General features: G+C 72.5%; 52 protein-coding genes (2 of these 52 cut by a window edge). 25 read left to right on the forward strand and 27 right to left on the reverse strand.

Features of this window, described 5'->3' with window-relative positions:
* Nucleotides 1–380, forward strand: partial view of a tryptophan-rich sensory protein gene (locus AC1DIW_RS05735; protein WP_478106802.1) — the end only. It extends 1018 nt beyond the left edge of the window; 380 of the gene's 1398 nt are visible here — the last part of the coding sequence; its start codon lies beyond the left edge, outside the window; the stop codon is at nucleotides 378–380.
* A 140-nt stretch (nucleotides 381–520) separates the two neighbouring features.
* On the opposite strand, the gene AC1DIW_RS05740 is transcribed toward AC1DIW_RS05735, so the two are convergent.
* Nucleotides 521–1483 carry a GlxA family transcriptional regulator gene (locus AC1DIW_RS05740; protein ID WP_442278673.1) on the reverse strand — a complete coding sequence of 321 codons (963 nt, stop codon included), beginning with the start codon at nucleotides 1481–1483 and terminating at the stop codon, nucleotides 521–523.
* 91 nt (nucleotides 1484–1574) lie between these two features.
* Here AC1DIW_RS05740 and AC1DIW_RS05745 point away from each other — a divergent pair, with 91 nt between their 5' ends.
* A complete protein-coding gene (locus tag AC1DIW_RS05745; protein ID WP_442278672.1) occupies nucleotides 1575–1754 on the forward strand; it encodes a hypothetical protein in 180 nt (59 codons plus the stop codon).
* A gap of 94 nt (nucleotides 1755–1848) precedes the next feature.
* Here the strand turns inward: AC1DIW_RS05745 and AC1DIW_RS05750 are convergent, their stop codons facing one another.
* Both AC1DIW_RS05750 and AC1DIW_RS05755 read right to left on the reverse strand, forming a co-directional pair.
* Nucleotides 1849–3492, reverse strand: coding sequence for an HNH endonuclease signature motif containing protein (locus AC1DIW_RS05750; RefSeq protein ID WP_478106803.1), 1644 nt, complete (start codon nucleotides 3490–3492; stop codon nucleotides 1849–1851).
* A 125-nt stretch (nucleotides 3493–3617) separates the two neighbouring features.
* Nucleotides 3618–4550 carry a DMT family transporter gene (locus AC1DIW_RS05755; RefSeq protein WP_478106804.1) on the reverse strand — a complete coding sequence of 311 codons (933 nt, stop codon included), beginning with the start codon at nucleotides 4548–4550 and terminating at the stop codon, nucleotides 3618–3620.
* Between the two features lie 268 nt (nucleotides 4551–4818).
* Here AC1DIW_RS05755 and AC1DIW_RS05760 point away from each other — a divergent pair, with 268 nt between their 5' ends.
* Both AC1DIW_RS05760 and AC1DIW_RS05765 read left to right on the forward strand, forming a co-directional pair.
* Nucleotides 4819–5316 (forward strand): cysteine dioxygenase, encoded by a 498-nt coding sequence (locus AC1DIW_RS05760; RefSeq protein WP_442278669.1) that lies wholly within the window; start codon nucleotides 4819–4821, stop codon nucleotides 5314–5316.
* Nucleotides 5313–5738, forward strand: coding sequence for a rhodanese-like domain-containing protein (locus tag AC1DIW_RS05765; protein ID WP_478106805.1), 426 nt, complete (start codon nucleotides 5313–5315; stop codon nucleotides 5736–5738). Before AC1DIW_RS05760 ends, AC1DIW_RS05765 begins: the two co-directional genes overlap by 4 nt.
* 20 nt (nucleotides 5739–5758) lie before the next feature.
* On the opposite strand, the gene gad is transcribed toward AC1DIW_RS05765, so the two are convergent.
* The 4 genes from gad to AC1DIW_RS05785 all read right to left on the reverse strand — a co-directional run bounded on the left by gad (nucleotide 5759) and on the right by AC1DIW_RS05785 (nucleotide 10282).
* Complete coding sequence (gene gad / locus AC1DIW_RS05770; RefSeq protein WP_442278667.1) at nucleotides 5759–7135, reverse strand: glutamate decarboxylase; 1377 nt, start codon at nucleotides 7133–7135, stop codon at nucleotides 5759–5761.
* 54 nt (nucleotides 7136–7189) lie between these two features.
* The gene (locus AC1DIW_RS05775; RefSeq protein WP_478106806.1) at nucleotides 7190–7891 is read right to left on the reverse strand and encodes a hypothetical protein; all 702 of its coding nucleotides are present in this window, start codon (nucleotides 7889–7891) and stop codon (nucleotides 7190–7192) included.
* A complete protein-coding gene (locus AC1DIW_RS05780; protein WP_442278665.1) occupies nucleotides 7888–9222 on the reverse strand; it encodes a chloride channel protein in 1335 nt (444 codons plus the stop codon). Before AC1DIW_RS05780 ends, AC1DIW_RS05775 begins: the two co-directional genes overlap by 4 nt.
* A 178-nt stretch (nucleotides 9223–9400) precedes the next feature.
* Nucleotides 9401–10282, reverse strand: a complete 882-nt coding sequence (locus AC1DIW_RS05785) for a LysR family transcriptional regulator ArgP (protein ID WP_478106807.1) — start codon at nucleotides 10280–10282, stop codon at nucleotides 9401–9403.
* 70 nt (nucleotides 10283–10352) lie between these two features.
* On the opposite strand from AC1DIW_RS05785, the gene AC1DIW_RS05790 reads away from it, so the two are divergent.
* The 5 genes from AC1DIW_RS05790 to mgtA all read left to right on the forward strand — a co-directional run bounded on the left by AC1DIW_RS05790 (nucleotide 10353) and on the right by mgtA (nucleotide 17862).
* Nucleotides 10353–10949 carry a LysE/ArgO family amino acid transporter gene (locus tag AC1DIW_RS05790; protein ID WP_478106808.1) on the forward strand — a complete coding sequence of 199 codons (597 nt, stop codon included), beginning with the start codon at nucleotides 10353–10355 and terminating at the stop codon, nucleotides 10947–10949.
* 73 nt (nucleotides 10950–11022) lie between these two features.
* Nucleotides 11023–11727 carry a nuclease-related domain-containing protein gene (locus AC1DIW_RS05795; RefSeq protein ID WP_478106809.1) on the forward strand — a complete coding sequence of 235 codons (705 nt, stop codon included), beginning with the start codon at nucleotides 11023–11025 and terminating at the stop codon, nucleotides 11725–11727.
* A 156-nt stretch (nucleotides 11728–11883) separates the two neighbouring features.
* Nucleotides 11884–12042: a hypothetical protein gene (locus tag AC1DIW_RS05800; RefSeq protein WP_442278661.1), complete on the forward strand. Its 159-nt coding sequence runs from the start codon at nucleotides 11884–11886 to the stop codon at nucleotides 12040–12042.
* A gap of 68 nt (nucleotides 12043–12110) precedes the next feature.
* Nucleotides 12111–15089 carry a helix-turn-helix transcriptional regulator gene (locus AC1DIW_RS05805; RefSeq protein ID WP_478106810.1) on the forward strand — a complete coding sequence of 993 codons (2979 nt, stop codon included), beginning with the start codon at nucleotides 12111–12113 and terminating at the stop codon, nucleotides 15087–15089.
* Nucleotides 15090–15162: 73 nt separating this feature from the next.
* A complete protein-coding gene (mgtA, locus tag AC1DIW_RS05810; RefSeq protein ID WP_478106811.1) occupies nucleotides 15163–17862 on the forward strand; it encodes a magnesium-translocating P-type ATPase in 2700 nt (899 codons plus the stop codon).
* Here mgtA and AC1DIW_RS05815 read toward each other — a convergent pair.
* Nucleotides 17801–19009 carry an MFS transporter gene (locus AC1DIW_RS05815; RefSeq protein WP_478106812.1) on the reverse strand — a complete coding sequence of 403 codons (1209 nt, stop codon included), beginning with the start codon at nucleotides 19007–19009 and terminating at the stop codon, nucleotides 17801–17803. The two genes, mgtA and AC1DIW_RS05815, sit on opposite strands and share 62 nt — an antisense overlap.
* 57 nt (nucleotides 19010–19066) lie before the next feature.
* Between AC1DIW_RS05815 and AC1DIW_RS05820 the strand changes: the two genes are divergently transcribed.
* The 3 genes from AC1DIW_RS05820 to AC1DIW_RS05830 all read left to right on the forward strand — a co-directional run bounded on the left by AC1DIW_RS05820 (nucleotide 19067) and on the right by AC1DIW_RS05830 (nucleotide 21557).
* On the forward strand, nucleotides 19067–20062 hold the full coding sequence (locus tag AC1DIW_RS05820) for an ArsR/SmtB family transcription factor (RefSeq protein ID WP_478106813.1): 996 nt from the start codon (nucleotides 19067–19069) through the stop codon (nucleotides 20060–20062).
* Nucleotides 20063–20120: 58 nt separating this feature from the next.
* Nucleotides 20121–21122, forward strand: a complete 1002-nt coding sequence (locus AC1DIW_RS05825) for a peptidoglycan-binding protein (protein ID WP_478106814.1) — start codon at nucleotides 20121–20123, stop codon at nucleotides 21120–21122.
* A gap of 114 nt (nucleotides 21123–21236) precedes the next feature.
* Entirely contained in the window at nucleotides 21237–21557 is a 321-nt protein-coding gene (locus AC1DIW_RS05830; protein WP_478106815.1) for a DUF2853 family protein, read from the forward strand.
* An 809-nt stretch (nucleotides 21558–22366) separates the two neighbouring features.
* On the opposite strand, the gene AC1DIW_RS05835 is transcribed toward AC1DIW_RS05830, so the two are convergent.
* A complete protein-coding gene (locus AC1DIW_RS05835) occupies nucleotides 22367–23386 on the reverse strand; it encodes a hypothetical protein (RefSeq protein ID WP_478106816.1) in 1020 nt (339 codons plus the stop codon).
* Nucleotides 23387–23541: 155 nt separating this feature from the next.
* Here AC1DIW_RS05835 and AC1DIW_RS05840 point away from each other — a divergent pair, with 155 nt between their 5' ends.
* The 4 genes from AC1DIW_RS05840 to AC1DIW_RS05855 all read left to right on the forward strand — a co-directional run bounded on the left by AC1DIW_RS05840 (nucleotide 23542) and on the right by AC1DIW_RS05855 (nucleotide 26286).
* Entirely contained in the window at nucleotides 23542–24210 is a 669-nt protein-coding gene (locus AC1DIW_RS05840; protein WP_442278653.1) for a cobalamin B12-binding domain-containing protein, read from the forward strand.
* Between the two features lie 110 nt (nucleotides 24211–24320).
* Complete coding sequence (locus tag AC1DIW_RS05845) at nucleotides 24321–24515, forward strand: hypothetical protein (RefSeq protein ID WP_478106817.1); 195 nt, start codon at nucleotides 24321–24323, stop codon at nucleotides 24513–24515.
* A gap of 23 nt (nucleotides 24516–24538) precedes the next feature.
* A complete protein-coding gene (locus AC1DIW_RS05850; protein ID WP_478106818.1) occupies nucleotides 24539–25852 on the forward strand; it encodes an MFS transporter in 1314 nt (437 codons plus the stop codon).
* Nucleotides 25853–25920: 68 nt separating this feature from the next.
* Nucleotides 25921–26286, forward strand: coding sequence for a hypothetical protein (locus tag AC1DIW_RS05855; RefSeq protein WP_478106819.1), 366 nt, complete (start codon nucleotides 25921–25923; stop codon nucleotides 26284–26286).
* 99 nt (nucleotides 26287–26385) lie between these two features.
* Here AC1DIW_RS05855 and AC1DIW_RS05860 read toward each other — a convergent pair whose 3' ends face one another.
* Nucleotides 26386–27003 carry a thymidine kinase gene (locus AC1DIW_RS05860; RefSeq protein ID WP_442278649.1) on the reverse strand — a complete coding sequence of 206 codons (618 nt, stop codon included), beginning with the start codon at nucleotides 27001–27003 and terminating at the stop codon, nucleotides 26386–26388.
* Nucleotides 27004–27083: 80 nt separating this feature from the next.
* Here AC1DIW_RS05860 and AC1DIW_RS05865 point away from each other — a divergent pair, with 80 nt between their 5' ends.
* Nucleotides 27084–27986 (forward strand): aminoglycoside phosphotransferase family protein, encoded by a 903-nt coding sequence (locus AC1DIW_RS05865; RefSeq protein WP_442278648.1) that lies wholly within the window; start codon nucleotides 27084–27086, stop codon nucleotides 27984–27986.
* Between the two features lie 110 nt (nucleotides 27987–28096).
* Nucleotides 28097–33634 carry an ATP-binding protein gene (locus AC1DIW_RS05870; RefSeq protein ID WP_478106820.1) on the forward strand — a complete coding sequence of 1846 codons (5538 nt, stop codon included), beginning with the start codon at nucleotides 28097–28099 and terminating at the stop codon, nucleotides 33632–33634.
* 61 nt (nucleotides 33635–33695) lie between these two features.
* Here AC1DIW_RS05870 and AC1DIW_RS05875 read toward each other — a convergent pair whose 3' ends face one another.
* From AC1DIW_RS05875 to AC1DIW_RS05900, 6 genes are all read right to left on the reverse strand, one after another.
* Entirely contained in the window at nucleotides 33696–34031 is a 336-nt protein-coding gene (locus AC1DIW_RS05875) for a DUF6510 family protein (RefSeq protein WP_442278646.1), read from the reverse strand.
* Between the two features lie 13 nt (nucleotides 34032–34044).
* Nucleotides 34045–34812 (reverse strand): ferredoxin reductase, encoded by a 768-nt coding sequence (locus AC1DIW_RS05880; RefSeq protein WP_478106821.1) that lies wholly within the window; start codon nucleotides 34810–34812, stop codon nucleotides 34045–34047.
* A complete protein-coding gene (locus AC1DIW_RS05885) occupies nucleotides 34782–35381 on the reverse strand; it encodes a sulfite oxidase-like oxidoreductase (protein WP_478106822.1) in 600 nt (199 codons plus the stop codon). Before AC1DIW_RS05885 ends, AC1DIW_RS05880 begins: the two co-directional genes overlap by 31 nt.
* Before the next feature lie 53 nt (nucleotides 35382–35434).
* Nucleotides 35435–38023 (reverse strand): ATP-binding protein, encoded by a 2589-nt coding sequence (locus AC1DIW_RS05890; protein WP_478106823.1) that lies wholly within the window; start codon nucleotides 38021–38023, stop codon nucleotides 35435–35437.
* Between the two features lie 171 nt (nucleotides 38024–38194).
* Complete coding sequence (locus tag AC1DIW_RS05895; protein WP_442278642.1) at nucleotides 38195–38356, reverse strand: hypothetical protein; 162 nt, start codon at nucleotides 38354–38356, stop codon at nucleotides 38195–38197.
* Nucleotides 38357–38377: 21 nt separating this feature from the next.
* Nucleotides 38378–38662: a DUF4242 domain-containing protein gene (locus AC1DIW_RS05900; protein WP_478106824.1), complete on the reverse strand. Its 285-nt coding sequence runs from the start codon at nucleotides 38660–38662 to the stop codon at nucleotides 38378–38380.
* A gap of 181 nt (nucleotides 38663–38843) precedes the next feature.
* Here AC1DIW_RS05900 and AC1DIW_RS05905 point away from each other — a divergent pair, with 181 nt between their 5' ends.
* Together AC1DIW_RS05905 and AC1DIW_RS05910 are read left to right on the forward strand one after the other, a co-directional pair.
* Nucleotides 38844–39638, forward strand: a complete 795-nt coding sequence (locus AC1DIW_RS05905) for an enoyl-CoA hydratase/isomerase family protein (protein ID WP_478106825.1) — start codon at nucleotides 38844–38846, stop codon at nucleotides 39636–39638.
* Complete coding sequence (locus AC1DIW_RS05910) at nucleotides 39635–41173, forward strand: acyl-CoA synthetase (protein ID WP_478106826.1); 1539 nt, start codon at nucleotides 39635–39637, stop codon at nucleotides 41171–41173. The genes AC1DIW_RS05905 and AC1DIW_RS05910 overlap by 4 nt, the downstream gene beginning before the upstream one ends.
* 14 nt (nucleotides 41174–41187) lie before the next feature.
* Here the strand turns inward: AC1DIW_RS05910 and AC1DIW_RS05915 are convergent, their stop codons facing one another.
* Entirely contained in the window at nucleotides 41188–42168 is a 981-nt protein-coding gene (locus AC1DIW_RS05915; protein ID WP_478106827.1) for a YdcF family protein, read from the reverse strand.
* Between the two features lie 78 nt (nucleotides 42169–42246).
* Between AC1DIW_RS05915 and AC1DIW_RS05920 the strand changes: the two genes are divergently transcribed.
* Nucleotides 42247–43647 carry an alanine--tRNA ligase-related protein gene (locus AC1DIW_RS05920; RefSeq protein WP_478106828.1) on the forward strand — a complete coding sequence of 467 codons (1401 nt, stop codon included), beginning with the start codon at nucleotides 42247–42249 and terminating at the stop codon, nucleotides 43645–43647.
* Here the strand turns inward: AC1DIW_RS05920 and AC1DIW_RS05925 are convergent.
* The 7 genes from AC1DIW_RS05925 to pdxY all read right to left on the reverse strand — a co-directional run bounded on the left by AC1DIW_RS05925 (nucleotide 43625) and on the right by pdxY (nucleotide 50601).
* Nucleotides 43625–44416 (reverse strand): HNH endonuclease family protein, encoded by a 792-nt coding sequence (locus AC1DIW_RS05925; protein WP_478106829.1) that lies wholly within the window; start codon nucleotides 44414–44416, stop codon nucleotides 43625–43627. The genes AC1DIW_RS05920 and AC1DIW_RS05925 overlap by 23 nt on opposite strands.
* Nucleotides 44417–44516: 100 nt before the next feature.
* Nucleotides 44517–45113 (reverse strand): P-loop nucleotide/nucleoside kinase family protein, encoded by a 597-nt coding sequence (locus AC1DIW_RS05930; RefSeq protein ID WP_442278635.1) that lies wholly within the window; start codon nucleotides 45111–45113, stop codon nucleotides 44517–44519.
* Nucleotides 45114–45137: 24 nt separating this feature from the next.
* On the reverse strand, nucleotides 45138–46334 hold the full coding sequence (locus tag AC1DIW_RS05935) for a hypothetical protein (RefSeq protein WP_478106830.1): 1197 nt from the start codon (nucleotides 46332–46334) through the stop codon (nucleotides 45138–45140).
* A gap of 79 nt (nucleotides 46335–46413) precedes the next feature.
* On the reverse strand, nucleotides 46414–47079 hold the full coding sequence (locus AC1DIW_RS05940) for a response regulator (protein ID WP_478106831.1): 666 nt from the start codon (nucleotides 47077–47079) through the stop codon (nucleotides 46414–46416).
* Nucleotides 47076–48167 carry a sensor histidine kinase gene (locus AC1DIW_RS05945; RefSeq protein WP_478106832.1) on the reverse strand — a complete coding sequence of 364 codons (1092 nt, stop codon included), beginning with the start codon at nucleotides 48165–48167 and terminating at the stop codon, nucleotides 47076–47078. The genes AC1DIW_RS05940 and AC1DIW_RS05945 overlap by 4 nt, the downstream gene beginning before the upstream one ends.
* Before the next feature lie 77 nt (nucleotides 48168–48244).
* Complete coding sequence (locus AC1DIW_RS05950; RefSeq protein WP_478106833.1) at nucleotides 48245–49510, reverse strand: ATP-binding protein; 1266 nt, start codon at nucleotides 49508–49510, stop codon at nucleotides 48245–48247.
* Nucleotides 49511–49752: 242 nt separating this feature from the next.
* The gene (gene pdxY, locus AC1DIW_RS05955) at nucleotides 49753–50601 is read right to left on the reverse strand and encodes a pyridoxal kinase PdxY (RefSeq protein ID WP_478106834.1); all 849 of its coding nucleotides are present in this window, start codon (nucleotides 50599–50601) and stop codon (nucleotides 49753–49755) included.
* Between the two features lie 82 nt (nucleotides 50602–50683).
* Between pdxY and AC1DIW_RS05960 the strand changes: the two genes are divergently transcribed.
* Nucleotides 50684–51007 carry a rhodanese-like domain-containing protein gene (locus AC1DIW_RS05960; protein ID WP_442278629.1) on the forward strand — a complete coding sequence of 108 codons (324 nt, stop codon included), beginning with the start codon at nucleotides 50684–50686 and terminating at the stop codon, nucleotides 51005–51007.
* A gap of 31 nt (nucleotides 51008–51038) precedes the next feature.
* Nucleotides 51039–51512, forward strand: a complete 474-nt coding sequence (locus AC1DIW_RS05965; RefSeq protein ID WP_442278628.1) for a CD225/dispanin family protein — start codon at nucleotides 51039–51041, stop codon at nucleotides 51510–51512.
* Between the two features lie 16 nt (nucleotides 51513–51528).
* Here AC1DIW_RS05965 and AC1DIW_RS05970 read toward each other — a convergent pair whose 3' ends face one another.
* Complete coding sequence (locus tag AC1DIW_RS05970) at nucleotides 51529–52230, reverse strand: hypothetical protein (protein ID WP_478106835.1); 702 nt, start codon at nucleotides 52228–52230, stop codon at nucleotides 51529–51531.
* 232 nt (nucleotides 52231–52462) lie between these two features.
* On the opposite strand from AC1DIW_RS05970, the gene AC1DIW_RS05975 reads away from it, so the two are divergent.
* The gene (locus AC1DIW_RS05975) at nucleotides 52463–54145 is read left to right on the forward strand and encodes a phospholipase C (protein ID WP_478106836.1); all 1683 of its coding nucleotides are present in this window, start codon (nucleotides 52463–52465) and stop codon (nucleotides 54143–54145) included.
* A gap of 69 nt (nucleotides 54146–54214) precedes the next feature.
* On the opposite strand, the gene AC1DIW_RS05980 is transcribed toward AC1DIW_RS05975, so the two are convergent.
* Both AC1DIW_RS05980 and AC1DIW_RS05985 read right to left on the reverse strand, forming a co-directional pair.
* On the reverse strand, nucleotides 54215–55075 hold the full coding sequence (locus AC1DIW_RS05980; protein ID WP_478106837.1) for an Fpg/Nei family DNA glycosylase: 861 nt from the start codon (nucleotides 55073–55075) through the stop codon (nucleotides 54215–54217).
* Nucleotides 55076–55087: 12 nt separating this feature from the next.
* Nucleotides 55088–56200, reverse strand: coding sequence for an App1 family protein (locus tag AC1DIW_RS05985; protein ID WP_478106838.1), 1113 nt, complete (start codon nucleotides 56198–56200; stop codon nucleotides 55088–55090).
* A gap of 90 nt (nucleotides 56201–56290) precedes the next feature.
* Here AC1DIW_RS05985 and AC1DIW_RS05990 point away from each other — a divergent pair, with 90 nt between their 5' ends.
* Nucleotides 56291–56574: the beginning of an N-acetyltransferase gene (locus AC1DIW_RS05990; protein WP_442278623.1), read on the forward strand. The gene runs 349 nt beyond the window's last position; the window shows 284 of its 633 coding nt (coding positions 1–284); it begins with the start codon at nucleotides 56291–56293; its stop codon lies beyond the right edge, outside the window.

Raw genomic sequence — 56574 nt, forward strand, 5'->3', positions numbered from 1 at the left:
CGCTCGACCTGCCGGAGTGGCAGCCCCCGACCCTCGCCTTCCCGATCGTGTGGACCGCGCTCTACGCCGACATCGCGGCGAGCTCGGCGACCGCGCTCAACGCGTACGACAAGGCCGGCGACAGCGAGGGGCGCAACGCCTACCTCAAGGCGTTCGGCACCAACCTGGCCCTCAACGCAGCGTGGAGCGTGCTCTTCTGGCGCTCCCGCAGGCCGTGGGTGGCTGCGGCCGAGGCCGCCCTGCTCACCGCGAGCTCAGCCGACCTGGCCCGCCGTGCGGGGACGGTCAGCAAGGGCGCCGGAATCGCCCTGTCGCCGTATGCCGCGTGGTGCGGTTTCGCGACCGCCCTCTCGACCGCGATCGCCCGTCGCAACGGCTGACGGCGGGTCGATCCAGATGTATCTGCCTCTCTAGCGTTCTGCTGATACATCGGCAGACAGCCCTCGAGACGGAACAGTCGGCCGAGCGCTCGACCGGCGAATGCGATGTCCGCGCGGCGCGACGACGGGTGGCGGATGCGTCAGGCGCTGACCGGCTGCTTCGTGAAGGCACGGCGGTAGGCGACCGGCGGGATGCCGATCTGGCGCTGGAAGTGGTGGCGCAGGACGGCGGCCGTCGCGAAGCCGCTCTCGCGGGCGATGCGCTCGACGTCGAGGTCGGTGGACTCGAGCAGGTGGCGCGCACGGAGCACGCGCTGACTCGTCAGCCACTTGTGCGGAGTCGTGCCGACCTCGGCTGTGAACCGCCGGGCGAAGGTGCGTTCGGACATGGCGGCCCGCTTGGCGAGCGAGGGGATCGAGTGCTCCTCGTCGAGTCGCTCCGAGACCCACTCCATGACGTCCTGGAGCCCTTCGCACGGTTCGGACGGGACGGGCGTCTCGACGAACTGGCGCTGGCCCCCGGAGCGGTGCGGGGGGACGACCATCCGGCGCGCGATGCGGGTCGCGACCTCTGAGCCGAGCTCGGTGCGCACGAGGTGCAGACACGCGTCGATGCCGGCGGCGGTGCCAGCGCTCGTCAGGACCGGGCCGTCCTCCACATAGAGGACGTCGAGGTCCACGCGGGCTCCCGGGTTCTCCTCGGCCAGCCGAGCGGCATACCTCCAGTGGGTGGCGCACTCGCGGCCGTCGAGCAGGCCCGCGGCCGCGAGCTGGAAGGCGCCGGAGCAGACCGAGAGCACGCGGCCACCGCGTGCCGCGTTGTCCCGGAGGATGTCGAGGACCTGAGGGTCGTAGGGGCCGTCGACGGGGCCCCCGGGGATGGCGACGAGGTCGGCGCCGCGGGCGGCCTCGAGCGGGAACGGCGCGACGACGCCCATGCCGCTCGTGGTGCGCAGCACCTCGCCGGGACGGGGCGAGCAGACCCGGAAGTCGAAGGCCGGGACGCCGTCGTCGGTGCGGTCGATGCCGAAGACCTCACACAGGACGCCGACCTCGAACGTCGCGACGGGCTCCTGGACGATGACGGCGATGGTGCGCAACATCTGCCCAGCATGGCACCGGTGGCAGGATCTTGTCGAACACCGACTGTTCTGCCACTCGTGGCGGGATCATGGTGAGCGCAGACTTTTTGCCATGGACACCATCTTCTTCTTCATCATGATCGTCGCCATCATCGCCGCCCTCGAGCCGCACCACCGTCGGACGTTCTCCCTCCCACGGGCCCCGTTCGGCGCGGACGCCGCGCTCGACCGGGACATCGAGCGCGTGCGCCACGACGTGCCCGTCGCATACGACACGCCGGTCGCCCACTGAGCCTCGGACCGACCCGTGCGACGAGCGTCCGAATCCCTCGACTGCCCGGACCCGTCCGCGCTCGCCGACGTCTACGGCGACTGACCGACCTCGCTCAGAACGGCGGCGGGTCGTCCGGTGGTGTCGAGTCCGGTGGTGTCGAGTCCGGCACCTCGTCGGGCCGATCTTCTGGTGAGGGGCCCGGTGAGGCGCCCCGGATCGGCGACCCCGAGCCCCGGTCGCGCAGCGGCTCACTCAGCGGCTCACGCCAGTCCTTCGGATAGGTGATGTACTCCCGGCCGGCGAGCGAGGTCCATGAGATCCCATCATCGGCCGCGCGGCGGACGCGCCAGACTCGAGCGGTCTTGCCGTTGTGGCAGCCGCGACTCAGGGAGTCGAGGTTGGAGACGTGGGTGCGGCCGGCCGGCCACGGTAGGAGGTGGTCGACGTCGCACCGGTCGGCCGGCACCTGGCACCCGGGGCCGCGACACACACCGTCGACCGCCTTGACGTGCTCGACCATCTCGGGAGTCGGGGTGTAGCAGTCGGTCGAGAGCTCGAGGGCGCGGCCGGTGTCGACGTCGGCCGCGAGACGCTGCCAGACCGAGCCGGGGGCGGTGATGATCCGGCGGGCGTGCGCTGCCGTGACCCAGCCGTGGCCGGTCAGCTCGCACGGGGCGTCGGACAGACCGGCAGCCACCTCGAACGGAACGACGATGCGCACCGCCGCAGGCGGGGCGTCCGACAGGCCGGACCAGCTCGGGCCGCCAGCGCTGAACCCCTCCCCCGGGCCGGCGTCCGCTTCGGTACAGTCCGCACCGCCGTCCGAGCAAGACGCACCTGCGGGCCGAGCCCCACCGGTGCGCGGGCCGCCTCCAGGGCCGCCTCCAGGGCCGCCTCCGCGACACGACCCGCACCGGTCGCCCTCGGGGCCCGGAACGAGCCCGAAGAGGACGAGGTCGCAGAGCAGGTCGCTGCGCAGCTGGTCGAGCGTGCGGGGGTCGCCGGCCGCACGCGCGGCCCGTGCCATCGCGTCCACGCGGTCCAGCACCCCGACGACGCGCTCGGCGGGCGCCACGACGGTGAACGTGCCCATGCCGTCATCGACCAGTCGACCGAAGACCGTGCGCCTGGCCGTGGCAGCCTGTCGGCGCTCCTCGTGCCCACGCGGGTCGGCGGCTCGCACGCACCGCCGCAACCGGTCGCCGAAGAGGCGGTGCGAGGGGATCGAGCCGTCGCGAGCGGGCGCGAGGACGGTCGCCTCGAGTTCGGGGACGGCGTCATCGGCGAGCGTCCTCGTCTCCGCGACGATGCGCAGTGCCCGCTGGAGGCTGACCGAGCCGGCGCGCAACCGCTCGCGCAGCACCCGGTGCCGTCGGGGCGCCGTCGCCAGCTCCAACCTGCGCGCGACCTCTGACGCGCCAACACCGGTCGCGCACGCGATCTCCTGCGTCACGACCTGGTCGGCCGTGATGGGCACCGGCGAGGTCGAAACCAGCTGGGAGAGGTGCTGCTCCTCGACGGAGTGCAGCGCCGCATAGGCATCGACGATCCGGCCCTCGAGGCGGGCCTTGTGCACCTCGAGGCGCTCGATCTGCGACAGCACCGCCTCAGCCTCGTCGAGGAGCGAGAGTGCCGGACATGGCTTGGGACCCGGCCCCGACGCCGACTTCGCCTGTCTCAGCAGCCAGACGACACGCGGGTTGAGGCCGTCGCCGGCCGCACTGGAAGCCGAGCGCCCGGAGTCGAGGAATGGCACGAACTCACTCCTCCCACCCGGGTCGCCGACTCCTCAAGTAGAACACATGTTCGACTGGCTCACAAGAGTTGTCCACACCCGTCTCTCACCTCGACACCCTTGCCGCAGAACGGGATTCGGGGTGGTCAGCTCTTCGGGACGGGCTTCGCTCGCGACTTGCGACGCGTCAGGAGCACGCCCGCGATGCACAGCGCGCCGCCGACGAAGGTCAGGGGCGGCGGCACCTCGGAGAGCAGCGCCCAGGCGATGAGCGTGGCGATGAAGGGCACGAGGAAGGTCGTCAGGGTCAGCTTGCCCGCATCGTTCCGCGCCAGCACATAGGCCCACGTCGAGAAGGCGATGGCCGTCGGGAAGACGCCGAGATAGGCGATCCACCACAAGGTGCTCGCGTCGCTGTCGCGCACGACGGTCACGAGCTCGCCGCTCCACGGCAGGCACACGACCGCACCGATGATGCAGGCGATCCAGGTGACCTCGGGGCCGGGCAACCGCCCGAGGAGCGGCTTCTGCGCGAGCACGCCCACGGCATACGTGATCGCGGCGAGCACGGCCAGCCACACGCCCACCATGTCGCCGGAGTCACCGGAGGAGAACCCTCGCGCGATGACGACGACGCCCGCGAAGCCCACGGCCATGCCAATGAGGAGCCAGCGGCTCATCTTCTCGCCGAGGAAGACGGTGGCGAGCAGCGCCACGATGATCGGACCGATCTGCACGATGAGTGCCGAGGTGCCTGCGTCGATGCGGCGCTCGGCCTCGTTGAGGGCGAGGTTGTAGACGCCGAACCAGCCCACGCCGCAGAGCAGGAACAGTGGCCAGTCACGGCGGGCCGGCCAGGTGCGCGGCCGACGGAAGACGAGGACACCGAGCGCGACGGATGCGACGAGGAGCCGACCCAGCGACAACGCGCCGGGCGGCACGTCGCGGCCGAGGTGCCGGATCGCGACGAAGGCCGACGCCCAGAGCAGCAGCGTCACGGCCACGGCGCCGAGCACCAGCACGCTCGAGCGCCGATTGCTGGGCGGGGCCATTGATGCGGTGCGAGAGTCCACGGTCACCCCGTGACCATAGGCGTCGGCACTGACAGCCCGCCGCTCGGTTTCCGGTCAGATGTCCCCGACATCCCGCCACCTCGGGCGCGCTTGCTCTACGTCTCATGCATAAGTTAGCGTTTGCTTTATGGCAATGACTGGTTATGTCTGGATGAAGGGTGCCTGTCCCCTGCTCGGGAGCATGCCCGTGCGCTGAGCCGCAGGCCACGCCGCCTCAGCCGCTCCCGAGCGCCCCCGCCCCCGTCAGCACCCACCCACCCCGAAAGGCACGACCATGTCCCGCGGCGCCCAGCGCATCTCCGTCGACCTCGCCGAAACCGCCCGCCGACTCGCCCGCCAGCGCGCCCTCTGGCAGCGCCTCGTCGACTTCGACCCCATCACCCGCTACTACGCGCGCCTCCTCGCCGACCACGACCACGAGGCCTGGCTGCTCACCTGGCTGCCCGGTCAGGGCACACCGTGGCACGACCACGGCGGCAGCGCCGGCTCGTTCGTCGTGCTCCAAGGCGTCCTCACCGAGGAGGTCGCCGGCTACCGCACGGCCGTCGACCTCGACAACGTCCGGCGCGCGACCGGCCCGGGAGTGCTCCTCAGCCCGGGTGACCAGCGGACGTTCGGCTCCCGCCACCTGCACCGGGTCACGAACGCCGGCTCCGATCCGGCTGTCAGTCTGCACGTCTATGGCCCCAGACTGACTTCCATGACGAACTACCGCGCCGTCGACGGTGTGCTGGAGGTCGAGGAGCAGGCCGAGGTCGGGGTCGACTGGTGACGCCCGCGCCCGACCGACCCGCCCGGCCCCGCACCATCGACGAGGTGCTCGCCGACGCGCGCAGCCGACTCCATCGCCTGACGCCCGCGGAGGCCGACGCGGCGAGGGCCAAGGGCGCCTTCCTCGTCGACATCCGTCCCGCCGCTCAGCGCGCCGCCGAGGGCGAGCTGCCCTCCGCGACGCCGATCGAGCGCAACGTCCTCGAGTGGCGCCTCGATCCCGCGAGCGACGCGTCACTGCCGATCGCGAGCCACGACCTCGAGGTCGTCGTGCTCTGTCAGGAGGGCTACACCTCGAGCCTCGCTGCCGCCGCCCTCCAGGAGCTCGGCATCCACCGCGCCACCGACGTCATCGGGGGGTATGCCGCGTGGCGCGCCTGGCAGGCGTCCGCGGAGCAGGCCTCCACGGACGAAGGTCCGTAGCGGCCCACTACCGCGTCGAATCAGTGGCCCGGGCCGGTCACCATCTTGGCTCGCTCCGACTCGTGCGCGCCTCCCTTGACCGCGAGCGTCTGGCAGGCGTCCTCGATGTCCCGGGCCAGGGTGTCGACGTGCTCGCGGCTCATCGTCTCCTTGACCAGGGCGCGCATGATCGTGATGTCCTGGGCGTTGGGGGGCATCGTGTAGGCGGGGACCATCCAGCCGCGCTCGGCCGACAGCTGCCAGGCGATGTCGAACTCGTTGTACGGCTGGTCGCCGGCGAGCCGGAAGGCCACGAGTGGCAGCTGCTCCGCGTCCCGGCCGATCAGCTCGAACCGTCCCTGCTCCTCCAGCTTGTCGCCGAGCGTTCGGGCGTTCTCCTCCATGTTGCGCATGATGTACGTGTAGCCCTCACGACCGAACCGCACGAAGTTGTAGTACTGCGCCAGGACCATCGACGACCCTGTCGAGAAGTTCAAGGTGAAGGTCGAGTCGGTCTTGCCGAGGTAGTTCTCCTTGAAGACGAGATCGGGTGCCAGGTCGGCGACCTCCCGGAAGATCAGCCAGCCGATGCCCGGGTAGACCAGGCCGAACTTGTGTCCCGAGACGTTGATCGAGCGCACCTGCTCGAGCCGGAAGTCCCACGGCGAGTCGGGGTAGAGGAACGGCCACACGAAACCGCCGCTCGCCCCGTCGACGTGCAGCGGCACGTCGAGACCACGCTCCTGCTTGATCTGCACGAGCAGGTCGTTGATGCCGACGATGTCGTCCATGTGGCCCGTGAACGTGGTGCCGAGCACGGCCGCCACTCCGATCGTGTTCTCGTCCACGTGCGGCGCCACGTCCTCCGGGCCGATGGTGTACTTCCCCGGCTGTAGGGGGACGATGCGCGGTTCGACGTCGAAGTAGCGGCAGAACTTCTCCCAGACGACGTGCACGTCGCCGCCGAAGACCAGGTTCGGGCGCTCCGTGGACCCTCCTTCGGCCTGTCGACGGGTGCGCCAGTTCCACTTCAGCGACAGGCCGCCGAGCATGATCGCCTCGGACGAGCCTTGAGTGCGTGCGCCGGTGGTCGGGCCGGGCGCGTGGAAGAGGTCGGCGAGCATCCGGATGCAGCGCTGCTCGATCTCGGCGGTGCGCGGGTACTCGGCGTGGTCGATGAAGTTGCGGTGCAGGTTCTCGGCGATGATCAGCTGCGCCTCCGGCTCCATCCACGTGGTCACGAAGGTGGCGAGGTTGCGGCCCGGGTCGCCCTCCAGGGCGAGGTCCTCGGCCACGAGCCGCATCGCGTCGACGGCGGACATTCCCGCTCGTGGGAACTCCCGGCTGGGCACCTCCTGGGTGAGGAACCGGTTGCCATAGAGGGCTGAGACGGCGTCGATCTCGGACGGAATTGACATGCGCTTCTCCTTCGAGGGGTGGCTCCGGGCAGGGGTATCGGTCAGGGGGATCGGTTAGGGGGATGTCGCGGCGACGGCGGACGTGACGGCACGTCGCCAGGCGGGCAGCATCAGGGCCGCGCCCACGAGGAAGCACACGGCGCCGCCGAAGGTGCCGGCAACGGCGAGACGCGCACTCAGCATGGCGTCGGCGCTCGGGACGACGTAGCCGGCGATCGCCGAGGCCATGAAGAGCACCGAGCCGACCATGTTGAACCAGGCGATCCGCCACGGGAGGGACCGCGGCTGGACGGCGAAGAACCGGTGCGAGACCGCGAGCACGGCGAACGCGCTCGACACGAGGAAGAGCACGGACCCGTAGAGGTCCGGGCGCCAGACGTACCGGTCCGACTCGGCGGCCGTCGCGTTGTGCGTCAGGGCGGCGATGGTGCTGATGTTGAAGAACACCGTGCCCGGGAACTGGACGGCTGCAGCCAGCCAGTTGCGGTCGTGAGGGATCCACTCCCACAGACGCACGGGAGCGGGTCGGTGCTGGGTCACCGCGTCGACGGCGGTCATCGCCGGGGTCTGCGCCTGGACGAGCTGGCCGTAGGAGGCGCTCGTGAAGAAGAGGGACCCGACGGCATACGTGATGCCGTCGACCCACCCACCGATGGCATTGAGGTAGGCGGGCACCGAACCCACCGCGAAGCACGCCGACCCGACCACGAAGAGCCAGGCGACGGTCGCGTTGAGGCGGTGGGGTCGCACGGTCATCCGGGCGGCTTCCTCTGCGCGTCGGGCACCGGAAGCACCGCAGTGACGACAAAGGAAACGACCACGGCGACGACCACCTGGGGGATGACCGTGAGCCCGTCGGTGCCCATCAGCAGGGTCGCCAGGAGCACGGACGTCAGTGGCAGCCGGAGCATGGCGCAGCACATCGCACCGATGCCGGTCCCGATGGCGGCGGCGAGCTCCATGCCAGGCAGGCCGCTGACGGCGATGCCGAGCACCGCACCGGTGAACATCGCGGGGAAGACCGGGCCCCCACGGAAGGCCGAGAGCGAGACGCCGTAGGCGACCGCCTTCAACAGACCGAGCAGCACGAGCACCCAGACGGAGTAGCCGGCCGCGCCGGCCACGAGCCCGGGCAGTGCGCTCTGTCCGGAGAACAGCACCTCGTCGAAGGGCCGACCTGTGGCCAGCTGGTACCCGGTGGCGCAGAGGCCCACGACCAGGCCCAGTCCCACGGTGACCGCCACGCGCTTGCGGTGCACGTAGGGCCGCAGGCTGAGCCCGAGCCGGCGGACGCCCCAGCCGAGCAGGGCGCCCGCGACGCCGACCGGGATGGACCACAGCAGGGACGCGAGCGTCGGCTGCACGCCGGGCGGCACCGTGGTCAGCGCGAGCGAGAAGGTGCCGAGACCGGTCCAGGCGTCGAGGCCCACGAAGACGAGGGCGCCGATGCCCGACGCGAGCAGCCCCGGCAGCGCCACGAGGCTGAGGGTCGCCCCGGCAATGCCGGCCGCCTCCATGATGAGGAAGGCGCCGAGCAGCGGCGAGCCGAGGAGCGTGCTCACCGCCGCGAAGCTGCCGGCGGACGCCATCATCGTCGCGGCCATCGGCGGGGCGTCGCGCTTCGCGAGGTGCACCGTCAGGGCCCCGAGCCCGCCACCGATCGCGATGAGTGGCGCCTCGGGCCCCAGGACCGCCCCGAGCCCGAGGGTGAGCAGGGCCGCGATCACGATGCCGGGCAGGTCGCGCCCGGTGGCGGGTCCGCCCCCGGTGCTGAAGCCCAGGGCCGGCGAGTGCCCGGCGGTCCCGGGCAGGTGACGGATCGTGAGGGCGACGAGCAGTCCGCACAGCATCAGCCAGGGAAGGGGCCACCAGGCCGGGCGCGACCCGTCGAAGAGGTTCGAGGGCAGGTCGGTGAAGAGATACTTCTGCACCACCGACACGAGCGCGAGGAAGCCGTAGGCGATCGCCGAGACAGGGATGCCGAGCAGTGCGGCCAGCACGAGGGCCGAGAGGTAGGACCGGGAGCGCACGGTGCGCGCGACGTCGATCGGGGCCGTGGCCCCGATCGGAGCGGCTGCGTCGGTCACCTCGGTCTGCCTCCTCGGGAGAGCGAGGGCATACGCGCTCCGAGCGGGAGATGCTTGCCAGCCCAACGTAGCCGGGCGGCCCGGCGTCCCGCGCACGTTTGGCGAGTCCGGCCGTCTTGTCCGGTATGCCGTCCGGTATGCCGTCCCGTATTCCGCCTGGTATGCCGTGCGCGGCGTCTCAGGAGCGGCGTCCCGCGCGCCCGCCTGCCTTCCGGACGAGCTCGCTGAGGCGGTCGAGGTGCACCGATGGCAGTCGCCAGCGCTGCCAGTAGAGGGGCACGTCGACGCGGTCGCGCGACCCGAGACGCACCAGCTCGCCTGCCTCGAGGAGCGGCGCGAGCTGCCCCGTCAACAGCGCACCCCACCCGAGGCCGGAGCGGACCGCGGTGACGAATCCCCCGCCGTCCGGCACCTCGTGGGTCGGTGGCGCACTCGTCACGCCATGGTGGTCGAGGATGCGCTGCTGGATGTCGTCCTTGTCGTTGAAACGCACGAGAGGCGCTGCAGCCCAGTCGAAACCGCGGCCCGCTCGGTGTTGGTCGAGCAGCTGCGGCGTCGCCGCCGGCAGGTAACGCATCGTCACGAGCGGCTCCGTGGAGCAGCCCTGGACCGGTGTCGGGTCCGACGTCACGGCACCCAGCACCTCGCCCGAACGGAGCAGCCGGGCCGAGTGGTCCTGGTCCTCGACGCGGATGCGCAGCACGACGTCGTCCCACTGGGCCGCCTCGGCCAGCACCGCGCCGAACCAGGTCGACATCGAGTCGGCGTTGACGACGATCGGCAGGTCGGTGCGAGACCGCGTGTCGACGGCGAGACCCGCGAGCGCCTCCGACTCGAGCAGGCTCTGCTGACGGGCCAGTCGAACGAGGGCCTCTCCCGCGGCCGTCGCCCGGCAGGGCGACGTGCGCACGACGACGACCCGCCCCACCTCGGCCTCGAGCGCCTTGACTCGCTGACTGACGGCCGACGGCGTCACGTGCAACTGCCTCGCCGCCGCGTCGAAGGTGCCGGTGTCGACGATGGCGAGCAGGGTGGCCAGGTGCTCAGGCTGGAGCCGCATGAAGCCATGCTAATGATGCTGAAGAAAGCTTCGCTTCACTGAAGCCACTCCCCCGTCTACCGTCGAGGGCGTGACCTCCCTCCTGCCCGGCTTCCTCACCATGGCCTCTCTCATCGTGGCCATCGGGGCGCAGAACGCCTACGTGCTCCGCACCGGACTCGCGCGCCGGCACGTCGCACTCGTCGTCGCCGTCTGCGCCCTCAGCGACGCGGTCCTCGTCGTCGCCGGCGTGCTCGGCGTCGGTGGTCTCGTCACGGCCCACCCGGGACTACTCACGGTCGTGCGATGGGTCGGGGCGGCATACCTCGTCGGCTACGGCCTGCTCTGCCTGCGCAACGCGCGCCACCCCCAGGGTCTCGAGGCGGACGGGACCCAGAGGTCACGCAGCGGCGTGCTCGCCACCGTCGTCGCACTGACGTGGCTCAACCCGCACGTCTACCTCGACACGGTCCTGCTCGTCGGCTCGCTCGCCAACCAGCACGGCGCCGAGGGGCGCTGGTGGTTCGCCGCCGGAGCCGCCGCCGCGAGCCTCGCCTGGTTCACGGCGCTCGGCTACGGCGCGCGGCTGCTCGCGCCGCTCTTCGCGCGACCCTCCACGTGGCGTGTCCTCGACCTCGCCATCGCGCTGGTCATGTTCACCATCGCCGCCACCCTCGTCCTCGGCTGAGGTCCACGCCCGCAGCGCGCGAGTTCCCGCGTTGCCCTGCGGGGCCGGCGAGGATCGACCTAGCCTCTGCCGAGTGAGCACAGGGGAGGTCGCGGCGATCGGCGACGACAAGTCGAGTGGCCCGGCGGGCGGGTCGGCGCGTCGCGAGTTCGAGCGACGACGCGATGCCCGGGAGCAACGGGTGCGCGAGCGCTTCCCCCGCATCGGCGGCTTCCTCCTTGCCGTCACGGACGAGCCTCAGAGCACCAAGGCGTGGGACACCGGCGCCGCCGGCGAGCAGGTGGTCGGAGCCCGGCTCGACGGCCTCACGGGTGACGGGCTCACAGTCCTGCACGACCGACGCATCCCGGGAACCAGGGCCAACATCGACCACATCGTCGTCTCGCGTGCCGGCGTCTTCGTCGTCGACGCGAAGAAGTACAAGGGCCAACCGGGCCTGCGCGTCGAGGGCGGCCTGTTCCGTCCCCGGACCGAGACCCTCGTCGTCGGTGGACGCAACTGCTCGAAGCTCGTCGACGGCGTGCTCAAGCAGGTCGAGCTCGTCCGCGCCGCTCTCGACGACCCCGCTCTCCCCGTCACCGCGGTGCTCTGCTTCGTCGCGGCCGAGTGGCCGCTCTTCGGAGGCTCCTTCACGACCCGCGGCGTGCACGTCCTCTGGCCGAGACGCCTCGCCCAGGTCGTGGCGGCCGAGCCGAAGACGCGTGGGCCGGAGACACCCGCGCCCATCGACGTCGCATCGGTCCACGCCCGCATCGCGCGGGCCTTTCCTCCTGCCTGAAGCGGCCCCGCGCGCTACCTCAGACCACGCGGGACGGCATACGCCATCTGATCTGAGGTAGCGCAGGCCCCGGGATAGGGAGGTCGTCCGATGTGGGGGTCTACCTCAGCGGCCGAATCTGGAGAAGTCCAGAACGGCACCAGCAGAGGAAAGACCATGACCACCCAGTACCTCGACTTCCGCGCCATCCAGTACGAGATCGAGTCCCGCTACCCGCAGCGTCGCCGCGTCCGCCGCGACTCGTCGCTCGAGATCATTCGCCGCACCATGGCGCGGATCTCCCGGCAGGAGACACAGCCGGGCCGCACCCGGTGACGACGGCGCCCCGAGCGGTGTCGCCAACCGACGCACCGCTGTCGGCGGAGTACGCGATGATGCCGCGTATGCCGCTGCGCACGGGCCCTCTCATCGGCAGGGACACCGACCTGTCCCGTCTCGCCGACGCCATCGGGTTGCCCCCCGTCGCGGGGGCCCAGCGCGGTGGCGTCGTCGTGCTGTCGGGCGACGCCGGCATCGGCAAGTCGCGGATCGTCGCGCAGCTCGTCGCCGACGCCACCGGCGCCGGCTGGTTCACCGCGGTCGGCCACTGCGTCGGTCAGGCCGGCAGCAGTCTCGCGTACCTCCCCTTCGTCGAGCTCGTGGGCGCGATCGACGCCGGTCGCCCGGACGTCGTCGAACGCGTGCTCGTGACGCACCCGATCCTCGGGCACCTGCTGCCCGGCCGTGTCGACGTGCCCGACGGCGAGCTTGCCCAGCACGCGGGACGGGCCACCGACCCGGGCCAGGTCGCCGAGGCCGTCCACGCCCTGCTCACGGCCCTCGGCGACGCGCAGCCCTCCCTCGTCGTCGTCGAGGACGTCCACTGGGCCGACCACTCCTCGCGCGACCTCATCACCCTCCTGCTGACCCGCGGCTTCGCCACGGCCGTCGGTCTCGTGGTGACCTACCGCTCCGACGACCTCCACCGCCGCCACCCCCTCCACGAGACGCTCGCCGTGTGGGCGCGCATCGCGGGGCTCGAGCACGTCGAGCTCGCCCCGCTCCCCGACGACGCCGTCCGAGAGCTCGTCTCCGGCATCGAAGGTGCCCCCCTCGATCCCGACACGGCCACCGAGATCGCCCGGCGAGCGGAGGGCAACCCGTTCTTCGCGGAGGAGCTCGTCGCGAGCGCCGCCGCCGGCCAGGCCCTGACCGGCGGTCTGGGCCGCGTGCTCCGCGCGCGGGTCGAGCAGCTCGACGACACCACGCAGCGCGTGCTGCGCGCCATCGCCCTCAAGGGCGGTCAGTTCATCGGCCACGACCTCCTCTCCCGGGTCGTCGACCTCCCCGACGAGAGCCTCGAGGCGGCGCTGGCCGCTGCCGTCGAGCACCACGTCCTCGAGGCGCGCTGGCCCCCGGCCTACACCTTCCGCCACGCCCTGCTCGGTGAGGCGGTCGCCGACAGCCTGCTCCCGGGTGAGCGCCTGCGCCTCCATCGGGCGTATGCCGCCACGCTGGCCGAGCATCCCGAGCTCGCCCCCGCCTCCGAGCTGGCCCGCCATGCCGCGGCGGTGGGCGACCTGCCGACGGCGGTCCGGGCGAGCAGAGCGGCGGCCGAGTCGGCGATGGCCGTCGGTGGCCCGCAGGAGGCGCTGCTCCACTTCGAGCGGGCCCTGTCGTGGCTCGACGAGAACGACCCCGAGCGCGACGAGGTGACCCTGGGCGCCTCTCGCGCGGCGACCGTCGCCGGTGAGCCGATCCGCGCGATCGACCTGCTGCGCGACCGGCTCGACCACCCGGGCACCGCCCAGCAGCCGGGCGCGCGCGCCGTCCTGCTCGCGACCCTGGTCATCCGCTCGCGCATGCTCGACCTGCCCATCGACTCCGTCGCCCTGACCGACGAGGCCCTGTCACTTCTCGGCGAGGAGACCGACGAGCGCCGGGTCCGGGTCCTCGTCGCCCGCGTGCAGGCCCTCGTCGACAACGGCTCGTTCGTCGAGGCTGCCGTCGTCGGCGACGAGGTGTCGCTGCTCGCCGAGCGGCTCGGCCTGGGCGGGGCGCTCACCGAGGTCCGCACGATCATGGCGCGGGTCGTGGAGGCGCAGGAGGACCTCGACTCGGTCGAGGCCCACCTGCGGTCGGTCGTCGCCGACATCCCGCCCGACGACCCGCTGCTGCTGCGCGCCCTGCACCAGCTCGCCTCACTCGCGCACCGCCGCGGCGACCTGCCCGGATCGCTCGCCCTCTACGACCGCGGCGCCGAGGTGGCGCGACGCATGCACCGTGAGTGGGCGCCGTGGGGTCAGGAGTGCCGCCTGCTCGGGGGCCTCACGGCCTACGAGCTCGGCGACTGGGACGGCGTGGTCCGCCGGCTCGACCTCGCCGGCCGGCCGGCCCCTCAGCCGGGGCGCGCCATCTTCACGGCGGCCGCCCTCAGCGTCCAGGCCGGTCGGGGCGAGCCGGTCGACCCCGCCCTCCTCGATGCCCTCCGGCAGTGGTGGCACGTCGACGCGATCTGCGTCGTGCTGACGACCATGCCCGCGGTGGATGTGCTCGGCCAGTCCGGCGACCTGCGCGCGCTGCTCGACCTGACGGAGGCCGCGGTGCGCGTCCTCGACTCGACGTGGGGCGAGTACCACGCCATCGTCCGGCTCGCCGCGCTCGTCGCCGGCCAGGCGGCCGCGCTCGTGCCGCACGCCGACCCTGCGCTCCGGGCTCGTGCCCTGGCCGTGGTCGACGAGCTCGCCGACCGCGGCCGCCTCATCAGCGAGCTGCGGCCGGCGGTCGAAAGAGCGAGCCGACCCATGTTCGAGCGCTCTGCTGTCGGGTCGCTCGAGGACACGAGCCGCGAGACCTGGGCATGGACGGTGCGTCTCGAGGCCGAGCTCCTGCGTCTCCAGCGCGTCGCCGGCGTCGGAGACCCACCGCCCGTGGCCGCGCTCGTCGACGCGTGGCGTGAGAGCGTCGCGGCGTTCGAGCGCTACGGGCACGTCTTCGAGGCCGCCCGGTCGCGGGCCCGACTCGCCGCCGCCCTGCGGGCCGCCGGCGACCACGCCGCCTCACGCGACGTCGCCGAGCAGGCCCGCGAGGTGGCCATCCGCCTCGAGGCGAAGCCGCTGCTCGCAGAGCTCGACGACGTGCGCCCCGGCGCGGCAACCAGCCATGCCGCCGTGGAGGGTGCCGGGCCACCCGAGCTCACACCGCGCGAGCTCGAGGTGCTGGCCCTGCTCGCACAGGGCTTGACCAACGGCCAGATCGGCAAGCAGCTCTACATCAGCACGAAGACCGTGAGCGTGCACGTGTCCAACCTGCTCGCCAAGCTCGGCGCCTCCGGACGCACCGAGGCCGCCGCCGTCGCCCGACGACGGGGACTCGTCTCCTGACCCCCTTCGAGGTGACCTCGGCTGTCTGCCGCGAAGGGCCGCCTGGTTCCGTCCCGAGGAGCACGATGAAGGCGTGACCTCCGGGGTGCTGGCACCCAGCGGCGGAGCGGCGTCGATCCGCGCCGCTGCCGCGCGAGCTGCGCCCGAGGTGCTCGAGTCCCTCGGCGTGGACCCCTCCCGCGGACTCGGCCCCGGCGAGGTCGAGCAGCGACGGGTCACCTACGGCCCGAACGCGATCGCGACCCACCACGCGCGTGTCCTCACCGTCCTGTGGCACCAGCTGGACTCCCCCCTGCTCGGCCTGCTGCTGGTCGCCGCGACGGCGTCGTACTTCGTCGGCGAGCAGGGCGACGCCGTCATCATCGGCTTCATCGTCGTCGTCTCCGTGGGACTGGGCTTCGTCAACGAGTACCGCGCAGAGAAGGCTGCGGCCTCCCTCCACTCGCAGGTCACCCACGAGGCCGTCGTCCTGCGGGGTGGAGCGTTCAGCCGCGTCGACGTGACCTCGATCGTGCCGGGGGACGTGGTCGAGCTCAGCCTCGGGGAGGTGGTGCCCGCCGACATCCGCCTCGTGTCCGTCGCCCGGCTCGAGTGCGACGAGTCGGTGCTCACGGGCGAGTCCCAGCCGGTGGCGAAGACGACCGACGCAGTGGACGAGGCGGCCTCCCTCGACGATCTCTGCGGATGTGCGCTCATGGGGACCGTCGTGCACGCCGGCAGCGGGCGCGGCGTCGTCGTCGCCACGGGCTCCCGGACCGAGTTCGGGGCCATCGCCACCGGTCTCAGCACCCACCAGCTCGACACGGAGTTCCAGGTCGGCCTGCGGCGCTTCTCGATGCTGCTCGTCAAGGTCGCCGGCGCCCTGACGACCGCGATCTTCGTCATCAACGTGCTGCTTCACAAGCCGTTCCTCGACGCCCTGCTCTTCTCGCTCGCCATCGCCGTCGGCATCACGCCACAGCTGCTGCCCGCCGTCGTCTCGACGAGCCTGGCCGCGGGGTCGCGCCAGATGAGCCGGCGCAAGGTCCTCGTCAAGCGGCTCGTCTGCATCGAGGACCTCGGTGACATCGACCTGCTCTTCACCGACAAGACGGGCACCCTGACCGCCGGTCGAATCGACTACGCGCGGGCCGTGCCGGTGGACGGACAGCGCTCGGAGGACGTTGTGCGGTGGGGGCTGCTCTGCACCGAGAACGTCCCGGGAGGAGCGGCGGCGGTCGGGACGAACCCGCTCGACACTGCCCTGTGGGAGTCGCCCGCCACGGCTCTGGTCCGCGAGTCGCCGACCGCGCTCGAGGTGCTCGGAGTGCTGCCTTTCGATCACGAGCGCCGGATGCTGTCCGTCGTGGTCCGCGACCAGGCCGGGGCCCTGCAGCTCGTCACCAAGGGGGCCCCCGAGACCGTGCTCGAACGGTGTGTCGACGTGCGACCGGGGACCCGCGCCGCCCTCGATGCCGAGTTCGCGGCCGGCAACCGCGTGGTCGCCGTCGCCAGCCGACCCGTCGCCACCGCCCGGGCACCCGAGGCCGCGGACGAGCACGGCCTCCAGCTGCGCGGCCTCCTCGTCTTCCTCGACCCACCGAAGCCCGACGCCGCCGCGGCCCTGGGCCGGCTGGCCACCCTCGGCGTCCGCGTCAAGGTCGTGACCGGCGACAACGCCGTCGTGGCGGCCAAGGTGTGCAGCGACCTGGGCCTGCCGGGCGACGAGGTGCTCACCGGCGCGGACCTCGACGCCCTCGACGACGAGCACCTCATCGACGCCGTGACGGCCACGACGGTCTTCGCGCGGGTCAGCCCCGAGCACAAGGCACGCATCGTCCGCGCGCACCGTCACGGCGGGGGCGGGGTGGCCTTCCTCGGCGACGGCGTCAATGACGCGCTCGCGCTCCACGCCGCCGACGTCGGGATCTCCGTCGACTCGGGCACGGACGTGGCCAAGGACGCCGCCGACGTCATCCTGCTCGAGAAGAGCCTCGACGTGCTCGCCGACGGCGTCGTCGAGGGGCGGCGCATCTTCGCCAACACGTTGAAGTACGTCCTCATGGGGACGTCGAGCAACTTCGGCAACATGGCCTCGGCGGCCGGCGCGTCGCTCTTCCTGCCGTTCCTGCCGATGCTGCCGTCACAGATCCTACTCAACAACCTGCTCTACGACACCGGGCAGCTGGCCATCCCGACCGACAACGTGGACCCGGAGCAGCTGCTGAGGCCGTCGCACTGGGACATCGGCTTCATCCGCCGCTTCATGCTCCTCTTCGGACCGCTCAGCTCGATCTTCGACTTCCTCACGTTCGGGATCATGCTCTGGGTCTTCCACGCCGGGCCCGACCTCTTCCGGTCAGGATGGTTCGTCGAGTCGCTGGCCACCCAGACGCTCGTCATCTTCGCCATCCGGACGCGAGCGATCCCCTTCTTCCGGAGCCACCCCAGCCTGCCGCTGACGCTCGCGGCCCTCGGCGTCGTCCTCGTCGGCGCGGTGCTCCCGTCGTCGCCACTGGCCGCGCCACTCGGCTTCGCGCCGCTGCCCGGCGGCTTCTTCGCCGCCCTCGTCGTCATGGTCGTCGGCTACCTGGTGCTCGTCGAGATCGGCAAGAGATGGTTCTACCGCGCTGCCGGGGCGCAGCCCACCGGCGGGCCCACCGACCTCGGCACCCGGTTCGTGCGGCGGCGGGCAGCACGCTTCAGCGTGGCGGCCCCGCCCGCGAACCGCCTCAGGCCGGGGCGGTCTCGAGCACCGGGGAACCTGGCCGCGAGCGGCGCAGGCCGGGCGTGAGGGCGATCGAGACGAGCACGGACGCCGCGGCCATGACCCCCATCGCGTGCGAGGCCGCGACCGGTCCCACCCCCAGGGCGCTTGCGACCGCGCCGCCGAGCAGGGCACCGAAGGCCTGGCCCACCATGAGCCCGGTGCCCTGCAGGCCGAACACCTGACCACGCGCCTGGCCGTCGGTGTGCGACACCAGGCGCTCCTGCAGGGGCAGGCTCGCGGAGTAGCCGACGGACGCCACGAAGGCCAGCGCGGCGGCATACTGCAGCGACGGGACGAGGAAGAACGCGAGGTAGGGCACGGCGAGCAGCAGGCGCAGCGGACCGATGAGACGGTCGCGCAGCGCGACCGCCAGGAAGCGGCCGACGACGATGTCGCCGAGGAGCATCCCGGCGGCCGTGACGGCGAAGAGGTAGCCGGCGCGGTCCCCCGCGAAGGGGACGAAGAGCGCCTCGCAGCCGACGATGAGGCCGTTCGGGACCCACATCGTCAGGTAGAGCGGACGGATGACGCGCGAGCCGAGCAAGGCCCGGTTCACCTCGCGCGTGCGGCGCACGACGGACGCGCCGGCATGGCGCGGCGGGTGGTCCGAGAGGCCGAGGCGCAGCAGGACCACCGCGACGAAGAGCGCTGCCCCCGCGCCGAGGAAGAGCTGCGTCGTCGAGAAGGTGATGAGCAGCAGGCCACCGATGCCGTAGCCGACGATCTGCATGCCGCCGACCGCGATGTTCATCGTGGCCCGGCCGAGGATGAAGCCGTCGGGCGGGAGGATGTCGGAGACGAGCGCCATCATGCTGCCGCCGAGGGCCGAGGTGATGAGGGGCCCGACCGCGAGCAGCGCGAAGCGCCAACCCCACTCGAGTCCGGGCAGCGCCTGCAGCAGGTCCGTCACCATGGTCGTGCCGGCGACCACCACGAGCGCGGTGCGCGGCCGCACGAGGTCGGAGCCGGAGCCGAAGAGCGTCTGGCCGACGAGCCGCATGAGCGGGGCGCCGAACATCGCGAGCGCCGTCAGGATCGGGGACCCGGTGGCGGCGAAGGTGATGGTGCCGAGCGCGAGGGACGCGACGGCATACGACCCGACGTTGAGGCACTGGACGAGGAAGAGGACCCGGAACTCACGGATGGCGAACAGCTGGCGGTAGGTCTTCACCCGGTCACCCTGACGGCCCGACGTCGCCCACGCTAATGTTTCGGTCGGAGGCGAAACATGGGGACGTGGCAGATCTCGGCCGACCTGCTGGCGCGGAGCCGCTTCGTCGTGTCTCCGCGCATCGAGACGGTCGCCGCCCTCAACGACCTCGTGCGGCCGAGCGATGCCGCCGGTCGCGCCTTCGCCGCAGCGCACCGCGAGTCCTTCGAGGAGATGCTGGCCGAGCACCCGGTGCGGCGTGCCGTCCTCGAGCACAGCTGGCGGCCCGGCTGGATCTCCGACTGGCTCGCACTGCCGCCCGACGGCCCCGGACGCACCTTCATCGAGGAGATCGACGACGTGCGGACGTTGGGAGACAAGCAGGTTCGCGCGTGCCTGCGTGAGAGCAGTCCCGAGACGACGCTCCCTCGCATCCTGACCCGGCCCGGCACCGCAGAGCACGCGGCGCAGCTGCTCGAGTGGGTCTGGACGCATGCCCTCGCCACCGACTGGGCCCGTCGCGAGCGCATCCTGCGCGCCGACATCGTCTCGCGCACGGCCCGGCTCGCGACCCATGGCTGGGCGGCCGTGCTGCGCGACCTCGGTCGGGACCGGGAGTGGCTCGGCGACGGCCAGCTGCGGATCAACCGCTTCGACCTGCCGTCGCGCGTGCTCGACGACGACGCCGACCTCTACTTCGTGCCCGCCCACGGCACCGCCACCTGGGTCGGGTGGCACCTGCCGCGGCGCTATGCGATCTACTACCCCGTCACCGGAGCGCTCGCGGAGGTCGACGGCCAGGCCGACGACGGGCTCGAGCGCCTCGTGGGGAGCGCCCGAGCCCGCCTGCTGCGCGGACTCGACGGACCATCGAGCACGAGCGCCCTGGTCGCCCGCACGGGTATGCCGCTCGGCTCGGTGGGCGACCACCTCAAGGTCCTGCTCGCGGCCGGGGCGGTGCTGCGCCGGCGCTCGGGTCGCGAGGTGCTCTATTGGCGCACCGCCCTCGGCGACGCCCTCGTCGCGTCCGGGCGGGGAGTTCTCCCCATGTACCGCAAGGGCGCCCGGCCCTAGCGTCGGCCCTGCGGACGCGCCCGCGTCCACGCCGTCGACACACGCTCAGGGGTCCGTCATGTGTGAGCTCCACGAAACCGCCAGTCCTTCCGTCGGCCGTCGCACGCTGCTCCGTGGCGCCGGCGGCCTGCTCATCGGCGGCGGTCTCGTCGCCGCCACGGCCACCGCCGCGCAGGCCGCGACCTCGCAGAACGGCTGGTCGGCCGGCTCGTCGGCCGTCGTCCCGCTGGACACCCTGTCCGTCGGGGCCGCCACCTTCCCGGCCGGGGTGCGCCGCGGCGACGTCCACGTCGTCCTCGGCTACGTCGCGCGCCGCTTCGACCGCGAGGTCGAGGCGCTCGTCAAGGGCTGGTGCTGGGGGCACAGCTACCGCGTCATCTCCGGCAGCACGTCGCTGTCGAACCACTCGAGCGGCACCGCCATCGACCTCAACGCGCCCCGCCACCCGCTCGGGAGGTCGGGCACCTTCAGCGCCACACAGCGCTCGCACATCCGCTCGATCCTGAACTCCTGCAACGGAGTCGTGCGGTGGGGCGGCGACTACTCCGGCCGCAAGGACGAGATGCACTTCGAGATCAACGTGCGTCCGGGTGATGCCCGGCCCGCGGCCCTCGCCAAGCGCATCGGCGGCGGAGGTGGCGGCGCGCCGGCGCCCGCTCCGATCGCGTGGACGACCGTCAAGCGCGGCGCGAGCGGCTTCCGCGTCACGGCGATCCAGCACCTGCTGCGCCACCACGGCTACAGCCTCACGGTCGACGGCGCGTTCGGCCCGACGACCCAGAGCCGTGTCATCTCCTTCCAGCACGCCCGGAGCCTGGCGGCCGACGGCGTGGTCGGCCCGAAGACGTGGTCGGCACTCGTCGTGACCGTCAAGCGCGGTTCGAGCGGCCAGGCCGTCGTCGCGGCCCAGAAGCTGCTGACCCACCGCGGCCACGCGCTGACGGCCGACGGCGTCTTCGGCGCGATGACGGCGACGAAGACCCAGGCCTTCCAGCAGTCGCGCCATCTCACGGCCGACGGGGTGGTCGGCGCCCGCACCTGGGCGGCCCTCACCGCCTGACGGCAGGCGCCCGGAGCCTCGAGGTGAAGACTCGTCGCGAAACCCCTCTCAGGCGACGTGGGCGGGTCTAGCGTCACTCGTGTTCCAGCCATTCAACGAAGAGGGGCACGGCACATGGCAGAAGACTGGGCAGCAGACGTCAAGAAGTACTCCCCCGACGCCGACGACGCCGCGATCAAGGGCATCGTCCGGCACTGCGGTATCGCGCTGCAGAAGCGCGACTCGGCACTCGTGTCGTTCAGTGACAAGACCGAGACCGACCGCGTGCGTGACGGATTCATGAAGAAGAAGCCTGGGCTCACCGACTCGGACGCCGAGCTCGACGCCTCACTGGCGGAGGTCGGCCAGACGCTCAAGGGCGACCGCACGAAGAACCGCGTCACCGTCTACTACCTGCTGGCCGAGAAGCACGGGAAGCTCGACCTCTTCCGCTGAGGCGACCCGAGGGCTGCTGACGCGGGTGTGCCGTTGCCACGTGCAACGGCACACCCGCGCCACGATCCTGGGTCCAGGCCTCGATTTCTGACCGTGCATCGGCGCAGCATGGAACACGGACAACCACAACGCCGTGCACCATGGCACTCCCTTGCGTCGCCTCCGCCGAGCAGGGCCGCCCCGGCGGTCGCCTCCCGGCGAGGATCCCCCTCCCCAACGGACTCCAACCGGAGGGCATCACCTCGGGGCCGGGCGCTACGTTCTACGTCGGTTCGTTCGGCGACGGACGCATCGCCAAGGGCAACCTGCGCACCGGGACCGTCCGCACCCTCCTCTCTCCCGCCACCGGCCGCTCACTGCGTGGCCTCTTCTTCGACCGCCGCACCGGACTGGTCTGGGCCGTGGGCAGCCTCGGCACCGAGGGCCACGTCTGGGCGGTGGACGCGGTCTCCGGAGCCGTGGCCGGCGACACCGTCGTCCCCGGGGCCGGCTTCCTCAACGACCTCGTCGTCACCCCTCGCGCGGTGGGGGTCACCGACTCGAGCGTCGACCGGCTCACCGTCGTGCGCCTCACCCGCAGCGGCCACCCCACCGGGTCCCCTGCCCGCTTCGTGGGCCTGACCGGCGCGTGGCCGGCCAGTCCCCCGAACACATTCAACGCCAACGGCATTCGCGCACTCACCGATGACGTGTTCGTGCTCAACAACACGCGTGTAGGCGGCCTGTGGCAGGTCGACGGCGAGTCCGGAGCCACGCGACGCATCGCCGTCACCGGCGGCCCACCGATCACGAGCGGTGACGGCCTCGAGCTACTGGATCACGCGGCTCGGCACCGCCTGACACGAGCGGGTGCCCTCCGGCACCAGAGGCTGGGGCGCACCGGACCCCGGCCACGCGTCGAGCCAGGTCGAGCGCGGGCTCACATAGGGAGAGATGAGGTCGACGAGTCCCGGATCGGCCTGTCCCGCAAGCACCTGCGAGGCGATCCGTCGTGAGGCGCCGGCGAGGAAGTCGGCCAGCTGTACGCGCGGGTCGTCCTGCGAGTCGACGAAGCTGATGCCCTCGAGCGCCTCCGACGACCCGTCGGCCCTCGAGCCGACGGCCGTGCGGATCGCCGCATCGGTGAGGGTCGCCTGCACGTCGTGGACCACCCAGAGAGGACGACCGACCGCTCCCCAGTGACGCAGGACCTCCGCGAACGCCGGCACGATCGGGTCGAGCACGCCCCGTCCGCGCGCCACGAGGGCGAGCAGCGGCTCCGAGCCCGCGGGCACCCCTGCCACCAGGTCCGGAGCGAGGTCGGCCACGTCGGCCAGCCCGCGGCGCAAGGCCTCAGCGCTCTCGGCCGCCTCGTCGAGCGAGCGGGCGCGCACGATGTCGTTGAAGTCGGCGAGCACCGTCTCCCAGCCCTGCCGACCCAGGCGTCGCACGGCCGTTCGGTGCAGCTGCTCCGATCGACACGCGCTGTCCGGGAGCGGCGCCGGCCCGCCATCGAGCAGCGCCACCATGCGGCCCGTCAGGTGCAGGGCCTTGTCGGTGAGGTGCACGTGGGCTCGGCCGAGGAGCGGCCCGTCGGCGCCGAGGAGCCACTCGAGCAGCCGCCGGTTCTGGGGCCGCAGCACGACGCTCGCCTTGACCTCCGTCGCCGGCGACCGCGCCTCGACGCGCACGCGCTCGATCGTCGCCGTCGCGGTCGCCGTCGTGACGTCGACGCTCGCATGGGCGAAGGTGTCGGTGCTGCCTCGGACGAGCTTCTCCCCCTCCGAACCGGACTCGTCGCACGCCACCTCGAGGAGGACGGTGGCGCGCGGGAGTGCGGAGGACGGCATACCCCATCCTGTGCGCAGGACGCGGCCGCGCCAACCGACTTTGCGCCCGGAGGGCACGATTCGGTCACGACGGTGAGCAGGCTGAGCGGAACGGGTACGACGCCGCAGTTCTCACCGGGCGCTCACGGTCCCGGCCCGACCAGAGGGAGCCCTCCATGACCACGCCGCACCGCACGACACCCGGCGAGTGGCGGGACGGCCTCGAGGAGACGCTCGAGAGCTTCGACGAGACCGGTGGGCACCGCGTCCTCAGCCGGGTCTTCGACGAGCTCGGCGTGGAGGACGCGCTCTCGCTGGTCGTGCTGCCCTACCTCCACGACGTCGGCGAGCGCTGGTCGGCCGGCTCGATCGGCGTGGCCCAGGAGCACTTCGCGAGCCACGTGCTGCGCTCGCGGCTCTCCGTCCTGATGGAGGCCCCCGAGCGCGCCGACGGCCCGCTCGCCGTGCTCGCGTGCATGCCCGGAGAGCACCACGAGTTCGGGCTCATGGCCACCGCGATCGTCCTGTCGCGGCTCGGGTGGCGCTCGAGCTACCTCGGCGCCAACACGCCGACGGCCGAGCTCGCCCACACCTGTCGCATGCTCCGGCCCGCGGCCGTCGTCGTCGCCGCCCACCGGTCCACCGCCTTCGCAGCCCACGCGCCGGCGCTCCGGCGGCTGGCCGGGTCGACGACGGTGCACCTCGCGGCCCATGGCGCCACGGACGAGGTCGCCGAGCTCTGCGGCGCCTCGAGCCTGCACGGTGACCCGGTGTGGGCAGCCCGCGCGCTGCACGAGGCGCACGGACGGTCCACCCCGGACGTCGCCGAGCCCACCGCCGTCTGACCGACACGGCCGACGGCGCCGGGCGAACCGGGCCCAGGACCTCCGCGACGATAGGCTCGTCTGTCATGCCCAGCCACCGTGATCCGCAGGACCCGACCGATGGAGCTCCCATGAACGAAGGACCGAGCGGGGACCAGGAGCCCGCGGAGGTCCCCGAGCCCGTCGAGCCTGTCGAGTCGGTGCTCGTGGAGGGATCCGGACGGAGGGTGCGCGACCAGCGCATCGGCCTCGTCTTCGCCGGCCTCGCGGTCGCCGCCCTGCTCGTCGGCGGTCTCATCGCCCTGGTGCTCGCGATGGCCGGCTGAGCACGGCCGCCGCGGACGAGCGCATGACCTGGGCCGGACACCTTCCCGCGAGCCGCGAGTACCGTCGCATCCTCGTCGGGCTCGGCGCCGCAGGAGTCGCGACATTCGCGCAGCTCTACTCACCGCAAGGGCTGCTCCCGACCCTGGCCCGCGGGCTCCGGGTGAGTCCGGCCGACGCCGCGCTGTCCGTCTCGCTCGCCACCCTCGGCGTCGCGATCGCGGTCCTGCCGTGGTCGTGGGTCGCCGACCGCGTCGGCCGGCTGCGTGCGATGCAGGTGGCCATCGTCGCCTCGACCGTGCTCGGTGTCCTCGTCGCGCTCGCCCCCACCATCGAGGTCCTGCTCGGGCTCCGCCTCGTCGAGGGCATGGCCCTCGGCGGCCTCCCGGCACTGGCGGTCACCTACCTGCACGACGAGGTGCATGCGCGCCACACGGCGGCCGCCGCCGCGGCCTACATCTCGGGCACCACCGTCGGCGGCGCGGCCGGACGCCTCATCGCCGGACCCCTCGCCGGCCTGGTGGGCTGGCGGCCGGCGCTGCTCACCGTGGCCGCCGTGTGCGCGGTCGCCTCCGTCGTGTTCCTGCGCCTCATGCCCCGTCCGCGCGGTTACCGACCGTCGACCGCCACGACCGCCCGGACCGTCGCCGACGGCATCCGCACGAGCCTGCGCGACCCTGCGCTGCTCGCGCTCTACGCCCAGGGCGCCCTGCTCATGGGCGGCTTCGTCGCGGTCTACAACTACCTCGCCTTCCGTCTCGAGGGACCCGAGTTCGGGCTGCCCGCGACGGTCGGGTCGCTGATCTTCGCTGCGTATGCCGCCGGCACCGTCAGCTCGCGCCTGACCGGCCGATGGGTGCCGCGCCTCGGGCGGCGCCGCGTGCTCCTCGGCGGCACCTTGACCATGGTCATGGGCGCCCTGCTCACCCTGTCGAGCGCGCTGGTGGTGGTCGTCGTCGGGCTCCTCGTGCTCACCGCAGGCTTCTTCGCGGCTCACGCGACGGCATCCGCCTGGGTGGGCGCCCGAGCCGCGACCGGACGGGCCCAGGCGACGGCGCTCTACAACGTCTTCTACTACAGCGGGTCCGCGCTCGTCGGCTGGGTGCTGGGCTACGCGTGGTCGGGTCCGGGTTGGTCTGCCGTCGTCGGGGCGGTGGTGGCGCTCGCCGTCGTCGCGATGGGGCTCGCTCTCACCGTCCTGCCGGGCCACTCGACGACGCCCATCACGTCTCCTCGGGCCCCAGCGCGCGAATCACGGCCTGCGGTCCGTCCCACCGTCGCCAGGCCGGACGAAACGGACCGAGCAGACGGATCACGAGGTGCTCGACGGCCGCGCTGACACGTCGGACCGTTGCCGACCACGGGCTGACGGCGCTGCTCGCGCCCCTGCTTCCAGACGGTCGCGGCGTGCTGCTCGTCGACGGACGCTCCGGCAGCGGCAAGACGACCTTCGCCGAACGCGTGGCCGCCCTGCTCCACGGCGCCGTCGTCCACACCGACGACCTCGCGTGGCACGGAGCTGTGACGTTGGCCGAGGGCGTTCTCGTCCTCGAGGGCGTCGGCGCGGGACGCGCGTCGCTGGCTGCCCGTGCCAAGGCGGTCGTCTGGGTGCAGTCCGACCGGCTGGAGGCGCGGCAGCGCGGCATCCGACGGGAGGTCGAGCTGGGCCGGACACCCGGGGAGGCGGAGCAGTTCTGGGACGCGTGGATGGGCGCAGAGGAGCCGCTCCTCGCGTCCGACCGCCCGTGGGAGCGGGCCGCCGCGTCGCTGTGACCCGACGCGGCCCCTGTGCGTTGGGTCGCCAGGTGACTCAGGCCGTGGCGAGGAGTGTCTGGGTCACGTGACAACCCAGTGCACAGCAGCCGGGCAGCATCACCGGACGCCCACCCGTGCGGGGCGCACGAAGCAGGAGCGGCAGCGCGCCTCGTAGGTGAAGGTGCCGTCGTCGGGCAGCGCCTCGGAACCGCCGAGGTGGTCGAGGAAGGGCTCACCCGAGCGGAGCACCTGCGTGTGGGTGGCGCTGAAATCACGGCACTGGTCGCACACCGCGCGCCGGTAGGCGACGGTGTCGGGCCCGAGCTCGAGCAGGGCCCGGACCGGGGCGAAGAGCTCGCCGCGGTGGTCGAGGTCGATCCCGGCGACGACGACGCGGGTGCCGCGACGCAGCAGCTCGCCGATGACGGCCATGTCGTCGAGGTCGAACATGTGCACCTCGTCGACGCCCACGACGTCGAGCTGCTCGTCGAGGGCGGCGTGCAGGGACGAGACCTTCGTCGTCGCGAGCTCGCCGCCGCTGCGCGAGGTCACGCCGGTGTCGCGGACGTGCCGCTCCGACTGGTAGACGCGGTGCCTCACGCGGGTGAACTGCAGCGGCGACAGCGTCGAGATCAGGGCCAGGCTCTTTCCCGACTTCATCGGACCGAGCACGACGTCGAGGGACACCCCGGATGCGGTGCGAACGGCCTGCCTGACGTCGTCGATCGTGGTCACGGGCGAGAACGCTATCGCTCGCCGGTGTCAGTCCGGAAAACCCGTCGCCCCCGAGCTCCCACCCGCCTAGCGTGACCGGGATGCCGATGCACGAGGACGAGGTCCGCGCCACACCCGAGCTGGTCGAGCGGCTCGTCGCCGAGCAGTGCCCACAGTGGGGGGACCTGCCCGTCACCACGCTGCCCGACGACGTCGAGGGCACCGACAACGTGCTCTTCCGGCTCGGCAGCGAGCTCGTCGTGCGCATGCCGAAGATCGACTGGGCCCAGGACCAGGCCGAGTCCGACGCGCGCTGGCTGCCCCTGCTCGCCCCGCACCTGCCCGCGGCCGTGCCGGTGCCGGTCCACGTCGGCCGGCCCTCGAACGGCTACCCGTGGGTGTGGTCCGTGGTGCCCTGGGTCGTCGGGTCCACGCCGCCACGCCTCGGCGTCGACGACGTGCGGCTGGCCCAGGACCTCGCAGCGTTCGCCCTGACCCTGCGTGCGGTCGACGCCACGGGCGGCCCCACCAAGCCGCCGGGATCGCGCGGCACCCCGCTCGTGCACGCCGACGCCGGCGCCCGGGCAGGCCTCGAGCGCCTGCGGGCCCACGACGACGGCATCGACCTCGCGGCCGCCGAGCGCGCCTGGGAGCTGTGCGTGTCCGCGCCCGGCTGGGGCGCCGACCCGGTGTGGATCCACGGGGACCTCCAGCCCGGCAACCTCGTCGTCGACGACGACCGGCTCGTCGCCGTCATCGACTGGGGCGCTCTCGGCGTCGGCGACCCGGCACCTGACGTCGCCGCTGCACTCTGGACCTTCACGGGCGAGGCCCGGGACGCCTACCGCACGGCGGTCTGCCCCGACGACGCCACGTGGCTGCGCGCCTGCGGCTGGGCGCTGGCGCCGTCGCTCACGGGCATCGACTACTACCGGCACACCTTCCCCCGGATGGCAGAGCACGGACGACGCATGGTGCGGGCCGTCGTGGCCGAGCTGACCTGACCCGAGCTGACCGGACCAACCGACGAATCGGCGCCTGTCTACTCGCCGGTCACCGCGCCGGCGTGGAAGGCTGCGGGGAGCGACACCACCCCTCGGCAGAAGGAGCCCCGATGATCTCTCGCATCGCCATCGTGAACCGCGGCGAAGCCGCCATGCGGCTCATCCACGCGGTGCGGGACCTCAACGCCGCAGCAGGCGCGCACGGCCACCGCATCGAGACGATCGCCCTGCACACCGAGGGTGAGCGCCGGGCGATGTTCGTCCGCGAGAGCGACCACGCCTACGACCTCGGCCCCGCGTCGGCGCGCCCCTACCTCGACCACGCCGTCCTCGAACGCGCCCTGCGCGAGACGAACGCCGACGCCGCCTGGGTCGGCTGGGGCTTCGTCGCCGAGGACCCGGCGTTCGCGGAGCTGTGCGAGCGCGTCGGCGTCACCTTCATCGGCCCGAACCCCGAGGCGATGCGCAAGCTCGGCGACAAGATCGGCAGCAAGCTCATCGCCGAGGAGGTCGGCGTGCCCGTCGCGCCGTGGAGCCGCGGCGGCGTCGACACCCTCGAGGACGCCAAGGCCGCGGCCGCGCGGATCGGCTACCCGCTCATGCTCAAGGCGACCGCCGGCGGCGGTGGTCGCGGCATCCGCCGCGTCGACTCCGACGCCGACCTCACCGACGCCTACGAGCGCACCCGGGACGAGGCGCAGCGCGCGTTCGGCTCGGGCGTCGTCTTCCTCGAGAAGCTCGTCACCGGCGCCCGCCACATCGAGGTCCAGGTCATCGCCGACGGGCAGGGCGCCGCGTGGGCGGTCGGGGTGCGCGACTGCTCGGTGCAGCGTCGCAACCAGAAGGTCATCGAGGAGTCCGCCTCGCCCGTGCTCAGCCCCGAGCAGGAGGACGAGGTCCGCACGAGCGCCGAGCGGCTCGCGATCGCGGTCGGCTATGCCGGCGCCGGCACGGTCGAGTTCCTCTACCACCCGGGCGAGCGGTTCTTCGCCTTCCTCGAGGTCAACACCCGCCTGCAGGTCGAGCACCCCATCACCGAGGTCGTCACCGACACCGACCTCGTCAAGCTCCAGATCTTCGTCGCGAACGGCGGTCGCCTCGACGACCTGCCGGGCGGCCGGCCCACCCAGCGCGGCCACGCCGTCGAGGCCCGCCTCAACGCCGAGGATCCCGACCGCGACTTCGCGCCGAGCCCCGGCCGCATCAGCCTGCTCCAGTTCCCTGCCGGTCCCGGCATCCGCGTGGACACCGGTGTGGGAGAGGGCGACTCGATCCCCGCCGACTTCGACTCGATGATCGCCAAGATCATCGCGCACGGCCGCGACCGCGACGAGGCGCTCGCCCGCCTGCGCCGCGCCATGGCCGAGACGACCGTCGTCATCGACGGCGGCTCGACGAACAAGAGCTTCATCCTCGACCTGCTCGACCAGCCCGAGATCATCGACGGCTCGGCCGACACCGGCTGGATCGACCGCGTCCGCGCCGAGGGTCGCCTCGTCTCGCACCGCCACTCCGGCGTCGCGCTCGTCGCCGCCGGCATCGAGGCCTACGAGGACGCCGAGGCCATCGAGCGCGCCCGCCTGCTCGAGTCGGCCCGGGGCGGTCGCCCGCAGGTCCAGCACACGGTCGGCCGCGCCATCGACCTCAAGCTGCGCGGCACGGCATACAAGGTCATGGTGCTGCGCACGGCGTCGCACCGCTACCGCGTCTCCATCACGAACGGCGGCGACGAGCACGTCGTCGACGCGGCGCTCGACCGCATCGACGAGTATGCCGGCCGCATCGTCGTCGAGGGACGCCCGCACCGCCTGATCACGGCCACCCACGGGCCGGTCCACCTCGTCGAGGTCGACGGCATCACCCACCGCGTCACCCGCGACGAGGGCGGCGTCGTGCGCTCGCCCGCGCCCGCGCTCGTCGTCGCGACCCCCGCCCAGGTGGGTGACGAGGTCGCCGCGGGCGCCCCGGTGCTCGTCCTCGAGTCGATGAAGATGGAGACGGTGCTGCCGGCCCCCTTCGCGGCGCGCGTGCGTGAGCTGCTCGTCTCCGTCGGCAGCCAGGTCGAGACCGGCGCACCGCTCGTGCGCCTCGAGCCGACCGGCGACGAGGACGAGGTGGTCGAGGCGGCCGCCACCGACGGGGTCGACCTCGACCTGCCCGACTCGAGCGCCGGCCGGGCGACGGTGCGCGAGCGCGTCGACCGCGGCATCGAGGACCTCTCCGCGAGCGTCCTCGGCTTCGACGGCGACCCGAGCGGCGACCGGCAGGTGCTCACCCGCTACCTGTCGGCGCGCGACGAGATCGCCGCCGGAGGCACGATCCCGCTCGGCGAGGAGATCGCGGTCCTCGAGCTGCTCACCGACTTCGCCGAGCTGAGCCGCAACCGCCCGGCCGCCGAGGAGCGCCACACCGAGCTGCTCGTGCACAGCCCGCGCGAGCACTTCCACTCCTACCTCCAGAGCCTCGACGTCGACCGCGCCGGCCTCTCGGCGGAGTTCCGCGACAAGCTCGCCCGCGTCCTGCGCCACTACGGCGTCACCGACTTCGAGCGCACGCCCGACCTCGAGGAGGCGGTCTTCCGCATCTTCCTCGCGCAGCAGCGCTCGGCCCCCGAGGTGCAGCTGGCGACCTCGATCCTCCAGCGCTGGCTCGCCGAGCCGATCCCTGAGCCGCCGCACGACGCGGCCGCCCGCGACGTGCTCGAGCGCCTCGTCGTCGCCACGCAGCTGCGCTTCCCCGTCATCGGCGACCTCGCTCGCAGCGTCCGCTTCCGCTGGTTCGACCAGCCCCTCGTCGACGAGGACCGCCAGAGCGTCCTGGCCGGCGTGCGGGACAAGCTCGCGGCCCTGGCCGCCGAGCCCGAGGCGCCCGACCACGCTGCGCGCATCGACGAGCTGGCGGCCATCCCCGAGCAGATCGTCCGCTTCCTCGCCGAGAGGCTGCACGAGGAGGCACCCGAGCGGCTGCCCGAGCACGAGCCGATGCTGGAGGTGCTCATCAAGCGCCACTACCGCGAGCACGAGCTGCACGGCCTCCGCACCTTCTCCGAGGGCGGCCGCCCCTTCGCCGTCGCCGACTACACGCTCGACGACCGTCCGACGCACCTGACGTCGACGATCGGCGGTGTCGACGAGCTCGTGCCCGGCGGCCCCCTCGACGCGGCCGTGTCCAACGACGTGTGGTCGCGCCCGACCGGGATGCACTCCGTCGTCGATCTCTACCTGCGCTGGCCCGAAGAGCCCGCGTCGCCCGACGCCGCGAGCGAGCAGCTGGCCTCGCTCCTCCAGCAGCTTCCCTTCGCGCAGGACGTGCGCCGGGTGGCCGTCGCCGTGAGCGCCGGCCGCGGGCGTCCCGTCAGCTACTTCACCTTCCGCCCGGTCGACGGCGCGCTCGTCGAGGACCGGCTCGTCCGTGGCGTGCACCCCATGGTGGGGCGCCGCCTCAACCTGTGGCGCCTCACGTCCTTCGACGTGACGCGCCTCGAGTCGCCCGAGGACGTCCTGCTCTACGAGTGCGTCGCCAAGGACAACCCCGAGGACCACCGACTCGTCGCCCTCGCTCAGGTGCGCCAGATCGTCGTCGTGCGCGACGAGTCCGGCCAGGTCTCGGGGCTGCCGCACGTCGAGCGCGCCATCGCCAACTGTCTCGAGGCGATCCGCCGGGTCCGGGCGAGCCGCGGCGCCAAGGGCTCCAAGCTCGACATGAACCACGTGTGGGTGCAGATCTGGCCGACCATCGAGGCCGACCTCAGCCAGCTGACGGCCCTGCAGGACAAGATCGCCCCGGTCACGGCCGGCGCCGGCATCGAGGAGGTCCTCGTCCAGGCCCACATCGCGGGGGCGCCCGGCGAGGCGCCGCTGCCGATCGCCGGCCGGTTCTTCTACCAGCCCGGCTCGGGGGTCACCGCCGCAGTGGGGGCACCCCCGACCGAGCCGCTCAAGCCCTTGGACGACTACGCCTCCAAGGTGGTCCGGGCCCGACGGCGCGGCCTCGTCTACCCCTACGAGCTCCAGTCGATGATCGCGGGCGACGGCGGCACCGTCGTCGAGCACGACCTCGACGACACCGGCGCACTCGTCCCGGCCGATCGCCCGCAGGGCCTCAACAAGGCCGGCATCATCGTGGCCGTCGTCAGCTCGCCGACCGCGCGCCACCCGGAGGGCGTCACCCGGGTCGTGCTGTCGGGCGACCCGCTCCGTTCGCTCGGCTCGGTCGCCGAGGCCGAGTGTGCCCGCGTCATCGCGGCGATCGACCTCGCCGAGCAGATGCAGGTCCCCCTCGAGTGGTACTCCCTCTCGGCCGGCGCGCGCATCTCCATGGACTCGGGCACCGAGAACATGGACTGGGTGGCCCGGGCCCTCAAGCGGATCATCGAGTTCACCCAGGCGGGCGGCGAGATCAACATCGTCGTCGCCGGCATCAACGTCGGCGCCCAGCCGTACTGGAACGCCGAGGCGACGATGCTCATGCACACCAAGGGCATCCTCGTCATGACGCCCGACAGTGCGATGGTGCTCACCGGCAAGCAGTCGCTCGACTTCTCCGGGGGCGTCTCGGCCGAGGACAACTTCGGCATCGGCGGCTACGACCGGGTCATGGGCCCGAACGGCCAGGCGCAGTACTGGGCCAAGGACCTCGCCGGCGCCCGCGCCATCCTCATGGCGCACTACGACCACGCCTACGTCAGCCCCGGCGAGTCCGGTCCGCGCCGCGTCCCCACGAGCGACCCGTCGCACCGTGACGTGACGCTCTTTCCGCACGACGCACCCGGTTCGGACTTCACGACGGTCGGCGAGATCTTCAGCTCACTCACCAACCCGGACCGCAAGAAGCCGTTCGACATCCGCACCGTCATGCGGGCCGTCTCCGACCAGGACCACGAGCCGCTCGAGCGCTGGGCCGGCATGGCCGACGCCGAGACGGCCGTGGTCCAGGACGCCCACCTCGGCGGCATTCCGGTGTGCCTCATCGGCATCGAGTCCAAGTCGGTGCCGCGTCGCGGCTTCCCGCCCACCGACGGCCCCGACACCTACACGGCCGGCACGCTCTTCCCCCGGTCGAGCAAGAAGGTCGCGCGGGCCATCAACGCCGCGAGCGGCAACCGTCCGGTCGTCGTCCTCGCGAACCTGTCGGGCTTCGACGGCTCGCCGGAGTCGATGCGCAGCCTCCAGCTCGAGTACGGCGCCGAGATCGGCCGGGCCATCGTCAACTTCGACGGCCCGATCATCTTCACCGTCGTCTCCCGCTACCACGGTGGCGCGTTCGTCGTCTTCTCCAAGACGCTCAACCCGCGCATGACGGTGCTCGCCGTGGAGGGGTCGTTCGCCTCGGTGCTCGGTGGCGCCCCGGCGGCGGCCGTCGTCTTCTCACGCGACGTCGACGCCCGCACGGCGTCCGACCCGCGCGTGGCCGAGCTCGAGCGCCGGCTGGCCGCCGCGTCCGGAGTGGAGCGGGCGCGCCTCGCCACCGAGCTCGCCGAGCTGCGCACGTCGGTGCGGGCCGAGAAGCTCGGTCAGGTTGCGTCCGAGTTCGACACGGTGCACAGCATCCACCGGGCCGTCTCGGTCGGATCGGTCGACGCCGTCATCGACGCCCACGACATGCGGCCGCGCATCATCGCCGCCATCGAGGCCGGCCTGCAGGACTGACGCACCGACGACGATGAGGGCGTGTGCCGGGAGCGGGGCTCCCGGTACCCGCCCTCTCTCATCAGGATGGGGCTGCGTGGTTGCGTGGGGTGGGGACGCGCAGCGAGGTGACGCCGCCGAGGTCGAGCCACACGGCATCGGGCGTGCGGACGACCCGGAGCAGCACGTCGTCGCAGCCCGGGCAGCGGCCGACGAGCCCGGGCTCGGGACCGTAGACGCGCAGCGTGGCGACCTCCGCGGCCCTCCCGCAGCCGCGGCAGCGGACCACCGCCGCCGTGACGTCGAGGGCGAACAGCTCGGACAGCGGTCCGGCCATGACGTTGCCGTCCCAGGCGGCCCCAGCGCCATGCGTGCCGTCCCCGCCCTGCGCGCCGTCGCGCTCATCGATGCCGGTCATGGTGGTCGCCTCCTCACGGGCCGCTCGGCCCGAATCGCTCTGTCCTGACGCAGTCGGGCGCGTGGCCGAGCCCGACGAGCAGGTCGGCCGCGGCCTCGACGAAGCCCGTCGGACCGCAGACGTAGCAGGTGGGCGCGTCCTCGGCGGTCCACCCCGGCGCGACGAGATCGTCCGCCCGCAGCCGCCCGACCGGGCGCGGGTCCCCGTCCGGAGCACGCCGCGTGTGGACGAGGTGCACCCCGACGCCAGCGGTGGCGGCGCGCGCCTCGAGCTCGTCGCGGTAGATGACGTCCTCGGGCTCGCGCACCGAGTAGACGAGCCGGAAGCGCGGTGCACCCGACGCGTCCTGTCCGCCGCGGGCCCTGAGCATCGACATGAGCGGCACCACGCCCGAGCCACCGGCGACGAGCAGCACGGGCCCGGACTGGCCTGCGCGCCAGACGAACCAGCCGCCGACCGGACCGCGCAGCCGCACCGCGTCGCCGACGGCGAGACCGTCGGCGAGGAAGCTCGAGACCTCGCCGTCGGGGACACGCTGGACGGTCAGCTCGACGTGGTCGCCCCGCTCGGGTGCCGACACGGAGTAGCTCCGCGTCGCGGTGTAGCCGTCGGGAGCCGTGAGCCGCACGTCGACGTGCTGACCGGGCAGGTGCCCCGGCCAGTCCGGGACGTCGAGGACGAGGGTCACCGCGCTGTCGGTCTCGGGACGTCGCTCGACGAGCGTGGCCTCACGCCAGGCGCGCCGGGCGCTCAGTCCCCCTGGTACCGCTGCTCGCGCCATGGGTCCCCGTAGTCGTGGTAGCCGAGCTGCTCCCAGAAGCCGGGTGAGTCCTCGAGCATCAGCTCGATGCCGCGCACCCACTTGGCCGACTTCCAGAAGTAGAGGTGGGGCACGAGCAGCCTGGCGGGGCCGCCGTGCTCGGGCCGCAGGTCGTCCCCGTCGAACTCGAACGCGACCCACGCCTGCCCGTCGAGGAGGTCCTCGAGCGGCAGGTTGGTCGTGTAGCCCCCGTAGCTGTGCACCATCGCGAAGTCGGCGGCCGTCTCGACGTCGGCCAGGAGCGTGTCGAGCGAGACGCCGCGCCATTGCGTGTCGAGCTTGGACCAGCTCGTGACGCAGTGGATGTCGACGGTCACCGTCTCGGCCGGGAGGGCCATGAGCTCCTGCCACGACCACGTGTGCCGGGTGCCGTCCTCGGCACTGACCCAGAGCTCCCAGTCGTCGTGGTCGACCGGCGGCGTCGGACCCGCCGACAGCACCGGGAAGTCACCGGTGAGGTACTGCCCCGGGGGCAGCCGCTCGTCCCGTCCTCGGGGACGACCCTGGAACCCTCGCGTGACGAAGTCCATGCCCAGCCACTGTACGGGCCCTCGGACCGAGCCGGACGGCATACGCCAGCAGGTCAGTCCAGGCCGAGCTCGGCGGCGCGCCGCACGATCTCGCGCCGGGTGCGCAACCCCAGGCGCCCCAGGACGGCCGAGACGTGGTGGTCGACCGTCTTCGGCGAGATGTAGAGGTCGCGGGCCAGTTCGGCGTTCGTCAGGCCCCGGGCGACGAGGCGCGCGACGTCGAGCTGCCGGTTCGTCAGGCCCGACGGGTTGGCGCGTGTGCTCGCCCGGCGACGCGGGGGGACCGCGTTCAGCCCGCGCTCGCGCAGGACGGCACGGGCGCGGGCGGCCGAGGCTGCCGCCGGCAGGCGCTCGAGGTCCCAGACGGCGCGCGCGGCCCGGGTCTCGTCGTCGCCGTGGACGGCCGCCAGGGCAGCCTCGTACGGCGCACCGAGCTCGCTCCAGGCCGCTGCGGCGGCGTCGTGACGACCGGCGAGCTCCAGGCGGAACGGCTCGGCCACCCCGTCCCGGAGCGCCTCCGAACCCGCGTCCCGTCCGATCCGGACCAGCCACACGAGGAGGTCACCGACCGCCCACTGCACCCCCGACAGGCCGACGACGTCGTCCAGCGTGGCGGTGGCCGCGTCCAGTCGAGAATCGGGTTCGCCGGTCAGCCACGACCCCTCGGCGAGCGCCGACAGCACGGGCAGGTGGGCCAGGGGCTCGTCGAGCCGCTGCGCGACGATCCAGGCGGCATCGAGGTGTTCGGTCGCGGACCTCCCCGCCGGTGCCTCGCCGGTCCTGAGCGCCACCAGCCCCCGCACGAGATGCGGCCACATCATCGCCAGCGGCATGCCCTGCCCGTCGATGACGGCGTCGGCGTCCTCGAGCGCCGCCGCCCAGCGGGCCCGCTGGAAGTGCAGGCGCGCCCGCATCCCGATCTGCCACTGGTTGCACACGGGGATGTCGCGCTCGACCGTGATCGGGATCGACTGGTCGAGCACCCCCTCGGCCTCCCGGAAGCGCCGGTGCTCGATGTCGATCGCCGACAGGTTGGAGTATGCCGTCGTCCCCACCTCGTCGAACGAGCGCTCCAGGGCGACGGCCGCGTGCATGAGCAGCCGCCCCCGAGCGTTGAGCGTGCCGCGGAGCAGCTCGCTCGCGTCCTCGATGATGTCGCACCGGAGCCCGACGGCGTCGTCCCCGCGCCGGGCGGCCACCTCGCGTGCCAGCCGGCTGCTCGCGTCGGCGGTCTGGTGGTCGTGCCGGCGGTAGGCGAGGTAGGCCTGCGTGGCGCAGGCCGAGGCGTAGGCCGCCGTGTCGTCGCGGGCCACCGCGAGGCGGGCGTGCTGCTCGGCCTCGCGGCGTCGGGCGGAGTAGTACTCGATGATGGCGCCCCGGTCGTGCGCCGCGGCCATCCCGCGGACGTCGCCGACGCGCTCCCAGAGCCGGATGGCGTCCGTGATGGAACCGATCGCCTCGGGGAGCCGGCTCACCATGTACTGCTCCTGGCCGAGCGCCTCGAGCATGCGGGCCCGGGCCGCCGACTCGTCGTCGCCGCGGTCGAGGGCCAGCGTCAGGAAGGCGACCGCCTCGGTGTGCGAGCCGGCGCGGGCGGCGTCCTCGGCGGCCAGGGCGGCATACCGGCTGGTCCGTGACCGGTCGTGCGCGGCGTCGGCGTGGTGCGTCAGCACGGCGTGGTCGCTCGACCGGACCCGCTCGAGCGCGTCGAGCAGCCGGCCGTGCAGTCCGCTCTCGGCGCCGAGCGGGATGGAGGTGCGCACCGCTCGACGAGCCAGCTCGTGCCGGAAGCCGATCCCGCGTCGCGAGCGCACGAGCAGCCCGGTCGCGTCGAGGCGCCGCAGGCAGGCAGCGTCCACGCCGAGCAGCGGCAGGAGCCGGTCGTCGACACCGTCCGGCGCCGTCGCGACGAGCTGGAGCACCTCGAGGTCGTCGTCGGCCAGCTCGCTCGTGCCGGCCAGCACGGCGTCACGCACCGACGCGGGCAGCCCACTGCCGGCGTGGCGACCGATCTCACTGACGTAGAAGGGGTTTCCCCTCGTGAGCCGGTGGACGCCACCTGCGTCGAGCCCGGTGCCGTCGAGCAGCACGCCCACGGCGTCGACGCTGAGCGGCGGGAGGGCGATGAGGTCGGAGTTCTCGAGCCGGGCCAGGTCGCCGAGCAACGGTCGCAACGGGTGGGTTGTGCCGATCTCCACGTCGCGGTAGGTCAGCACGAGCAGGACGGGGAGGGCGTCGATGCGCCGCACGAGGAAGCGCAGCGCCTCGACCGACGCCTCGTCGATCCACTGGACGTCCTCGACGACGACCGTCGTCGAGCCCGTCGACCCGGTCGGCCAGGTGGACACGGCCGTGACGAGGAGCGCCTCGACGTCCCCACGGCCGGGCGTGCCGGGCGGCTGGTCCACGCCGAGCTCGGCCAGGATGTCGCGGACCGGGCCCAGCGGACGTGGCGTCGCGAGCGGGTCGCAGAGGCCGCGCACGACGCGCCCACCGGTCGGGGTGGACGTCGCGGCACGAAGCAGGCTGGTCTTGCCCGCTCCTGCCTCGCCGGTGACGGCGACCACCTGCCCCGACCGGGCGCTGTCCCCCATCGCCCGGCGGAGCCGCGCGAGCTCACGCTCGCGCTCCAAGAGCCCCACCGTCGAAGCGTAGAGCGGCCGGCCCGCTGCCACACCGGCATTTTCCCCGTGACGCCGGCTCCCTCGCCAACACACCCGGTAACGGTCAACCCGGCACTGATGCAACCGTGCGGCCTTGACCGTTGCCGGGTGTGGTGCGGGTGAGGCGTCCCGCGTGGGCGCCGCTCCGGGTCAGGCGGCCTCGCCGTGCCGACGCTGGCGTCGCACCGCGAGCGAGATCTCGCGGGCACTGCGCTGCAGACCCCGGTGCCGGTGCGACCGGCGGTCGGGCGCCTCCCCGTGGCGCTGGCGCGCGAGCTCGCGCACGAGCGCGTACAGCTGGCTGTCGACCATGCTCTCTCCCTCCCCCGGCCCTCAGGCCGCGACGTGGTCCGCGGTGTGCGGGCCGATCTCGTCGACGACCTCGGAGACGAGGTTCGCCGGAAAGCCGCCGCGCCGGGCGTGCTCGAGGATCGCCTCGGCCTTGTCGGCCTCGTGGACGCAGTAGATCTTGTCGCCGGCGACGTAGCTCGTGACCCAGGTGTAGGGCACTCCGAGGGAGTCGACGGCGGCGTTGGACGTGCGTGCGATCTCGCGCAGGTCGTCCTTGGTCATCGACGAGGCCCCAGGGACCTCGCGCTCGATGAGGAATCGCTTCATGGTGCTTCCTTCTGTGTGGTGTTGCGCCGACGGTCGTCGACGCACCACCAGAGTGCGGTCGCGGGGCGAGGTGCCACATCGGGCGCACCTCCCCATGTTTCGACCGGACCGGGTCGGCGACCTCCCTACGTTCTGACGGTCACTCCGCCCCATCCGCCGGCCGGGCAGGCAGGATGAACCCGTGACGACGACGCTGCCCAAGCTGTCGGTGTCGGACGGCGTGGCCACGATCCGGCTCGCGCGACCCGACGCGGGCAACGCCGTGGACCTGCCGACCGCCATCGCGTTGCGCGATGCGGTCGGAGGGATCTCGGAGGCCCTCGACGAGATCCACGTCGTCGTGCTCCGCGCGGACGGCCGGCTCTTCTGCGCCGGCGGTGACGTCCGTGCCATGGCCGCCGCGCCCGACCGGCCGGCCTTCGTCGCCGAGCTGGCCGGCGTGCTGCACGACGCACTGGACACGCTGCGCGCCCTGCCCGTCCCCGTCGTCGCCGTCGTCCAGGGCACTGCGGCCGGTGCAGGCGTGGGGCTCGTCCTCGCAGCCGACGTGGTGCTGGCCGCCGACCACGCCACCTTCGTCGCGGCCTACCCCTCCGTCGGGTTGTCGCCCGACTGCGGCGTCAGCGCGCTGCTGCCCGCGGCCGTCGGTGCCCGCCGGGCTGCGCTCTTCCTGCTGACCGGCACGCCGGTCGACGCCGCGACCGCGCTCGACTGGGGGCTGGTCACCGAGGTGTGCCCAGCCGAGACGCTCGACGCGCGCGCCGGGGAGGTCGTCGCCGCGATCGCCGCGCTGCCGCGCCAGGCCGTCGGCGAGGCGGCGCGTCTGCTGCGCCGGTCGGGCGAGCGGCCGTATGCAGCCCAGCTCGCCGACGAGGCCGCGACCATCGCGCGCCTCTCGGCCACCGCCGAGGCCGGCGCCCTGCTCGCCTCGTTCGCCCCAGCCCCCGCCCACCCGACCCCCGGAGACAGCCCATGAGCGCGACCACCTCGAGCACCGTCGACGACATCGTCCGCCGGAGCGCGAGCCGCCACCCCGACCGGGTGGCCCTCGTCTTCGACGACCGTACGTGGACGTATGCCGCCCTCGACGACGCCGTCTCACGCGCGGCCGCGCACCTGCTTGGCCTCGGGCTCACCGCTGGCGACCGGGTTGCGACCGTGGGGGTCAACTCCGACGCCTACCTGCTCGCCTTCCTCGGATGTGCGAGAGCAGGCCTCGTCCACGTGCCGATCAACTACGCGCTGACCGGCCGCGAGCTGACCTACCTGCTGCGCGACTCGGGGGCGCGGGTGGCCCTCGTCGACGTGGCGCTGCGCGACTCCGTCGAGGCGGTGCGCGGCGACACCGACCTCGAGCAGGTGCTGCTCCTCCACGGCGGCGACGACGCGCTCCTGCCACGGTGGAGCGAGGGCGACGTGCCCGTGCTGGACGTCGAGACCCGCGACACCGACCTCGTCCAGCTGCTCTACACCTCGGGCACGACGTCCCAGCCCAAGGGCGCGATGATGACGCACCGGGCCCTCGTCCACGAGTACGTCTCGAGCATCGTCGCGCTCGACCTGCGCGAGGACGACGCGCCGCTGCACTCGATGCCGCTCTACCACTCGGCCCAGATGCACGTCTTCCTGCTGCCCTACCTCGCGGTCGGCGCGACGAACCACCTGCTGACCCGGCCCGACGTGGAGACGATCCTCGAGCGCGTCCAGACCCACCGCATCGGCTCGCTCTTCCTCGCGCCCACGGTGTGGGTGCCGCTGTCGAACCACCCGGCCCTCGACACGGCCGACCTCACGTCGCTGCACAAGGCGTACTACGGCGCGTCGATCATGCCGGTCCCGGTGCGAGACCGGCTCCAGCAGCGGCTGCCCGAGCTCGGCTTCTGGAACTGCTTCGGCCAGTCCGAGATCGGCCCGCTGGCCACGGTGCTGCGCCCCGAGGAGCACGCCGAGCGGCCCGAGGCCTGCGGCCGGACGGTGCTCTTCGTCGAGGCCCGCGTCGTCGACCCGGAGGGCTCCGACGTCCCGGCCGGCGAGCCGGGCGAGCTGCTCTACCGCTCACCCCAGCTGTGCACCGGCTACTGGAACAAGCAGGACGCCACGAGCGAGGCCTTCCGCGACGGGTGGTTCCACTCCGGCGACCTCGTCACGCGCGACGAGGCCGGCTACCTCACCGTCGTCGACCGCATCAAGGACGTCATCAACACCGGCGGCGTCATGGTCGCGTCCCGTGAGGTCGAGGACGCGCTCTACACGCACCCCGCCGTCGGCGAGGTCGCCGTCATCGCGACCCCGCACGACAGGTGGGTCGAGGCGGTCACGGCCGTCGTCGTGCTCCGTGCCGGGCAGACCGTCACCGAGAGCGAGCTCGTCGACCACGCCCGCGCGACGCTCGCGCCGTTCAAGCTGCCCAAGGCGATCCACTTCGTCGACGAGCTGCCCCGCAACCAGAGCGGCAAGCTGCTCAAACGGGTGCTCCGCGACGACCTGGCGCAGCAGGCCGCCCCGCGCTGACCGAGCGGTCCGGGTCAGCGGAGGGGGACGGCATACGCGAGGTAGGCCGTCCCCGCGGTCCACACGCCGAGGCCGACGAGGTTGGTCCGGGGGTGGAGCGTCAGCGCGGCGAGGAGCTCGCGCAGGAACGCGCTGGGCAGGAAGTACCACGCGGTCGGCGCGGCGGTCACGTCGGCGTCGATGCCGAGGCTGTGCGTCAGCAGCGCGGCCCGTCCGACGTGGTAGCTGCTCGTCACGACCCGGAGGTGGCCCGCGTCGGCGAGCCCACGGGCACGGAGGATCTCACGCGAGAGCAGCAGGTTCTCCTCCGTCGTCGTCGACCGGTCCTCCGTCGCGACCGCCTCCGCGGGGATGCCGTGGGCGACGAGGTATGCCGTCATGGCCACTCCCTCGGCCATCGGCTCGTCGTCGCCCTGTCCGCCGCTCGGGACGAGGAGCGGGTCGTGGCCGAGGGCGCGCTCGTCGTGCCAGGCCGCGAGGGCGGCGTCGAGGCGGTGGGCGAGCAGCGTCGGCACGGTGCCGTTGACGAGGCCTGACCCGAGGACGATGAGCGCCGACGGGGCCGGGCGGGGTCGCCAACGGTCGTAGGCGAGGCAGTAGAGGGCGTAGGCGACGAGCACCAGGCCGGGATATCCCGGCAGCAGGAGCACGACGACACCGACGACCCCCAGCAGGGTCGGGCTCGGCGGGAAGAGCCAGATCGCGAGGACGGTCGCCGTCACCATCGCCACGCCGAGCACGAGGGACAGCGCGTTGGTGCGGCTGCGACCCTCCGGGCGAACGACGCGCAGTCCGGTGCCGAGGAAGAGGAGCCCGAGCAGCATCGCTCCGACCCAGGGCAGCACGAGCGGGGAGGCGCCGACGGCGGTCGTCGCAGCCCAGAGGGCTCCGAGAAGGAGAACGCCGGTGCGCCACTGTCGCGGCTCGGTGCGCACGGTGAGGGCGAAGAGGACGAGGAACGCCGCCACGAGGACGAGGTCGACAAGGGGGCGCATGCGACGAGCATGCCCTCCCGGACCCTTCGCCACGAAACCGGCTGGTGGGCAGCACCTTCCGGGGTGTCGAATCGAGGCATGGACGCAGACGAGATCCGCAGCGCGTTCCTCGACCACCTGGCCGGCCGCGGCCACGCGGTCATCCCGCGCGCGTCGCTGGTCCCCGACGACGACCCGACGACGCTCTTCACCGGCAGTGGGATGCAGCCGCTGCTGCCCTACCTGCTCGGCGACGACCACCCGGCCGGCCGCCGCCTCGTCGACAGCCAGACCTGCCTGCGCGTGCAGGACATCGAGGAGGTCGGTGACAACCGGCACACGACCTTCTTCGAGATGCTCGGCAGCTGGAGCCTCGGCGACTACTTCAAGCCCGAGCAGCTGCCGCAGTTCTGGGACTTCCTCACCGGGACGGTGGGGTTGGACCCCGCCCGGCTCTACGTGTCGTGCTTCATCGGTGACGAGGCACACGGCATACCGAAGGACGACGAGTCTGCGGCACTGTGGCGGAAGCTGTTCACGGCGGCGGGCGTCCCGGCCGACCAGGTCGAGCTCGGTACCGAGGAGCACGCGGCACGGGTCGGGACCGGTGGTGCGCGGATCGCCTTCTACGGCAACAAGAACTGGTGGTGCCGCGAGGGCAGCCCGGAGCGGATGCCGGTCGGCGAACCGGGCGGCCCGGACACCGAGGTCTTCTACCTCTTCCCCCACGTCGAGCACGACCCGACCTACGGCGAGCACTGCCACCAGAACTGCGACTGCGGCCGGTTCATCGAGCTCGGCAACTCCGTCTTCATGGAGTACCGCCGCACCGAGAGCGGCTTCGAGCCCCTGCCACGCCGCAACGTCGACTACGGCGGAGGGCTCGAGCGCATCGCCGCCGCAGCGCTCGACACCTCCGACGTCTTCCGGATCAGCCTGCTGTGGCCGATCATCGAGCGGCTCCAGGAGCTGTCGGGGCGCACCTACGAGGACGAGACGCTTCCCATGCGGGTCATCGCCGACCACCTGCGCGGGGCGACGTTCCTCGCTGTCGACGGCGTGCGCCCGAGCAACAAGGCGCAGGGCTACGTCCTGCGCCGGCTCGTGCGCCGGGCCGTCCGGTTCGCCGTCGACCTCGGCATCGAGGACAACTTCTTCCCGCACGTCATCCCGACGATCGCCGGCATCTACTCCGGCGCCTACCCCGAGGTGGCAGCCGCGGCCGACGCGGTGGCGGACCTGCTCGCGCGCGAGGAGCAGGTCTTCCGCCGCACCCTGCGGCGCGGCCTCGAGCGGCTGGAGGGTCACCGGGACACGGGCGTCACCGGTGCCGACCTCTTCGTGCTCTACGACACCTACGGCTTCCCGGTCGAGCTGTCGACGGAGGTGGCGCGCACGGAGGGCATCGTCGTCAGCGGCACGTGGCGTGAGGAGTTCGACGAGCACATGGCGGCCCAGCGGGCGCGCTCCCGAGGGGTCAGCGCGCCGCGCAGCCGGTGAGGACACGCGCGATCTGAGCTTGCTCCGCGGGCGTGACCCACAGGTGGTAGCGCTGCTTCACGGTGACCTGGCGCGCCACGTAGGTGCAGCGGAAGGCCTTGTCGGGCGGCAGCCAGGACGCGGCGTCGGCGTCGCCCTTGGCGCCGTTGGTCGGTCCGTCGACGGCGAGCAGGTTGAGGGGGTCGTTCGCGAGAGTCCGGCGCTGCGTCGGCGTCAGCTGCTGGGCGCCGGTGACCCAGGCGTCGCCGAGCGCGACGACGTGGTCGATCTGCACCATCGCGGAGCTCGAGCGTCCCCGGGCGAAGACGATGAGGTGGCCGGTGTAGGGGTCGGCGAGCGTGCCCGAGAGCACGACGCACCCATGCGTACCGGGCTTGAGCGCCTCGGCCCTGAGGTCGCGGCGGAGCACGTCGTTGCGGGTGTCGCAGCCGTTGTGACCGCCGTCGACGTCGACGTCGTCGCTCCACGCGGGGCCGAACTCGGCGCGCGTGTAGCCCGTCTTCGGCGCCCGGCCCTTGACCGGGAGGGTGCCGAGAGCCGCCACGGCCGCGCGGGCCTGTGCCGGCGTCAGGCTCGGGACAGGCTGCGGCGCCGACGGGCTCGTCGTGCCTCGCGGCTCCACCCGGGTCGCGGTGTGCGGGACACCGGCGCCGGGTGACGACGACGGGAGGCCGCACGCAGCCAGCAGCCAGGGCGCGGCGGCGGCGGAGACCGCGAGGAAAACCCGGCGCAGGACAGGCCGAGGGGCGCGGAGACGGGCCGAGCTCACTGCATGCACGGTGGGAAACCCTGCCACCTCATGGAATTCACTGCATGGCTGGGTGGCAGGTCGGCCGGTTCGCAGGCTCAGCCCGCTCGCGGGCCGGACATCACACGTCGGTTCGCCGGGCGTACTGGTCGGGCAAGGACGGCCAGCGCTGGGAGGCCCACTCCGACCAGGTCGCGTGCCCGGGCGGAACGGGTGGGATCCGGCCGCCCCGCAGCTCCTCGTCGTCCGGCGCCTGGAACTGGCCGCGCCACTGCTCGAGCTCGACGTCGCTCATGTGGAACGTCTGGTCGGGCGTGGCCGCGAAGCGACGGGTGACCCGTCGGCGTTGCTCCTCGTGGTCGACCGGCAGGTAGACGACCTGGCTGCGCGCACCGACGGCGCCCGCGATCCAGCGGAGCGCCGAACGCTCGTCGGTGCCCCAGAACCCGAAGTCGAAGACGACGTCGGTGCCGAGCTCCGCGGCCCGCATGCCGATCTGCACCAGCTTGCCCTCGACGAGATCACGCTTGTCCGGTGGGTTCTGGTCACCGAAGAGCATCAGCTGCCACTCGTCCGGCGTCAGCCGGAGGGCCGACGCGCTGACCTCGAGCTCCTTCGCGCGAGTCGTCTTGCCGGCGCCGGGAAGGCCGACGATCAGGTAGACGGTCGCAGGTCCGACAGGCGGATCGCTCGGGTCGAGGCGGTCGTGGGCAGGCATGCAGGGCTCCTGGGGGATGTCAGGTCAGACGACACTAACGGGCTGCCCGGCCGACGGTCGGTGCTCGGGGGCCTGACCGACGGCTCGGTCCAGGGCCGGGATGCCGAGTGCCATGACGACGTAGAGGCCGCTTGCCACGAGAGGAAGGGCGGTGGGTTCGAAGCCGTGCGCGCCGACGGTCAGACCGTTGAGGACCAGAAGGACGCCTGACAGGGCTCCCGTGACACCGGCCAGACGGACACGGGTGCCGAGGTGGGCGCCGAGGTGAGCCTGTCGCAGCAGGCCTGCAGCGACCGTCATCAGCGTGATCCCGAGCAGGATGGCAAAGAACGAGTTCACGCCCCACTCCAGCCAGCGCACCGCCTCAGCGGCGGCGAACCGGGACGCCCGGTCTGCGGGGTCTGCGGCCGCCCACGCGTCGACCGCCCTCTTGAGGGCGACGCCGTCCACGGCCATGTTCACGGCGATGAGGGCCACGGTGGCGGCCGCCGCCGCGTCGCCGACCCGCACGAGGGACCGGGGAACGCCGACTCGTTGCAGGGCACGGCCCGCAGTCAGCAACCCGGCGACGACCACTGCCGCCGACAGGAACTGGAGGTCATGGACCCACACCCAGTCCGCGCTGTGGGCGTACTCGGCGAAGACGGCCTCGTGGGAGTTCGGCGGCTCCTCGTGCGGATGCAGGATGCCGCCCACGACGGCCAGGACGGCGCCGGTGACGAGCAGGACCGCGGAGAGCCGGCCGGTGCGCGAGCCACGTGGGACACCGTCCCCGCTGCGGGCCGAGGTGGCGCCGCCCGGGGTGTGCGGACGCCAGGCCAGGTAGGCGGCCATGAGCGCGAACATCCCGACGTGGCCCCAGGTGAGCAGGTGCTCGCCGGGAAGGACGCCGAGCCAGTAGGGCACCAGCAGGACGAGGAAGGGCAGCACCATGACGGCGGACATCTCCGCGATGTGCCGGCGTGCATGCCGTCGCACCCACATCCAGGCCGCCATGCCGACGGTCATGTCGAAGGCCATGGTCAGGGCCATGACGTCCGGGCGGCCGGTCAGGCCGGGCCACGCGGCGTCCCAGACGATGCCGAGCACCCCCATGCCGACGACCATCGCGAGGGTCATCTCGAGGTATGCCGTGAGGAAGCGGCCGAGCCGCGTGTGGAGGAGCCGGCGGGCCAGGGCGCGAGGCGTACGGTCCGCATACGAGGTCGAGTACGTTGTCATGCCGACGATGGTCGGTCCGGAGGGCCGCACCCCGGACGTGCCAGAGGTCACCTTCGAGGTCACCCCGACGGCATGACCCTCACAGCAGGCCGAGGGCCTGGGCCCGGAGCGCCGCCTGCGTGCGGTCTCGGACGCCGAGCTTGGCGAGGACGTTGGTGACGTGGTTCTTGACGGTGCCCTCGGACAGGTACAGGCGCTCGGCGGTCTCCCGGTTGCTGAGCCCGTCGGCGAGGGCCCGAAGGACCTCCAGCTCACGGTGGGTGAGCGGGTCGACGAGCGGCTGCGGGCGCGGCTCGTGCGGGAGGTCGGGCAGCCGGCTCATCCGGGCCAGCACCTTGGCGGCGACCGACGGCTGCAGCACGGACTCGCCGCGGGCCGCCGCGAGCACGGCCTCGACGAGCCGGGACGCGGTGGCGTCCTTGAGCAGGTAGCCGACGGCGCCGGCGCGCAGGGCGGGGAAGACCTCGTCGTCGCCGTCGAAGGTCGTGAGGACGAGCACCCGCACGTCGGGATGTTCGACGCGCAGCCGCTGCGTCGCGGCCACGCCGTCGAGCACGGGCATCCGCAGGTCCATGAGGACGACGTCCGGTCGCAGCGTGGCCACGAGCTCCAGCGCTTCGGCCCCGTCCGCCGCGGCGCTCACGACCTCGACCTCCTCGTGCACGTCCAGGAGCGTCGTCAGGGCCTCACGGAACAACGTCTGGTCGTCGACGACGAGCACCCGCACGGGGCGGTCAGGGCTCATCCCGGCACCTCGACGCGGACGGTCACGCCGGCGCCCGGTGCCGACTCGACGGTGAGGGAGCCGCCGAGCCGATCGACCCGCTCACGGATGCCGACCAGCCCGAACCCGCCGCCGTCGTTGCGCCCGAGGCCGCACCCGTCGTCGCGCACCTCCAGACTCACCGAGTCCGGCAGGTAGGCGAGCCGGATCACGGCGGCGTGAGCGCGCGCGTGCTTGCGCACGTTGGTGAGGCCCTCCTGGGCGGCACGATAGAGGGCCACCTGGGCGTCGTGGTCGAGCCGGCGTTCGGTGCCCACGACGTCCACGGACGTGGGCAGGCCGGCCGCCTCGCTCTCGCCGGCCAGCGTTGTCAGCTGCTCCGGGAGCCGCTGGGCCGGTCGCGCCTCGCGCAGGGCGGCCACCGACTCGCGGACCGACGTCAACGCCTGGCGCGCCTGGTCCTCCGCCTGGCTGAGCAGGCGGTCGGCCCGAGCGGGGTCGCTGCTCATCACCGCCCGCGCGGCCTGGACCTGCATGCCGACGACCGTGAGGTGGTGCCCCAGCCCGTCGTGGATGTCCCGGGCCACGCGGGTGCGTTCCCGCATGGTCGCCAGCTCCTCGGCCTGCGCACTGAGGTCGCGCAGCCGGTGGTTGGCCACGGCCAGCTGCGACCGGGCCTGCTGCTCACGCAGGTGCAGCGTGGCCAGGACGAAGGCGAACGCGCACGCGAGCCCCGTGCTGACGACCTGTCGCAGCCCGTCGACCATGGGCATCCCGACATGGACCAGCGGGACAAGCAGCGCGACGATGACCGCCCAGCCGAGGGGCAGCAGCACGACGGCCTGCACGACCACCACGACGAGCAGCAGGGTGCTGCCGACGCCGGGACCGGCGACGTCGAAGACGACGAACCCGAGCACCAGCGCAACGGCCAGGTGGACGACTGCGGCGAGGCGTCCACGGCCGAGCGCCCAGCGGTAGCCGGCCACCGACCAGGCCACGAACACGGCCCCGAGGACACCGGCCGGCAGGATCGAGCCGCTGGGAGCGGCCTCGAGCAGCATCACCAGCCACGCTGCTACTGCCAGCGTCGGCAGCGCCCGGTTCACCGTCCCAATGTCGCGCCCGCCTCAGAACGCGTCAACCACGCCCGGCCGGCCGGTCCGCGCGGTCAGACCGCCAACGCTCAGGACTGGGTGCGCAGGTAGCGGCCGAAGTGCGGCACGGTGAAGGCGATGAGGCCCCGCTCCCCGGAGTAGATGAGGCCCTTCTTGATGAGGGCGTCCCGGGCGGGCGAGAGCGACTGCGGCTTGCGCCCCAGCACGTCCGCCACCGCGGACGTCGGCACCGCCTCGCGCTCGGCCACCCCTTCGCGGACGTATGCCGCGACGTCGTCCGGGAATCCCTCACCTCCCGAATCCGCTTCGCCTGCAAGCGGGTTCACGAGGGCGGCGTCCGCCATGGCACGGAGGTACTCACGCTCCGCGGGCGTCGCCCGCTCGAAGCGGGAGCCGAAGAAGCCCACGGCGAGCTCGGACTCCGCCTCGGGCACCGCGACGCGGATGTCCTCGGCGGTCACGGGCGAGGAGGGCGCGACGTCCCACACGACCTTGCCGTAGGCCTGGATGAAGTACGGGTAGCCGGCGGTGACGGCATACATCTCGTCGAGGGCCTCGGGGGTGAACTCGCAGCCCTCCTCCGCTGCCGGTCCGACGAGCGCACGGTCGGCGGAGTCGCGCGGCAGCCGGTCGATGCGCGAGTAGCGGAACAGCCTCTCCGAGTAGGACTTCGACGCCGAGAGGACGGCCGGCAGGTGCGGCAGCCCGGCGCCGACGACGATGACGGGCAGGCCCGACTGCGAGATCTCGTGGCAAGCCGCGCAGAGCGCCGACACGTCCTCGGGGTCGAGGTCCTGCATCTCGTCGATGAAGAAGGCGACGCCCTTGCCGACATCGGCCGCGAGTCCCCCGATGTCGGTGAACAGCTCGACGAGGTCGATCTCGATGTCGCCCGAGTCCGCGCGTCCGGTGACGGCCGGAGCGTCGATGCCGGGCTGCCACCTCTCGCGCAGCTTGGCTCCCGTGGGGGTGTCACGCAGCGCGAAGGCCTTGATGCTGCCCAGCACCTGGTCGATGTCCTCTCCGCGCGGGTGGCCGAGCTCGCGCACGGCCTGGTGCGCGGCCGCGGCGAGCGGGCGGCGCAGCCGCTGGTCGGGACGAGCCTCGAACTTGCCGGTGCCCCAGTCGGCGCGGACGGCGGACGAGCGGAGCGCGTTGAGCAGCACCGTCTTGCCCACGCCGCGCAGTCCGGTCAGCACGATCGAGCGCTCGGCACGGCCGCGGGCGATGCGCTCGAGCACGACGTCGAAGGTGCGCAGCTGCTCGTCGCGACCGGCGAGCTCGGGCGGGCGCTGGCCCGCGCCCGGGGCATACGGGTTCGTGATCGGGTCCACGCTCGGAGGCTATACGCGTCTCTACCGGAAACCTGAGACATCCGAATAGGGCCTCATCGGCGCGTCGCGGAGACTCTCTCCCACCCACCGGTACGGGTCGACCGGCACCGACTGGCGCTGATCCGACGAGCCTCACTTCGGAATCCGAAGGATGCGGGCACATGAAGACGCCGTTCCGCATGGTCAGGGGTGGTCATGCGGAACGGCGCCATGCGACTATAACCCGATCGGCTGTGGAACCGTCAACCGATGCGAGCGATGTCGAAGACTTCGTCAGGCCGGGCAATCGCGTCCTGCTCCTGAACGAGGAGCATCTCGTCCGAGCCGCTGGCGTGCGTGCGCTCGAGCACGGCATACATCGACGCGGCCGTGCGGCGCAGGGCCACCTGCGGACCGTCGGTCAGGTAGTGCGCGAGGAAGATCGCGGCGGTGACGTCGCCTCCGCCGCGGACGGTCATCGGCAGCATCGGCGTCGTGACGACCCAGGCGTCGTCGGCGGTGATGCAGGCCATCTGGATCGAGCCCTCGGGGGTGTCGGAGGTCAGGGCGCTCGTGACGAGCACCACCGTGGGCCCCTGCGCCACGAGCTCACGTGCCGCGGCGACGAGGTCGGCCTCGGTGGCGACCTCGCGGCCGACGAGGAACTCGAGCTCGAACTGGTTCGGGGTGACGATGTCGGCTTTGGGCACGACGTGGTCGCGCAGGTACTCGGGGATGCCCTCCCGGACGAAGAACCCGCGCCCCACGTCGCCCATGACCGGGTCGCAGCAGTAGATCGCCGCGGGGTTGGCGGCCTTGACCCGCGCGACGGCGTCGAGCACGACCTCGCCGACCGCCTCGGCCCCCTGGTAGCCGGAGAGCACGGCGTCGATCGTCGGGAAGGCCCCGCGCTCCTCGACGCCGTCGATGACGGCCGCGACGTCGGCCGGCGCGATGAGCGGGCCCCGGGTCGAGCCGTAGCCGGTGTGGTTCGAGAAGGTCACCGTGAGCACGGGATAGACCTCGTGCCCGAGCCGCTGGAGCGGGAAGACCGCGGCCGAGTTGCCGGCGTGGCCGTAGGCGACGTGAGACTGGATCGACAGGATCTTCACGGCCCCCACCCTAACCACGCGGGGTGAGCGGTCCCCCTCATCTGCTGGGGCTCGCGGGCGCCGCCGTGTCAGGATGGATCCCATGAGCGCGATCCCCACGACGACCGTGTCCGAGCTGCCCGACGACGCCGTCCTCGTCGACGTCCGCGAGGCCGACGAGTGGGCTGCCGGCCACGCCCCCAACGCCATCCACATCCCCCTCGGCGAGCTGCCGTCGCGCATCGACGAGCTGCCCGAGACCGACGACACCGTCGCCGTCGTGTGTCGCATGGGAGGCCGGTCGGCCCGTGCCGTGCAGTGGCTCGTGCACCAGGGCTACGACGTCGCCAACGTCGAGGGCGGCATGGTCGAGTGGCAGCGTGCCGGCAAGCAGCTCACCGCCGACGGCCAACCCAGCATCATCTGATCCCCGCGATCTGACAGGAAGTGGCGCGCACGTGACCCACCGGAGCAGCCAGGACGACGCGTCCGAGCCGGACCCGACGGTCGACTCGTGGTCGGCGTGGCTGCCACGCCTCGACCCGTCGACGACCCCGCTCCCGCAGGCGTCGGCGCCACCAGACTCCGCCATCCCGCCGGCCCCGGTCCCGCCGCCGGCCGCCCCGCCCGGCCCACCGATGAGGTGGTATGCCGCGTCGCCCCCGCCACCCCTCGGAGGCCCTCAGCCCTACACCCCACCCCCACCGAACCGGCTCGCCCTCGCGATCCTGTGCACCATCTTCTGCTTCACGCCCTTCGGCATCGTCGCGATCGTCAAGGCGACCTCCGTCAACTCCCTCTGGGCACAAGGTCGCTGGGGCGAGGCGTACCGCACGTCGCGCTCGGTCAAGAACTGGTGCATCCTCGCCGCCCTCGCGTGGCCCGGTTCAGCCCTCCTCTTCGCCTGCACCGGCATGCTCGGGATGCTCTGACCCGGCGCCGGGCCCGTCAGTCGGCAGGGATGGTCCCCGGGCGCGTGCAGACGAGCTCGTCGCCCTGGGGAGCCGCTGAGGGAGCCTGGACGATGCCACCTCCGACGGCGGCGGGCCTGGCCTGCGCGGCCCGGTCGTCCACCTGCACGCAGAGCTGCCACTGCTTCACGCCGGGGTCCACGGCCGTGCGTGGGGCATCGAAGGAGTCCCCCGGCACGTCCAGCTTCGGCGGCGACGCGGCATACGCCCTCCCACGGATGCTGGCGCCCGGCGCGATGACGTGCCCGCCCATGACCGGGGCAGCGGCGAAGCGGACGTTCGGGGCCGTGGCGAAGCCCTGCTTGCTGAGGCGCAGCACCCCCGACTGCTCGTAGACCCAGGCGTGCGCGACGTCGACGCCGGTGGGGAGCGTGGCGCTGCCGAGGTCCTGCGGCACGACGTCGTAGGCGAGGAGGGGCTGCGCCCCGGTGTTGGTCACCGTGTAGCTGACGACGCGGCCGGCCGGCGCCATCGTCGCCTCCAGGCGCACTGGCCCCGAGCTGACCGTCTGGACCATCGGGACCGCACCAGCCGCGGCCGTGGGCGCTCCCGGGGAGGGCGTCGCCTGTCCGCAGGCGCTCGTGGCGAGCGCCGCCGCGAGGACGAGGGCGGGGACGGGACGGACAGGACCGCGCGGGCTGTGGAGCGTCGAGGACTTCATGGTGGGGAAGACAACCACGGGATGCGGATCGTTGCAGCCCGAGGCGAATTCGGACAGTCCTGAGGGAAACCTGCACGTAGTCGAGGAGCCCGCTGACAGTTGCACCAAGACGGGGCGCAGTTTCGGCAAACAGTCCTTAAACGAGGCGTCCGGCAGCCCTGTGCCGATCCGGCCGGGCGTACTTTTGCCCCGGCCCTTGAGCGTTGCGCCAGGCGCGCCCGGCCGCTTCCCGATCGTCACAGGAGACCCCATGAAACGTTCCGTCCGTCTTGCGCTCGCCGGTGCCGGGGCTGCCGCCCTCGTCGTGCCGGTCGTTGCCACCGCCGGCGCCGTCAGCGCCCATCCCGCGCCGACGTCCCGGACCTCGACGTCGGCCAGGACGTCGACGCCGATCAAGCACGTCGTCGTCATCTTCGGCGAGAACGTGTCCTTCGACCACTACTTCGCCACCTACCCCCAGGCGGCGAACGCCCCCGGCGAGACGCTGCAGGGCTCGACCACTCCGGCCCCCATCTTCAAGGCCGCTCCGGGCACGCCGCGCGGGATCGCCACGCTGGCGCACGACCGCCTGCTCGCGCCGAACAACCCCAACTCGGTCCAGCCGGAGCGCCTCACGCCGGGTCAGGCCGTGACCTGCGACCAGGACCACACGTACACCAACGAGCAGAAGGCCTACAACGCCGGCGCGATGGACAAGTTCGTGGAGTTCACGAGCAAGGACGCGTGCGCCGCGCCGACCTACGGGCGACCGGGCCTGACGATGGACTACTACGACGGCAACACCGTCACGGCGATGTGGAACTACGCCCAGCACTACGCGATGAGCGACCACGCGTTCAGCACGACCTTCGGCCCCTCGAGTCCCGGCGCGATCAACCTCGTCTCGGCGCAGACGCACGGCGTCAAGGAGTTCAACGCCGACGGCACGCCCGCGACGACACCCGCCGCCGGCGACTACACGGTGCGCTTCCCCGACGCGCACGGCGTCGGCACCATGACGGGCGACCCCGACCCGGTCTACGACGACTGCTCCAACAACAGCCACACGAAGAGCTACACGCTCGCCGGCATGACGGGCCGCAACATCGGAGACCTCCTCAACACCAAGAAGGTGTCGTGGGGCTGGTTCCAGGGCGGCTTCACGCCGACGACCGCTGCCGCAGGCGGCGCGCCCGCCGCGTGCATGGCCTCCCACACCAACGTCGCCGGGGTGAGCTCGACCGACTACAACCCGCACCACGAGCCCTTCCAGTACTACGCGTCGACGGCGAACCCGCACCACCTGCCGCCGGCGAGCGCTGCCGAGATCGGCCATGACGGGCAGGCCAACCACCAGTACGACATGTCGTCCTTCGACCAGGTGGTCGGCACGGACAACATGCCGGCGGTGAGCTTCCTCAAGGCCCCGAACTACCAGGACGGGCACGCCGGCTACTCCGACCCCCTCGACGAGCAGCACTTCATCGTCAAGGAGATCAACGCCATCCAGAAGTCGAAGCACTGGAAGGACACCGCCATCGTCCTGGCCTACGACGACTCCGACGGCTGGTACGACCACGTCGCCGCGCAGGTGAAGAACGCCTCGAACACCACCGACGACGCCGCCTTCTGCACCCAGGCAGCCGCCTCGGGAGTGCCGATCGCCAAGGGCTACCAGGACCGCTGCGGCCCCGGCCCGCGCCAGCCGCTCGTGGTCATCTCGCCCTTCGCGAAGACGAACTACGTCGACCACCACCAGACCGACCAGGCCTCGATCCTGCGCCTCATCGAGGACAACTGGGGCGTCGGCCGCATCGGTGACGGCTCGGCCGACGCCTGGGCCGGGTCGATGCGCGGCCTCTTCTCCTTCGACGAGTCGCAGGCCCCGCAGGTCATCCTCGACGAGACGAACGGCACGGTCACCTCGGTGCGCCGGGGCCGTCACGAGGACTGACCTCGTAGAGAACCCATCAGACAGAGAGGGCGCGCCGGGTCACCCGGYGCGCCCTCTCTGCGTGCGGGACTACTTGAGCAGCTTGGACATCCGCCGGTCGGCGAGCGGTTTGCCGCCGGTCTGGCAGGTGGGGCAGTACTGCAGGGACGTGTCGGCGAACGACACCTCACGCACGGTGTCGCCACACACCGGACACGCCTCACCGGTGCGGGCGTGGACCCGCATGCCGGCGCGCTTGGCGTCCTTGAGCTCCTTGGCCGGCTTGCCCGACGCCGTCGCGACCGCGCCCTTGAGCGTGTCGCGCAGGGCGGCATACAACCGGTCGACGACCTCGGGAGCGAGCGAGCCGGCGATCGCGAAGGGACTGATCTTCGCGACGTGGAGGATCTCGTCGGAGTAGGCGTTGCCGACGCCGGCGATGAACTCCTGGTCGCGGAGCAGGCCCTTGATCTGGGTGCGCCGGCCGTCGAGCATCGACCGGAACTGCTCGAGGGTGAAGTCGTCGGCCATCGGGTCGGGCCCCAGCCGCGCGATCCCGGGCACCTCGGCCGGGTCCTTGACGATGTATGCCGCGAGCGACTTCTTCGTGCCCGCCTCGGTCAGGTCGAACCCGGAGCCGTCGGACAGGCGCACGCGCAGCGCGATCGGGGACTTGCCGGGGCGCACGACCGTCGCCGGCAGCTGGTCGGACCAGCGCAGCCAGCCGGCACGCGCGAGGTGGAAGACGAGATGCGTGCCGTCGGCGTCGATGTCGAGGAACTTGCCGTGGCGGTGGACGCCGTCGACGGGCGCCCCCTCGAGCGCCTGCGGCGGCGGGTTGAAGGTCTTGAGCACGCTGAACGACGCGAGCTCGACCGACGTGATGGCGAGACCATCCGTCCGCTCGGCGAGGAAGTCGACGAGCGCCTGCACCTCCGGCAGCTCAGGCATGGCCCCAGTCTGTCATCCGGAGACGACGGAACGGCCCGGACGCGAGGGCTGTTCGTCGGTGGCGACGGCCTCCCCGACCTTGCCGGCATCGGTCAGCACCCGCAGCAGCCCGTGCCCGTCGGGCCCCGAGAAGTTCGGCACCGAGCGTGACGCCCACGGCCGCATCGGTGAGTCCATCCGGATCGGGTTGGACAGCACCTGCTCCTTCGGGGACAGGTGACGGATGCAGATGGCGTCGACCCGGTCGGGCCGGGCCTCGGCGAAGTCGGCGTAGATCTGCGGGTCGTGCTGGCCGTCGTCGCCGACGAGCAGCCACCTGATGTCCGGGAAGTCCCGGGCGAGCCGGTCGAGGCAGCTGCGCTTGTGCGCCTGGCCGCTGCGGAACCAACCGGTGTTGGTGGGACCCCAGTCGGTGAGCATGAGCGGCCCGAGGGGAAAGCCGTTCTCGACGAGGAACCGGTTGAGGGTGGCCGCGGTGTTCCAGGCCCCCGTCGACACGTAGACGATGGGCGCCCCGGGGTGGGCGGAGAGGATGCGGCGGTACATCGGGGCCATGCCGGAGACGGAGTGCCGGGCCTTGCCACGCCGGACGAAGGTGTTGAAGGCCGCGATCATCGGGCGGGGCAGCATCGTGGTGATGACGGTGTCGTCGATGTCGCTGACGATCCCGTGCGTCACGCCGTCGGCGACGATGAAGACGTCGGCCGCGACCGGGTCGGTGCCCTGGGCCTCGACGACGACCTGCTGCCATCCGGGCTCCAGACCGTGGTCGCGGGCGACGATGTCGACGTGGCCGCCCCGGTCGGACCGGCCGTAGACCTCGCGGTCGCCCACGGTGACCTTGACGGGGACGCCGGTGGCCGGCGACGTGAGGAACGCGCGCCAGCCGCGGTCGTAGTGTGCCGGGCTCAGGGCACCGGTGGCGTCCTGTCGGGCCTCGGGTCCCTCGATGTGCTCACGACCCTTGCGCCCGAGGAGGATCCGGGCATACACCCGCACGAAGCTCGTCGACCCGTAGCCCACGTGCGTGATGACGCGGTTGCCCCAGCCGCGGCTGCGCAGCACGCGTTCGACCTGCTCGTGGACGGCGTCCTCGACGATGGCGGCCGCGTGCGGTCGTGACATGGCCTCAACCTACCCGCCGGGGCGTTGAGCGGGTGCCAACAGGTGGACCCCGACGGGCGCGGGCCGGACGGGCCGGGTTGGATGGACGGCGTGCACCCCATCGCGGAAGTCCTCAGCAAGGCCGCGGGCGGCGACTTCCCCACCGTGGACGGTGGCTGGCAGCGCGTCGAACCGTGGCGCCCCGGCGTCGAGGGCGTGGTCGCCTTCACCGGCCGCGCCTACCTCGCCGTCGACGACGACGTCTCCGACGGCACCCTCGTCTCGCTCGGCCCGGACGGCTTCGGGGGCGCCAGCAGCCCCCGCCTCGTCTCCCGGCTCGCCGGGAGCGGCTGGATCGACTCCCTCGACATCGTGCTGGTCGCACGCGGCACCGG

This window comes from Terrabacter sp. 01T434, assembly GCF_056398545.1.

Bases quoted from the DNA above. Each gene is read 5' to 3' on its own strand.
- AC1DIW_RS05740 (WP_442278673.1), bottom strand. From the start codon at position 1,483: ATGTTGCGCACCATCGCCGTCATCGTCCAGGAGCCCGTCGCGACGTTC.
- AC1DIW_RS05745 (WP_442278672.1), top strand. From the start codon at position 1,575: ATGGACACCATCTTCTTCTTCATCATGATCGTCGCCATCATCGCCGCC.
- AC1DIW_RS05760 (WP_442278669.1), top strand. From the start codon at position 4,819: ATGTCCCGCGGCGCCCAGCGCATCTCCGTCGACCTCGCCGAAACCGCC.
- gad (WP_442278667.1), bottom strand. From the start codon at position 7,135: ATGTCAATTCCGTCCGAGATCGACGCCGTCTCAGCCCTCTATGGCAAC.
- AC1DIW_RS05775 (WP_478106806.1), bottom strand. From the start codon at position 7,891: ATGACCGTGCGACCCCACCGCCTCAACGCGACCGTCGCCTGGCTCTTC.
- AC1DIW_RS05785 (WP_478106807.1), bottom strand. From the start codon at position 10,282: ATGCGGCTCCAGCCTGAGCACCTGGCCACCCTGCTCGCCATCGTCGAC.
- AC1DIW_RS05800 (WP_442278661.1), top strand. From the start codon at position 11,884: ATGACCACCCAGTACCTCGACTTCCGCGCCATCCAGTACGAGATCGAG.
- AC1DIW_RS05805 (WP_478106810.1), top strand. From the start codon at position 12,111: ATGCCGCTGCGCACGGGCCCTCTCATCGGCAGGGACACCGACCTGTCC.
- AC1DIW_RS05820 (WP_478106813.1), top strand. From the start codon at position 19,067: ATGGGGACGTGGCAGATCTCGGCCGACCTGCTGGCGCGGAGCCGCTTC.
- AC1DIW_RS05825 (WP_478106814.1), top strand. From the start codon at position 20,121: ATGTGTGAGCTCCACGAAACCGCCAGTCCTTCCGTCGGCCGTCGCACG.
- AC1DIW_RS05830 (WP_478106815.1), top strand. From the start codon at position 21,237: ATGGCAGAAGACTGGGCAGCAGACGTCAAGAAGTACTCCCCCGACGCC.
- AC1DIW_RS05835 (WP_478106816.1), bottom strand. From the start codon at position 23,386: ATGCCGTCCTCCGCACTCCCGCGCGCCACCGTCCTCCTCGAGGTGGCG.
- AC1DIW_RS05840 (WP_442278653.1), top strand. From the start codon at position 23,542: ATGACCACGCCGCACCGCACGACACCCGGCGAGTGGCGGGACGGCCTC.
- AC1DIW_RS05845 (WP_478106817.1), top strand. From the start codon at position 24,321: ATGAACGAAGGACCGAGCGGGGACCAGGAGCCCGCGGAGGTCCCCGAG.
- AC1DIW_RS05850 (WP_478106818.1), top strand. From the start codon at position 24,539: ATGACCTGGGCCGGACACCTTCCCGCGAGCCGCGAGTACCGTCGCATC.
- AC1DIW_RS05865 (WP_442278648.1), top strand. From the start codon at position 27,084: ATGCCGATGCACGAGGACGAGGTCCGCGCCACACCCGAGCTGGTCGAG.
- AC1DIW_RS05870 (WP_478106820.1), top strand. From the start codon at position 28,097: ATGATCTCTCGCATCGCCATCGTGAACCGCGGCGAAGCCGCCATGCGG.
- AC1DIW_RS05875 (WP_442278646.1), bottom strand. From the start codon at position 34,031: ATGACCGGCATCGATGAGCGCGACGGCGCGCAGGGCGGGGACGGCACG.
- AC1DIW_RS05880 (WP_478106821.1), bottom strand. From the start codon at position 34,812: ATGGCGCGAGCAGCGGTACCAGGGGGACTGAGCGCCCGGCGCGCCTGG.
- AC1DIW_RS05885 (WP_478106822.1), bottom strand. From the start codon at position 35,381: ATGGACTTCGTCACGCGAGGGTTCCAGGGTCGTCCCCGAGGACGGGAC.
- AC1DIW_RS05895 (WP_442278642.1), bottom strand. From the start codon at position 38,356: ATGGTCGACAGCCAGCTGTACGCGCTCGTGCGCGAGCTCGCGCGCCAG.
- AC1DIW_RS05900 (WP_478106824.1), bottom strand. From the start codon at position 38,662: ATGAAGCGATTCCTCATCGAGCGCGAGGTCCCTGGGGCCTCGTCGATG.
- AC1DIW_RS05910 (WP_478106826.1), top strand. From the start codon at position 39,635: ATGAGCGCGACCACCTCGAGCACCGTCGACGACATCGTCCGCCGGAGC.
- AC1DIW_RS05915 (WP_478106827.1), bottom strand. From the start codon at position 42,168: ATGCGCCCCCTTGTCGACCTCGTCCTCGTGGCGGCGTTCCTCGTCCTC.
- AC1DIW_RS05920 (WP_478106828.1), top strand. From the start codon at position 42,247: ATGGACGCAGACGAGATCCGCAGCGCGTTCCTCGACCACCTGGCCGGC.
- AC1DIW_RS05930 (WP_442278635.1), bottom strand. From the start codon at position 45,113: ATGCCTGCCCACGACCGCCTCGACCCGAGCGATCCGCCTGTCGGACCT.
- AC1DIW_RS05935 (WP_478106830.1), bottom strand. From the start codon at position 46,334: ATGACAACGTACTCGACCTCGTATGCGGACCGTACGCCTCGCGCCCTG.
- AC1DIW_RS05940 (WP_478106831.1), bottom strand. From the start codon at position 47,079: ATGAGCCCTGACCGCCCCGTGCGGGTGCTCGTCGTCGACGACCAGACG.
- AC1DIW_RS05960 (WP_442278629.1), top strand. From the start codon at position 50,684: ATGAGCGCGATCCCCACGACGACCGTGTCCGAGCTGCCCGACGACGCC.
- AC1DIW_RS05975 (WP_478106836.1), top strand. From the start codon at position 52,463: ATGAAACGTTCCGTCCGTCTTGCGCTCGCCGGTGCCGGGGCTGCCGCC.
- AC1DIW_RS05980 (WP_478106837.1), bottom strand. From the start codon at position 55,075: ATGCCTGAGCTGCCGGAGGTGCAGGCGCTCGTCGACTTCCTCGCCGAG.
- AC1DIW_RS05985 (WP_478106838.1), bottom strand. From the start codon at position 56,200: ATGTCACGACCGCACGCGGCCGCCATCGTCGAGGACGCCGTCCACGAG.